The following is a 42111-nucleotide window of genomic DNA, read 5'->3' as shown; positions in this document are numbered from 1 at the left end:
AGCCGAAGCCGAAGCCGAAGCCTCAGAAGAGCCAACAAAGGCAGAGTTGGATTTTGCCGCCGCACTGGCCGCAGAACAAGCCCAGGCTGAACAGGACCGGAAGCAGACCCAGTCAGAAATAGCCGGTTTTGATATTCCAGAACAGCCCGAGTTACCTGAACCTGAACGTCTCGAATCATTGCTTAAAGATGTCGAGAAGTTGCAGGCGACACAATCAGATAATAATGCATCGCTGATTCCTCCAACACAGGAGACACCACTTCCGGATCCTGCGCAATTAGAGAACCTATTGACCGATGTAGATAAATTAACGGCCGTTAAAAAACCGGTGAAAAGTAGAAAGAAACGCAGTGAGTTGCAGGCGATTCTCTCAACAATACCGTCCTTTTCTGGCAGTAATAAAACAAAATACAAATAATCTGAGCATTTTATTGGACTCAGATAATGTGTAAATAGCGATATTTTTAAACGGTCTGATTAACGTTTTGCTAAAATTTCCGTCGTTTAAGCACGGAAAAAATTATGTCAGACCAAATTCATCAGGTAGCCATTATCGGTGGCGGTGTCTGTGGCACCGCGCTACTGTATATGCTGGCTGAATATACTGATCTCAATGATATTGTCCTGTTGGAAAAGTATGCCGGAGTGGCTAAGGTCAACTCCAATGGCCGTAACAACAGTCAGACGATCCATTGCGGTGATATTGAAACCAATTACACATTGGAGAAAGCCACTAAAGTAAAGGCCGCCGCTGAGATGCTGGTGAATTTTGCTGAGGACTTACCTAATGTTGATCAGGTGATTTTCAAATATCCGAAAATGGTTTTAGGTGTAGGCGAGCAGGAATGTCGTCAGCTTCGCCAACGTTACCAGACTTTCCGTGAAGTATTCCCCAAGATGAAGTTATTGGAGAAGTCCGATATCGCTACCTATGAACCCTCAGTGGTTATGGTTAATGGCGAAATGCGGGCGGAACCCTGTGTTGCGCTTGCCGTTTTGGATGATTACAGTGCAGTGGATTATCTGCGTTTATCTGAAGCCTTCGTTGATAAAGCCAAAGCAAAAACCGATAAACAAATCCAGTTAGTGTTTAACAGCGAAGTCGATGATATTGTCGAAAAAGATGGTGTGTTTTCGCTGGTCACCGGCGACAAAATCATCCAGGCTCGCAGTGTGGTTGTTTCTGCTGGCGGACACAGCTTATTACTGGCACAGAAAATGGGGTACGGGTTAGAGTTCTCGTGTCTGCCAGTAGCAGGAAGTTTTTATTTCACTCCGCAGGTTCTCCGTGGCAAGGTCTATACCGTGCAAAATGATGCGTTGCCGTTCGCAGCGGTACATGGTGATCCAGATGTGCTGGTCGAAGGTAAAACCCGTTTTGGACCAACAGCACTGTTACTGCCATTGTTAGAGCGTTATAACAACAAAACTTTTTTTGATTTTCTGCGTGTTCTGCGTCTCGACAGCCGGGTAATGAGAGTATTCTGGGACTTATTCAGAATTAAGGATATCCGTAATTACATTTTTAAAAACTTTCTGTTTGAAGTGCCGTTATTACGTCGCTGGCTGTTTTTGAAAGATGCCCGCAAAATTGTTCCTGGCCTGCAATTGAAAGATATTGAATTCGCTAAAGGATTTGGTGGTGTCAGACCTCAGTTGATTGATAAAAAAAATGCCAAATTGTTGATGGGGGAAGCGAAGATTAATCCTGGCACAGGCATTGTTTTTAACATGACACCATCGCCTGGTGGCACCAGCTGTCTGGAAAATGCTGAAACCGATATGCGGCTGATTGCCAGCCGTTTAGGTGCAACAATTAATGAATCTCAGCTGAAGCAAACACTTCATAAATCAGCAACAACAAATTAATGGCTTCATCACCTTACATTACTGCTGATGGCATGTTCAGGATGAACCAGGAGCTTAGTGAACGCTGGCAGCGACGCAGACACGTGGTTCAGGCGCTGGCGGCTGCAGCGGCAGAAGGCGATCGCTCTGAGAATGCAGAATACATATATCGCAAGAAAGAACTCAGAGAAATAGACCGGTGTATTCGTTATCTTCAAAAACGTATTCCCGATTTGATGGTGATTGATCGTATTCCTGATAATCAGGATGCGGTGTTTTTTGCGGCCTATGTAACGCTGTTGAAAGATGATAAGGAAGAAGTCCAATACCGCATTGTCGGCCCGGATGAGATTGACCACGCCAAAGGCAATATCAGTGTCGATTCACCTTTGGCGCGGGCGTTGTTAAAAAAGCAGATTGATGATGAAGTTAGCATCCAGGTTCAGGATGGTGGTCATCGTTATCTGATTCTGGACATTAACTATTAATTTGCCGGCTGAATCCGGTAAATTTCGCCATCATCCGTAGAGACATATAACCAGCCTTCAGGGCTTTCAATAACATCGCGGATACGTTTATTCATTGTACGCAGATAGCGTATTTCATCTACAGCTTCGTTATCTTGAATTTTGACCCGGTTCAGATGCTGTAACGCCAGTGCACCGGAAAATAAATCACCTTGCCACTCCGGGAAAGCATCACCGTGATATTGCACCAGACCACTGGGTGCAATTGACGGAATATAGACTTTTACCGGATTTTCCATACCGTCTACTTCTTTCTTGCCAACGGAAACTGGAGCGTAATATTCCTTGCCGTGAGAGGCTTCCGGCCAACCATAGTTTTTACCGGCTTCAATCAGATTGATTTCATCGCCACCGCGTGGGCCATGTTCAATGCCCCATAGTTGCTGGGTCTCGACGTTATAAAACAAACCTTGTGGATTACGATGCCCATAACTCCAGATTTCCGGCAAGGCATTACTCTCTCCAACAAAAGGATTGTCCTGCGGGACACTTCCATCAAGTTTCAGTCTTAGAATAGTGCCATTGTGATTGCTTAGCTCCTGAGCTCTATCACGTTCCCCACGATCCCCAATCGAGAAAAATAGATGACCCTGTTGGTCAAACACAATTCTGCTACCGTAATGCTGGCCTTTGCTGGTACGAGATTGAGTGACTAGCAAATCGATCCAATCACTTAGGGTGTTTCCATCCAACTTGGCGCGGGCGAGAGTGGTAGCTCCCTGACCATCTACATTTTTACTGTAAGTAAAATAGATCCAGCCACTTTCGGCATAATCAGGGGATAAGGCAACATCAAGTAAACCACCTTGGCCTTCAGCTTTAACTGCAGGTACGCCAGATATCTCAGTGCTCTCACCAGAATTCAGATTTATCTGGCTTAATTTGCCCTCACGTTGACTGACCAGCATTGTGCCATCCGGCAAAATTGCCATTCCCCATGGGATTCCTAATCCATCTGCAACCTTGTCAATTTGCAACTTTTTATCATTGACGCTACCTGCATGGGCAGTCATTGCAGGTGTTAAAATCAATAAAAAAAACAGTTTACTGATCAACTTCATCTAACGACTCCTTAATTTAAGAACTACAGGACAGCATTGAGCAGCCAGGTTTATCTCTGGCCCAGTCCGGGCGTTTGGCAGCGTAATGATGATACTGTGGCTGTTCATCATAAGGACGGTGCATGACTTCCAGAAGTTCATGAATCATGCTGTAATCACCCTCATGGGCTTTATCAATCGCCTGTTGTGATAAGTAATTGCGTAATACATATTTCGGATTAACCAGGTTCATTCTGGTTTTTCTATCCTGATCGCTGGTGCCATCCTGTTGCACGCGTTGCTGATACTGACGCAACCAGTCACAGATATCTTTTTTATCTTCTTTCGATAAAGCATCTGGTGCGTAATAAGCTTCCATCAACGGTTCCAATAGTGCTTCATCGCTGAGGTCCTTCTGTTCACAGCTGACATCGGCTAATCGGCGATAGAAAATCGTCATATCGGTTTCAGCCAATAACAGAATTTTCTGTAACTGCTGATTCAATTCATGATCATCATCACCCTGATACTCGTTCAGCCCCAGCTTATCGGCACGCATCTGTTGCCATTTGTTGGTGTAGAGCTCGACATAATCGGTAAGAATCTGTTGTAACGGCTCAACTTCATCAATCAATGGATATATCGCGTTGCCGAGTTGCAGCAAATTCCACTGGGCAATCTGTGGTTGGTGTCCAAAACGGTAGCGTTTACCAGTGGCATCGGTGGTGTTAGGTGTCCAGTCAGGATCGTAATTATCAATCCAGCCATAAGGGCCGTAATCAATAGTCAGCCCTAAAATCGAAGTGTTATCAGTATTTAATACACCATGCACAAAACCAACACGCATCCAGTGCACTACTAAATCTGCGGTGCGTTCACAGACTTCTTTAAACCAGGCCAGATAGGTTTCTTTGGAGGGTTCGCCCAGGTGTGGAAAATGATGGCGAATAGTGTAATCGACCAGTAAACGAAGATTGTCGATTTCGCCTCGCGAGTTAAACAGTTCGTAATTACCAATGCGCAGGAAAGAAGGCGCGACTCGACAGACAATCGCACCTGGCTCAGTTTGCGGGCGGCCATCGTAAAACATATCGCGGACTACGCCTTCACCGGTTGTAACCAGACTTAATGCACGGGTTGTGGGTACGCCAAGATGGAACATGGCTTCACTGCAGAGAAATTCACGCACCGAGGATCGTAATACGGCCAGGCCATCAGCCGAACGGGAGTAGGGGGTTTCGCCAGCACCTTTAAGCTGCAACATTTGCAGTTGGCCGTGAATATCCTGAACTTCACCAAGATTAATGGCACGGCCATCGCCCAGTTGTCCGGCCCAGTTGCCAAACTGATGTCCGCCATAGCACATTGCATGAGGCTGCATACCTTTTAAAATTTCATTGCCGGCAAACACGTTAGTAAATTGTCGGCTTTCACAATCTACTGGCCTGATGCCCAGGTCGGTGGCTAAATCCATGGAATAAGCGACCAGTTCAGGATCGGCAACGGGTGTTGGGTTTACAAAGGTATAACAGGCACCAAGCACCTGACGGCGAACATTTTCGGTATCCGGATCGGCGGGGAGTTCCCGTACAAAGCGGTTATCGAACTGCAGCCGTGTCATTGGCGTGGTGGTGGCGTCGTTGGGATTAAATTCTTCAGTAGTCATAGTCTCTATTACAACAGATAGCAGCCGGTGAAAACACCGGCTTTTCGTATTGTTATTGACTGACTAATAGAGTCGGAAAGTTCCTAAAAAAGGACTTAGGGTTTTAGCCCAATGCTTTACGTTGCTGCTGTAACTGACTTAAAGACTGTTCCAGCTCTGCCAGTTTTTCACGTTCTTTGGCAACAACATCTGCGGGCGCCTTGGCAACATAGTTTTCATTACTCAGTTTGCCAGCGGATTGCTTGATAATTTTATCCAGCTTACTGATTTCTTTATCCAGACGGGCAATTTCAGCATCCTTATCAATCAGACCTTCCAGTGGAATCAGGATTTCCATTTTGCCAACCAGTGCAGTAGCAGCGGCAGGCGCTTCGCCAGTCAGAAATTCTACAGAATCCAGGTTGGCTAATCGGCTGATAAAGTCGTGGTTGTCATGCAAACGTTGTTTATCAATATCAGCGGCATCCTTGAGCAACACTGGTAATTGTTTTTTCGGGGCAATATTCATTTGTGAACGAATAGAACGAATGCCGTTAATAAACTGCATTACCCATTCCATATCGGCAACGGCAGTGCTATCAATTTTACTGCTGTCAGCTACCGGATAGGCTTCACGCATAATAGTAGAGCCTGTTTTACCGGCTAACGGTGCGATGTTATGCCAGATTTCTTCGGTAATAAATGGCATAAAAGGGTGTGCTAAACGCAGCGTGGCTTCCAAAACCCGAACCAGAGTACGGCGGGTACCACGTTTGGCGGCGTCACTTGCAGCATCATTGTTTAATACCGGTTTGGACAGTTCCAGATACCAGTCACAATAGTTATTCCAGACAAATTCATAAATGGCCTGCGCTGCCAAATCAAAACGGTAGCTTTCGATAGCCCGGGTAACATCCAGTTCGGTTTGTTGCAGTAAAGAAATGATCCAGCGATCAGCCAGGCTTAATTCAACGTCAGCGTTATCAATACCGGTATCCTGACCTTCGGTATTCATTAATACGTAACGCGCAGCATTCCATAGTTTGTTACAGAAGTTGCGATAACCCGCGATACGATTCATATCAAAATTGATATCACGGCCGGTAGTGGCTAATGAGGCAAAAGTGAAACGCAGCGCATCAGTTCCGTGCGGAGCGATACCTTCCGGAAATTCCTTACGGGTGGCTTTTTCAATTTTAGCAGCCAGCTGGGGCTGCATCATGCCACTGGTACGTTTGGCGACTAGTGATTCCAGATCGATACCGTCAATAATATCGATAGGATCCAGCACATTACCTTTGGATTTCGACATTTTCTGACCATGTGAATCACGTACCAGACCATGGATATAGACTTCTTTGAATGGCACGTCATCCATAAATTTGATGCCCATCATCATCATCCGGGCAACCCAGAAAAAGATAATGTCAAAACCGGTGACCAAGACACTGGTCGGGTACCAGGTTTTCAATGCCGCATCATCAGCCGGCCAACCCAGGGTGGAAAAGGGCCATAAGGCAGAAGAGAACCAGGTATCTAAAACGTCTTCATCCTGTCTCAGCGCAACAGAGTCCGCTAATTGGTGTTTTTGGCGCACATCGGCTTCATCGTGACCGACATAAATATTGCCTTGTTCGTCGTACCAGGCAGGGATGCGGTGTCCCCACCAGATTTGCCGTGAAATACACCAGTCCTGAATGCCATCCATCCAGTTATAAAAGGTTTTATCCCAGTTGGCCGGGACAAATTTGATTTTACCGGACTGTACTGCTTCAACTGCGGGGGCTGCGAGGACATCGGCTTTGACATACCATTGGTCGGTCAATAACGGTTCGATAACGGCATTGGAACGGTCACCACGTGGCACCATCAGTTTGTGGTCTTGAATGGTTTCCAGTAAGCCTAAAGCCTCGAAATCGGCAACAATTTGTTTGCGGGCTGCATAGCGATCCAGGCCACGATATTTTTCCGGCGCATTGTCATTAATGGCGGCATCAATGGTCAGAATATTGATTTGTTCGAGGTTATGACGGTTACCGACTTCGGCATCATTGAAATCATGGGCTGGGGTGATTTTGACGCAGCCACTACCAAATTCCGGATCAACATAATCATCACCGATAATTGGAATTTCACGGCCAACTAATGGCAGGGTGATGGTTTTGCCGATCAGGTGTTTATAGCATTCATCTTCGGGATGTACTGCCACGGCCGTATCACCGAGCATGGTTTCAGGACGGGTAGTGGCGACTACAAGATGACCGCTGCCATCGGTTAAAGGATAACGGAAATGCCATAAATGGCCGGCTTCTTCTTCTGATAATACTTCCAGATCAGATACGGCGGTATGTAATACCGGATCCCAGTTCACCAGTCGTTTGCCGCGATAGATCAGGCCTTCTTCGTGTAGTTTGATAAACACATATTTCACGGCTTCCGACAAGTTGTCATCCATGGTGAAACGATCACGAGACCAGTCCAGAGAAGAACCAAGACGGCGTAACTGACGGGTAATATTGCCACCGGATTCGCCTTTCCAATCCCAGACCCGATCAATAAATGCATCACGGCCTAAATCATGGCGGGTTTTGCCTTCGGCATTTAACTGTCGTTCGACCACCATCTGTGTGGCGATACCGGCATGATCAGTACCCGGTTGCCACAACGTGTTATCCCCTTTCATGCGGTGATAACGGGTCAGCAAATCCATTATGGTGTTATTAAACCCATGACCCATATGCAAACTGCCGGTGACATTTGGCGGCGGCAACATAATGGAGTAGGGCGTGCCTTCACCAGAAGGTTTGAATTCGCCGTTTTGTTCCCACTGTTGATACCAGCGTTGTTCTATTGCATCGGGATTATAGGTTTTGTCCATGCGTCTCTGCGTTTATCTGTTCGGAAAAAGAAAAGCGGGCATTATACCCGCTTAATGTGTGCCCGGTCATGAGTGAGCCGGATTGTCTTAATTGTTTATTTGATGCGTATCCAGATGATAGCCACGATCCTTGTAAAACTGATAGCGAACGCGTCCTTGTTTTTTGATCTCTTCATCGCCATTAATAATTTCTGCCAGCCGTTCAAACTGGCTAAAAAAAAGTGGCTGAGCCGGGTTTAAATTGATTAATACATCCATTAATTTGGGTGGGGCAGTGTTTTCATGGCTGATTAATACCGGTGCTTCGATTTTGTTATCCGTTGCAAAAATCTGGTGCGGTACAAAACTGTCTGGGCGAAAAGCCCATAAAGCCTTATCCATCGCTTCACTCTGATTCTGATCTTCAGTATTAATAAACACCTGATGACCCTGAAGATAAGCCTTTTCCGCCAGCCGACAGGCAAATTGCTGTCGGTCAAGCGGATCGGTTGTAGCTAAAATATAAAAACTGACTTTAGTCATGAACGAACTATCAGCCTTCCAGGCGGTTGAGAATATATTGCATCAATAATGGCACTGGACGGCCAGTTGCGCCTTTTTCCTTACCGCCATTCCAGGCGGTACCGGCAATATCCAGATGTGCCCATTTGAATTTCTCAGTGAAACGGGACAGGAAACAGGCCGCTGTTACACTGCCAGCTTCTTTACCGCCGACATTGGCGATATCGGCAAAATTACTGTCCAGTTGTTTCTGATAGTCATCCCATAACGGTAATTGCCATGTCCGATCGAAACTATCATTGCCAGCTTTAAGCAGGTCATCGGCCAGATCCTGGTTGTTTGCCATTAAACCCGTTGCATTGCTGCCTAACGCTACAATAATCGCACCGGTTAAGGTGGCAATGTCGATAACGGTGTCGGGATCAAAACGTTCGCTGTAGGTCAGGGCATCACACAGCAGTAAACGACCTTCAGCATCAGTATTCAGAATCTCAATGGTTTGACCGGACATGCTTGTTACCACATCACCGGGCTTGTTGGCATCGCCATCGGGCAGGTTTTCTGAGCTTGGAATCACACCGATAACATTAATGGGTAGCTGTAGTTCGGCAACGGCTTGTATGGTGCCCAGTACGCTGGCGGAACCACACATGTCGTATTTCATTTCATCCATACCCTGAGAAGGTTTGAGCGAAATACCACCGGCATCAAAGGTCAGGCCTTTGCCAACCAAAACAATAGGTTTACTGTCGCCACCACCACCGTAATTCAGGGTAATGAGTTTTGCTGGTTCACGGCTGCCGCGTGAAACCGACAGGAATGAACCCATACCCAATTCAGCGATATCACTTTCTTCAAGTACATCAACGACCAGGTTATCTAAATCCTGTCCTAATTTTATGGCTTGTTCTGCGAGGTAGGTTGGGGTGCAGATATTACCCGGCAGGTTACCGAGTTCACGTGCCAGATTCATGCCCCTGCCAATGGCTGCTCCAGTATCACAAGCTTTTTCAAGGGTATCAATATCTGCTTCGCTAGCCATAAAGCCCAGTCGGGTAAGCGGTTTTTCAACCGGCTTAAACTGACTTTTTGTCTGACTGTAGCGATATAAAGCGGTTTCAGTATTGATAATCGTCTGACGAATTTTCCAGGCAGTACTGCGTTCTTTGACAGGTGTTTCTGCTAAACAGCTGACCGCTTGTGTGGCAGCACTTTCGTTTAACCATTTGGCCATCGCAATACAGGCTGCATTAAAATCATTTTCACTGGTTTTTTCGAATTTTCCGCAACCAACCAACAATATTCTAGGGCTGGAAATGCCTTCAATATCCTGTAGCAGCATTGTTTGACCTGGTTTGCCACTGATATCGCCACGTTCGATTACGCGTTGAATCATTCCTTTACTTGCCGTGTTTAATGTAGCCGCTGCGGGACTTAGTTGGTTGCCTTCAAAAACGGCGACGGCAATACAGTCGATTGACTGTGTTGGCAAAACATCTTTGGTCACAAAATACTGCATGGATTTCTCCTGTTGATGTAGATGGTTTAGACTGCGCTTTTTATTGCAGTGAACTGACTGCCTATTCTAACGAAGACCACTGAATAATGCCCGCCCTAAGACGAATATTTGTTGAGCGTTTCAGCCTGATAGACCGATATATGCTGCGAGAGTTTTTAATTTCTCTGACAGCCGTCATCGGTGTGCTATGGCTGATTTACGTGGCGACGCGTTTTGCCCGCTATCTGGCTCAGGCGGCTGTGGGTAATTTACCGGCAGAAGTCATTTTCAATTTGCTCTGGCTGAATTCCTTTGGCGCATTATCCATTTTACTGCCGATTGGTACATTTTTAGCGGTATTGCTCAGTTTGTCACGTATGAGCTCTGATAACGAACTGACGGTGATCGCGGCCTGTGGAATTGATGGTAATCGTATATTACGCAATGTGGTTGTTTTCAGCGGTACAATGGCGATTATTACAGGCGTTCTGGCATTACTGATTGTTCCAGATGTCTTATCAGGTCGCTATGAAATCGAACAGAAAGCCAAGATTGCTGCCAATACTACAGGTTTGGTCGCGGGGAGTTTTAAGGAAAGCCAGAACGGCGACTGGACCTTTTATTCACAACAGCTCAGTGAAGATAAAACCCACATGGTAAACATCTTTATTGAGATTCATCGTGATGAAAAACCCTTAATTTTCAGAGCTGAGCGTGGACGTTTTGATATTGAATCTGAAACCGGTGATAAATACCTGGTATTGGAAGACGGCTATCGTTACGAGGGTAATGCCGGTGATTTGGATTTCCGCATTGCTGAATACGCAACGCATAGCATGTTGATTGAACGTGGCGAGTCGGTCCAGGTTCGCGAAAAACATAAATCTCTACCCACTGCGGTGTTATGGGAGCGTGGAGAACCTCAGGATCTGGCTGAAATTCAGTGGCGGGTTTCCAGTGCCGTCATGACGATCATTTTGAGTGTAATAGCCATCACCCTGGCGCACACTGGTCCAAGGCAGGGACGTTATGCCGGATTTTTCCCGGCGGTGTTGGTCTATGTGATTTACAGCAATTTATTAGGCGTGACCCGAGCGTGGGTAGAAAAGGGCGATCTGGCTCCGTGGATTGGGGCGATCTGGGTACATCTTTTGATGATTGGCATTATGCTGATGTTACAAAATCGCCTGAAACTCAAACGATTCTGGCAACAACGTAAGCGACCCAAAACAGCATGATTCTGCAACGCTATATCAGTAAAACCATATTAGGCAGTACCGCTTTGGTACTGGTGGTATTAATGTCGCTGTATACCTTTATGGATTTTATTACCGAGCTGGATGACCTGGGTAAAGGTGATTATCAATTACTGGATATACTGACTTATTTAGCACTGTCGATGCCGAAGCGAATCTATGAATTACTGCCTGTTGCTGCTTTGCTGGGGAGCGTGATTGGTCTGGGGACATTGGCGTCGCAAAGTGAATTGGTGGCAATGCGTTCGGCAGGCGTATCGGTAAAAGACATTAACAAAGCTGTTTTGATTGTCGCCGGTATTTTAATGATTATCGCTGTCGTTCTTGGTGAATTGATCAGGCCTATTACTGAACAAAAAGCCTTGCAGGTGCAAACCTCCGCACAAACCGGAACTGAAGGAAGTCAATCAGAATTTGGTTTCTGGACCCGCGATGGTAACCATTTCAACCATATCGAACGGATACATCGCGATGGTCGTTTTGAAGGGGTTAAGGTCTACGAATTCGATGATAAGCATCAATTGAGGATTGTTACTAAAGCCAGAGAGGCCCGTTACGATAATAATGAATGGCTGATGTTTGATGTGGTGCAAAGCACAATTGATGAAAATGGCGTGGAGGTCAGAGCGATAGAACGCGCTAAATGGCGTTCCAAGCTCAATCCTGGCATGTTGAATGTGGTCGTTGTCCCGCCAGAGTTTTTACCGGTATGGAGTCTGATTGAGTACGTTTCCTACCTTAAATCCAATCATCAGGCTGTTGGTCAATATCAATTGGCATTCTGGAGCAAAATCATGATGCCGCTGAGTTCAGCAGTAATGGTGTTTTTGGCTGTGCCGTTTATTTTTGGTCCATTACGTTCCGCACCGATAGGGGGACGTATTTTGGTAGGTGTTCTGGTTGGGATTGGTTTTCATTTATTTAACCAGAGCTTTCAGCATATGGGGCTGGTGTTTGGTGTTTTGCCCTGGCTTGCGGCATCACTGCCAACCATCATTTTTGCCGGCATAGGCATCTTTATGCTGCGAAAGGTGCGTTAGTTAAGGGAGACCCCACGAATCTCTTTATCAAGACCATGAGATTCAAGCAGTATCGCAATCTGCGCACTGTGATCTTTTACCATAGCATTAGCCGCTTTGTAGGCTTGTGGATCATTATCACGGAAAGACAGCATAAGGTTGACAGAAACTTCCTTAAGCTCGGCAAAAATCGTGGTTAGTGCCTTTTCAGGCCGCTCAGCCAAAAACTTCTGGTTACTGGCCGCAACCAGCTGATTCTCAGCATCTAACAGACTAAAGCTCGGTGAAAAGCCTCGCAGATGCCAGACATTAAATCCTCTGGGATCGTTTCTTTGTTGGTAGAGATCAAAATACTTTTTTAGCAGTTCCACCTGATTGTAATAACGCTGACTCATCTGGCTGACATATTGAGGAAGATTATCTTCCGTAAGTGCTTCAAATTCCGAGGCAAAAGATGCCGCTTTTTTCTCATCCGCTTGTACTGAATGAATAGACACAAGCAAAGACAGCATTAATAATCCTAACAGCTGGCGGAGAGTGTTTCTGAACATAAAGGTTAGGAGATAGGACTTCACTGAAGGAACGTTTACAGTCATGATGCTCACCATTGAAAAACATGGGTTGATTATCAATGAGCGTAATGACTTAGTAAAGAGAATGCGTAATACAGAAACAAAAAAGGCGGTGAGATTTCTCACCGCCTTTTTATTAACGCCCGATAACACTTGTTATCGGTTGCCTTATATGGCGTCCCCAAGGGGATTCGAACCCCTGTTACCGCCGTGAAAGGGCAGTGTCCTAGGCCTCTAGACGATGGGGACCTAAAACTGTTTTCTTTCGTTTCTTGGTGGAGCTAGGCGGGATCGAACCGCCGACCTCTTGCATGCCATGCAAGCGCTCTCCCAGCTGAGCTATAGCCCCCGAAAGGAAGCGCATACTATAGGGATTGAGTTTTTCTCTGTCAACAGAATATTTGAAAATATTTACATGGACTCCAGATGGTTCCACGGAGATTGTGGTGGCTAGGAAGCCAGCAGGAATGCCATGGTAAAGCTAAGTTATTGATGAATGGTCAATATATTGATTTTGGCCAACTTAATTAAATAGGGGATTTGATGAAAGCACATTTCTGTGCGATAAATTGGCAGTTATTTATTGAATATAGAAGGCCGATTTTTCGGTCATCAAGGCTCACCGGGGATATTGATGCGCAAACTGATAATTCTATCTGCAGGTTTTGTTTCCTGTTTTGCTCCTCTTGTTTTCGCAGAGCCATACCATGTGCCCAGTCACTGTCCCCGACCAGACGCCGATTTTTTTCTCCCTGAAGATGCACTCACTGAACAAAGTGAAGTTGATGTTAAAGCTGATACCGCTCAGTTGGTTGATTTAGGCACTTCTGTATTTACTGGCAAAGTAGATATTCGTCGCGGAGGGCAGCAATTAAATGCCAACCGTGCAACTTACAACCAAACTACCGGTAAAGTGACTGCTCAGGGAGATGTGCGTTTACGTGATAGTCAGATGTCAATATTTGGTGATCAGGCGGAATGGAATATCAATGAAGATCGCGGCACGCTGATTGACGCGGAATATCAAACCAAACAGATGAATGCGCGCGGTGAAGCGAGTCATGTGAATCGTCAGGGCGTACAGTCCACCCAATTAAAAAACGCTACATATACAACCTGTATGGAAGACGATGAATTCTGGAAGTTAAAGGCCGGAGAAGTCGATCTGGATCATGAGGAGGGCGTTGGCCGGGCTTATGATGTTGTGCTGCGTCTTAAAGATGTCCCGGTTTTTTATACGCCATACATCAGTTTTCCGTTAAGTGATGAGCGTAAATCAGGTTTTCTGATCCCGTCCATTGGAAGTTCCAATGAAACCGGCTTTGATGTCAGCACACCTTATTACTGGAATATTGCACCCGATATGGATGCGACCCTGACACCACGTTATATGTCAGATCGTGGCTTGATGTTGAATGGTGAGTTTCGTTATCTCACACCGCAATCTGAAGGCTTGATTGATGCAGGCTTTTTGGGCAGTGACAGTCTTCGTCAGAATGGTGATGAAATAAATCCCAACTACAATGAAGACCGGAAACATTTTTCATTTCAGCAAAATGGGCATTATGGCAGCAGCAACCGCTGGCGAACCCTGGTTGATTATAATTATGTATCGGATAGGGATTATCTGGAAGATTTCAGTAGTAATTTAAGTTTGAGCAGTACTACGCATTTAAACCGATTATTAAATGTGAACTATTACGGTGATATCTGGAATTTCGGAGCAAGGGTGCAGGGCTATCAGAATCTGTTGGAAGATGTTGAAGACCCTTATCAACGATTGCCGCAATTAACATTGAATGGATTACTGCCTGATCAGGCCTATGGACTTAGCTATGAGTTCAAGTCTGAATTTACAGCGTTTGATCATGACGAGTTGGTCAAGGGGCAACGATTCAATATGGAACCTGGTGTCAGCCTGCCGATGGGTACCGCAGGTTTTTTTATTACTCCTCGGGTTGCTTTAAACCACACATACTACTCACTGGATAATTTGCAAACCCAAACCCGTTTTGAGGAGAGTAACATTAGCCGGACTTTACCCATAATCAGTATTGATAATGGATTGGTTTTTGAAAGACCGTTGAAATTTGCCGGCAATAATATGATCCAGACTTTAGAGCCCAGAGCATTTTATCTATATAAACCTTATCGGGACCAGGACGATATTCCACTTTTTGATACAAATTTACGTACCTTTGGTATGGGAAGCATGTTCAGCCATGAACGGTTTACCGGGCCAGATAGAATTGGTGACGCAAATCAGATAACGGTGGGCTTGACAAGCCGTTTTATCAATGAAGAAACTGGTCGTGAAAAATTACGGATGACATTGGGACAAATCCAATACTTCTCAGATCGTAAAGTCAATTTAAGACAAGATGCCAGAGAGACCAGCTCCGATTCTGATTATATTGCTGAAGCGGTGGCTAGCATTACGAAAGAATGGGCGCTCGCTGGCCAGATTCAATGGGATCCAGACAGCACCACCTCCAATATGTCTTCTCTGCAATTACGCTATCGCGGAGAAAATGGAGGAGTCTTCAATATTGCTCATCGTTATCGACGTGATGATGGCATTAACCAGTTTCCGATTGAACAGGCCGATGTGTCTGGAAGTCTACCGATTAATGATCAATGGAGTGTTATTGGCCGCTATTATCGCTCTTTGATGGATAATACGACGTTAGAAGCTTTGGCAGGTGTTGAATACCACAGTTGTTGCTGGGCAACACGCGTAGTTTTCCGTGATTATATTAACGATATCAATGCTGACAGTCGCAATAAAGCCATCTATTTTGAAATTGAATTGAAAGGGCTGGGGCGCTTTGGTAAGAAATCCGGTGGCCTGCTCGAGGAAAGTATTCGAGGCTATGAATAAATATAAGCCAGCAGATTCAACTTTCCAATAGATGTTTTTGTCATTAACTCATCTATCTACATTTAAGGTTCTTTAGGTCTTAGACGCTTTGAAACGCTATAATAACGGCCAACAATTTACGGAGTTTGAATAGTTCATGATTAAATATTTGCTTGTCGGCTTATTGCTTGCGAACAGTGTATGGGCAGCGCCGCTTGATCGTATTGTTGCTGTTGTTAATAACGAAATTGTCCTGGATAGTGAGCTGGTCGAGATGGAGCAGACTGTTCGTCAGCAGCTTCGCCAGCGTAATGCCGCAATACCATCCTCTGATATTCTGCGCCGACAGGTCCTTGAACGACTAATCATGCAAAAACTGCAACTGCAGCGGGCAGAAATGTCAGGTATTCGGGTGGCAGATGACGCGCTGAACGCTGCCGTCCGCCAAATTGCTGAAAACAATAATCTCACCATACGTCAGTTCCGAGATGCACTTGAAAGTGACGGTTATGATTTCACTGAATTCAGAGAAACCATTCGTGAAGAAATGGTTATCAGTCGGTTACGTAAGAGCGAGGTCGAAGATTCTATTGTCGTTTCTGAGCGTGAAGTAGATAACTTTCTGGCAACCCAAAACCTGCAGGGCGATTCTGAGCAAGCCTTCAGACTGTTACATATTTTAGTTGGTATTCCAGATGCACCAACTCCTGAGCAAGTACAGGAAGCCGAAAAAAAGCTTGCTGTTATTCAGGATTTATTGGCGGAGGGCGGTGATTTTTCAGAAATTGCTGCAGGATACTCTGATGGTCAAAATGCGCTGGAAGGTGGCGAACTAGGCTGGCGTAAACAGGCTGAATTGCCAACCTTGTTTGCCAGTGTTGTACCCAATCTGGCCGTTGGCGAAGTGAGCGACGTTATACGCAGCGGCAGTGGCTTTCACCTGGTCAAACTGGCTGAAAAACGCAGCGAAGAAACCCATCTGGTTAAACAGACCAAAGCTCGACACATCTTAATCAAAACCAATGAGCTGGTGACTGATGAAGCCGCGGAAAAACGACTTCAGCAATTACGCGAGCGAATCCTCAATGGCGAAGACTTCGCCGAGCTGGCAAAGGCACACTCTGAGGATACCGGATCTGCCATTGACGGCGGAAGCCTCGGTTGGACAAGTCCCGGTGTTATGGTTCCAGAGTTTGAAGAAGTTATGAATGGTTTGGCTGAAGGTGAAATGAGCGATGTTTTCCAAAGCCGTTTTGGTTGGCATTTAATTCAGGTCGAGGAACGACGTGAACAAAATATGGCAGATGAATTTAAGCGCAATAAAGCGCGTGAACAGTTAAAACAACGCAAAATTGAAGAAGAACTTGAAAGCTGGCTAAGAGCAATGCGCGATGAAGCCTACATTGAGTATCGTGACCTTTGAGTGAGATTTGTCGTATAGCGCTAACTTCAGGTGAACCCGCTGGAATTGGTCCCGATCTGTGTATTCAGCTGGCACAACAGGCCCAACGTCACCAAATAATCGTTATTGCTGATCCAGAGCTGCTTCAGCAACGTGCAGATGAATTAGGGCTACCCATAAAACTGATTGAATTTGATCCAGATTCGGCTCCCAAACCAGTTGAAGCTGGTTGTATCGTCTATCTGGAAAGTAAGCTTGCAGAAACAGTGGTGGCGGGGAAGTTGAATCCTGCTAATTCAGCCTATGTTATTAATACATTGCAACTCGCGCTGAATGGTTGTCTGGATGGGACTTTCGATGCTGTTGTTACCGCACCAGTGCATAAAGGTGTCATTAATGATGCTCAGGTTCCTTTTAGCGGCCATACCGAGTTTTTCGCTGATGGTGCTGGTGTCAATAAAGTGGTGATGATGTTGGCCACACCGGAGCTACGTGTGGCCTTGGCTACGACACACTTACCGCTTCGCGACGTAAGTGATGCCATTACTCAACAAAGCCTGCTAAAAATTATGCATATTCTGGCTGAAAGTCTGCAGCAAGGTTTTGGATTAAAACACCCTAGAATAGCTGTATGCGGCTTAAATCCTCATGCTGGCGAAGGTGGTCATCTGGGTACTGAAGAACAGACTGTAATCGAGCCTGTGATTAAACTCATACGTGAGCAGGGCTATGAATTTAACGGTCCATGGCCCGCAGACACTATTTTTGTAAAGTCACGCCTTGCGGATTATGACGCTGTATTAGCGATGTATCACGATCAGGGCCTGCCAGTGCTTAAGCATCAAGGTTTTGGTGATGCTGTGAATATTACCCTGGGGCTTCCATTTATCCGAACATCGGTTGATCACGGCACCGCACTGGACCTTGCCGGTTCAGGTAAAGCCAGTGCAACCAGCCTGCAGGCTGCAATCAATATGGCTGAAACAATGTCATTAACCAGAAGAACTCCATGACTGATCAGCGACATTATCCAAAAGCACGTAAACGATTTGGGCAAAACTTCTTGCAGGATGAAGCCGTTATAGCGGACATCATCGCGGCAGTAGCCCCTCAAAAAGATCAGCATCTGGTCGAAATAGGACCGGGACGTGGGGCATTAACGTCCTCATTACTGGAAGATGCTGGATTACTGGATGTGATTGAGCTGGATCGTGATTTGGTGCCAATACTGCAAAACCAGTTTAAAGACGCGCCTAATCTACATATTCATCAGGCTGATGCACTGGAATTTGATTTCAGTGTATTACCCCGGGATGATGAAAAATTAAGGGTGATTGGTAATCTGCCCTATAACATCACTACACCGTTATTATTTCATTTACTCGAACAGGCTTCGTTGATAGAAGATATGTGTTTTATGCTTCAGCGAGAGGTCGTAGAGCGCATTTGTGCCGCACCAGGTAACAAAAGCTATGGTCGGTTAAGCATAATGATTCAATACCAATGCATGGTTGAGCAATTATTTATTGTGCCTCCTACAGCCTTTGATCCTCCGCCTAAAGTGGAGTCAGCCATCATTTATATCCAACCAAGAAAGCAATTTTTAGGCGGCGATGTATGTATAAAAACGTTAGGCAGTTTGGTCACACAGGCTTTTAGTCAGCGTCGAAAAACCATCGCTAACACTTTGAAAAATAGTGTTTCCGTGGCGGAGTTGGAGGCTCAGGGGATCGATCCAAAGCTGCGTCCTGAAACCTTATCCGTTGAACAATATGTTGCTTTGGCACAATCCATTAGTGCTTAAAATAAGTATAGGCTATATAAGTAAAAGCTTAAGTACTGATTTAGCAGGAGTTTAGAGCCGGTTCACAAAAAATGGTCATAGTAAATGACACTAATGTTTTACTGTCTTGACACACTGTTTTTGCTGTAGTTAGATACACACAACCAAATGAGACGCGCCGAGGTATTGTGTGTCCTTTGGGACTTTGAATACATAATATAAACGACACGAGGAATTAAGCTGTGAATAAATCTGAATTAATCGATGCAGTTGCTGCGGCCGCAGACATTTCAAAAGCAAAAGCGGCTCTGGCTGTTGACGGCGTGACTTCTGCAGTCACAAAAGCGTTAAGCAAAGGCGATCAAGTTACTCTGGTAGGTTTCGGTACTTTTTCTGTTCGTGAGCGTGCTGCTCGTACCGGCCGTAACCCACGTACCGGCGAAGAAATCAAAATTGCAGCTGCAAAAATTCCTGCATTTAAAGCTGGTAAAGCCCTGAAGGATGCTGTAAACTAGTTTCTTTTTTCTGGGGTGCTTAGCTCAGCTGGGAGAGCATCGCCCTTACAAGGCGAGGGTCGGGGGTTCGAACCCCTCAGCACCCACCAGGAATATCAGGAGCGGTAGTTCAGCTGGTTAGAATGCTGGCCTGTCACGCCGGAGGTCGCGGGTTCGAGTCCCGTCCGCTCCGCCAATACAAAAGAAGGGCGCATTCTATGCGCCTTTTTTTTTGCTTAAATTAACCCACACTCGTGAAGAAGGTTCACTCCTATGTTGCATTTCATACGTGATCGCGCCCAAGGTTGGATTGCTTGGTTTATTGTTGGCTTAATCAGCATTCCGTTTGCACTTTGGGGGGTGAATTCTTATGTCTCCGGACCAACCGATACCATCGTTGCAGAAGTTAATGGTGAAGAAATCACCCAAACAGCCTTACTAGAAGCTGTTCAGCGTTATCGTGATCAAATGCGGCAAATGATGGGCGAAGAGTTCAATCCCGAGATGTTTGATAACGCTGAAATTCGTTATGTCGTCCTCGATGATTTGATTGACCAACAACTTATCCGCTCTGCTGCTGATGAACTTGGTCTTCGGATAAGTGACCGTCAAATTGCCCAGTTCATTCAGCAAACCCCTGCATTTCAACGTGATGGCACCTTTGATAGCGAGCAATATCAAATGGTTCTCGCCAGAGCGGGCTTCACTCCCACCTCATATGAAGCCAGCTTACGTGATGATCTTTTGGGCCAACAGCTTATCCAGAGTGTAGAGGGCAGTACCCTGGTCTCCGAGGTTGAGGTAGAAAGATTGTTAAAACTGGAAAATCAACAGCGCGAAATTGCCTTTGGCGTAGTCAAGCTGGAAGATTTTCTTGATGACACCGAAGTTGATGAAGCAGATGTACGTGGTTTCTTTGATGCCAACCAATCAAGCTTTACTTCACCGGAACAAATCTCTCTTGATTATCTGGAACTGTCACTTGATGACATTTCAACACAGGTTGAAGTGAGTGAAGAACAGTTGCAGCAATATTATGTTGATAACAAAGCACAGTTTGTGGGGCCAGAACAGCGCCGCGCCAGTCACATCTTAATCGAAGATAATGAAGAATCAGAGCAGATCCTCGCTGAAATTCAAACCAAACTTGAAGAAGGTCAAACCTTTGAAGAGTTGGCAGAAACCTATTCGATCGATGTTGGTTCGGCAGCTTCAGGTGGTGATTTAGGGGCTATTCAGCGTGATGTGATGGAGCCAGCTTTTGAAGAAGCAGTGTTTGCTTTAGAGAATGTTGGTGATATCTCTGAACCTGTTAAAACGGAGTTTGGTTATCACATCATTCAATTAACGGATATAGATCAATCCAGCAATGTAGAGTTTGCAGATGTAAAAGAGAAAGTTGAGCAGCAATATAAACGTCAGCAAGCTGAACGACAGTTTTACGATAAAGCTGAAGAATTGGCGAATCTGACCTATGAGAATCCCGAAACACTTGATATTGCCGCTGAAACATTGGGCTTAGATATTAAAACCTCTGAGAAATTTACCCGTAGCGGTGGCAGTGGTATAGCGGAAAACCAGGAGGTTGTGAAAGCGGCATTTTCTGATGATGTATTGAATCAGGAACTGAACAGCCAGGTCTTAGAGTTATCTGATACTCGGTTGGTTGTAGTTCGCAAGAACAGTCATGTTGATGCGACGCTGTTGCCATTTGACTCAGTTGCACCAGCAATTACCGAACAGCTTCGTTATCAGCGTGCAAGCGATTTAGCCTATATTCAGGGCGAATCCAGACTGCAGGAGTTGAAATCTGGTGCATCCGCTACACAAGTCTTTCCTGATACCTGGCAGCCAGCCACTTATTATGGGCGTGATAGTCAGGATATTAGCGCACAAATTCTGGATCAGGCATTTAGATTACCTAACGCTGAATCAACCCAATATGCCGGTTTCACTGCCGATAACGGCAATTATGTTGTCATAGCGGTAAGTGATGTGAAACAGGGCTCAGTTGAAGATGTAGAGCCTGAAATGCGCGATGGACTGGTCTCTAACCTGACCAGACTGAACGGCCGTGTAGAAATGGCAGCATTCCTCAATACATTACGTAGTGAAGCCGACATCGAAATTTATGAGTCACGGGTAACATCTAGCGAAGAAGAGTAGTTCGCTAATCATAATTGCAGATTGAAAAAGGCGCTTTATAGCGCCTTTTTTATAACTAATGTATCAATGACTTTAGCGCCGACGCTGTCACCCCAAATATTGACTACGGTACGGAATCGATCCAGAAACCAGTCCACTGCCAGTAACAGTGCAATACCATCCAGGGGCAAACCTACCGCACTAAGTACGATTACCATGGTGACCAGTCCTGCTTCAGGGATTCCTGCAGCACCAATGGCCGCAAGCGTTGCAGTAATAAACACAATAATCTGTTGAGTCATCGTCAAATCAATGCCGTAGGCCTGGGCTATAAATAACACCGCGGCAGCTTCATAAAGGGCCGTACCATCCATATTGACCGTGCTGCCCAGTGGCAAAACAAATTTGATGGCTTTATCACTAACATTATTTTCGCGGGCATTTTCCATGGTTAATGGCAATGTGGCTGTTGAACTTGCGGTGCCAAAACCGGTAAACAAAGCTCGACTCATACCAAATAAATACGCTAAGCCTTTGCCAGCAACCAGTTGTAGTAGTAAAAATAGAAAACAAAAATGGATGAATAACCCGGTTAAAACGGTGACCACATGCCAGCCGACAGCCTCTATCTCTTTGAATAATTCTTCACCACCACCCGCCAGACCAATGCGTGCAGCTATTAAAGCGAAAATGCCGATTGGGGCGAAATACATAATCCATATCACCAACTTCATCATGGCTTCATTAATACCATCAAAAACGGAAAATACAGGTTTGGAACGTTCACCAATCGTCGTCAGCGCCATCGCAAACAATATGGCAAAAACAATAATGGGCAATAACTGCATTTCAGTCGCAGAGGCAAATAGATTTGGCGAGATCAGTGACATAATAATGTCTGATGCTCCTGTTCCCTGTTTTTCCAGAATTCGCTCGGGAACAGTAGCATCTCCGAGCTCGATTCCTGCACCGGGCTGGATGATATTAACCACTACCAAGCCAATAAACACTGCAACAGCCGTAGTAAAACCATAGTACAGAAGGGTGGAACCACCTAAACGGCCCAGTTTTCGAACATCACCAAGGGCGCCAATACCGCTGATAACCGAGGCAACAATCAACGGGATAATGATCATTTTTAGTGCATTGAGAAATAAATCACCCAGCCAACCGATTTGTAATGACAGGTCACCGAAAAACCAACCAAACAAGACACCACTGATGGCACTCAGAATAATCAAAATTAATAATATGACGGCATGTGAGTGTGGCATGGGCTGCTATCCTCAAATTTATAAGTGCTAAAACAAAAACAGGGCTGAAAGCCCTGTTTTTGTTAACTGGATGAACATCGGTTAAAAATTACTTATCGCCAATACCGACAATATTGTAACCACCGTCAACATAGGTAATTTCGCCGGTTACCCCGGATGCCAGATCGGAGCACAGGAAAGCACCTACATTGCCCACTTCATCAATCGTGACATTACGACGCAATGGTGCATTACGTTCGCCATAGGCCAGCATCTTGCCAAAATCGCCAATACCGGCAGCAGCAAGTGTTTTTATAGGACCAGCAGAAACAGCATTTACCCGAATGCCTTCCGGACCTAATGAATAGGCCATATATCTTACTGTGGCTTCCAGAGCGGCTTTTGCGACACCCATAACATTGTAATTATCGATAGCCCGTTCGGCACCCAGATAGCTCAATGTCAATAATGAACCGTTACGGCCAGCCATTAATTCTTTACCGGCTTTCGCCAATGCAGCAAAGCTGTAGGCACTGATATCATGTGCAGCGGCAAAACCTTCACGTGTCACACTGTCAACAAAGCTGCCTTGCAGTTGTTCACGCGGAGCAAATGCGACCGAATGAACAATACTGTCCAGGCCATCCCATTGTTTGGCCAGATCATCGAAAACAGCTTTGATTTGCTCATCACTGCTAACATCGCACGGAAAAATTAATGCTGGATTGGAGCCACATTCTTCAGCGATTTTTTCGACGCGGGATTTGAGTTTGTCATTTTGGTAAGTAAAAGCTAATTCAGCACCTTCACGTGCCATGGCATGCGCAATACCGGCGGCGATAGAACGCGAGCTGGCAACGCCAACAATCAATACCCGTTTGCCTTGTAGAAAACCCATGAAGTACTCCAGAAATTTTAAAACCGATAAACTTACCTGATTTTGGCAGGTACTGGAAGAGGCGAGCAGCTTACATTCCCGTTATACTCCCTATTTGCATGGTTTCAACGTTGGATGATTATGCCCCGATTTTCTGTTGTGCTCTTCTGGATAGTTATTGCATCGCTGACAGGTTGTGATATATCGGCTATCAACTCTCCATACCCTGCAGCTGAGAGTGAAAAAACGGTCAGTTACAGCTCCTTTATGCTGCGGCCAAAACATCTGGATCCCGCCCGTTCTTATTCAGCAAATGAAAGTCTCATTACGGCGCAGATTTATGAGCCGCCCTTTCAATATCATTACCTCAAACGTCCATATCAAATGGAACCATTGACCGCAGCGAAAATGCCGGAAGTGGTGTTTTTAGATAAGAATCAACAAGTATTAACGGGGGCACAACAGACAGCAGAAAATATCGCTTTTTCACGTTACACGATTACCCTGAGACCCGGAATCGCCTATCAACCACATCCCGCATTTGCTCAGGATGCGTCTGGACAATGGCTCTATCACGATCTGGATCAACAGAGTTCTAGTCACCTGAACACTATTGTGGATTTCCCCGAGCAAGCCACCCGGGAATTAAAAGCCGCTGATTATGTATATCAAATTAAACGGCTGGCACATCCGGAAGTGCATTCACCCATTTTAGGTTTAATGAGTGAGCACATTGTCGGTTTGGGTGATTTTGCCGCCACTCTCAATAAACTTCAGCAACAAGGTAAGCCGATTGATTTACGTGAATTAGATATCGCTGGCGTGGAAGCAATTGATGATTATCAATTCCAAATTACCGTATATGCTCAATATCCCCAGTTGAAGTACTGGCTGGCCATGCCATTTTTTGCTCCCATCCCCTGGGAAGCTGACGTGTTTTACCAGCAGACTGTATTAAAAGATAAAAATATCACCTTAGACTGGTACCCGATTGGAACAGGGGCCTATCAAATGATTGAAAACGATCCTAACCGTCGCATGGTGATGGTTAAAAATCCTAATTATCATGGTGAAATTTATCCCAGTGAAGGTAATCCAGGTGATGCTGCAGCTGGTCTGCTGGATGATGCGGGTTTGCCAATGCCCTTTATCGATAAAATCATTTACACCCTTGAAAAAGAAAGTACGTCTTACTGGGGGAAATTCATTCAGGGGTACTACGATATCAGTGGCTTAACTTCCGACAGCTTTGAACAGGCGATCCAGGTTTCTTCAGGTGGGTCGTTTGGGCTAAGCGAAGATATGATGGAAAAAGGCATTGATTTGCAGGCTGCTGTTGGCACAACTACCCATTATATTGGTTTTAATATGCTGGATTCAGTGGTGGGTGGAGACAGTGAACGAGCACGCAAACTACGTCAGGCGATTGCTATTGCGATAGATCAGGAGGAATTCGTTTCTATTTTCTTTAACGGACGTGGAATTCCTGCCCAAGGACCTATCCCTCCGGGAATTTTTGGTTATCGTGACGGCCGGGAGGGATTGGACCCTTACGTTTATGAATGGCGGGATGACGCGGTACGCACCAAGCCAATTTCTTTTGCCAGAGAACTACTGGCAGATGCCGGATATCCCAATGGTCGAGATGCTGAAACAGGGCAACCGTTAGTTCTGTACTTTGATGTATCTGCTGTTGGACCGGATGCCAAAGCCCAGTTGGACTGGATGCGCAAACAGTTTCAAAAACTTAATATCCAATTAGTGATTCGGTCGACTGATTACAATCGTTTTCAGGATAAGATGCGTCGCGGACAAACACAGATATTCAAAGTCGGCTGGAGTGCTGATTATCCGGATCCGGAAAATTTTCTGTTTCTTTTATACGGGCCCAATGCCAAAGCTATTCATAACGGTGAAAACAGCGCCAATTACCAAAACCCTGAATTCGATAAGTTATTTGAACAGATGCGGGTGATGCCTGACGGTGATGAGCGTCAGGAAATTATCGATAAAATGGTGGATATTGTTCGCCATGATGTGCCGTGGGTATGGGGATTTCATCCCAAACAGTTAACGTTGTTCCACGCGTGGAATAAAAATATCAAACCTAATCTGATGGCAAACAATACATTAAAGTATCATCGGATTGATCCGCTATTACGAGACCAGTTGCGGTCGAAATGGAATCAACCGACCATCTGGCCGCTGATTTTGCTGTTATTTATTTTTATCATGGCAATGTTGCCAGCTATTTTGATTTATCGTCGGAAAAAACACCAGCAGGCTGTCAATACTTGATACTGTTGATTTTGCGTATCATCCGGTACAATTAAACGCGAAAATTGTTATACGACTTCAGGTATCAATTGAGCAGGGAGAAAAGCACGTGGATTTGGCTACTTTACTGGGTTTTTTAATAGCCTGGAGTCTGATTATCGCCACTATTGCTCTTGGGGCAGCGGCGAGCACCTTTGTTAACACGCCTTCTTTCATGATAGTTGTAGGTGGCACCTTTGCCGTCGTCATGATGCGCTTTACCCTCAAACAGTTCATTGGTTCAATGAAAACGGCGACCAAAGCCTTTTTGCATAAATCTGAAGATCCTTCTGAAATTATTGCCAGTGTGGTTGTCTTAGCCGGTATCGCCCGTAAAGAGGGTTTGTTGGCATTGGAACGGCAGGAAGTTAAAAATCCTGCCTTGGCATTGGGTATCCGAATGCTGGTTGATGGTCATGAGCCGGCTGTGGTCAGAAAAGCCCTGAACACAGAAATGAATGAAACGGTCAACCGACATAGCATCGGTCAACAGATTTTCCAGCAAATTGGTGATGCCGCTCCGGCGATGGGAATGATCGGTACTCTGGTTGGTCTGGTTCAGATGCTCTCGAATATGTCCGATCCAAAATCAATTGGTCCAGCGATGGCGATTGCATTACTGACAACCTTATATGGTGCAATGATTGCCAATATGTTTGCATTGCCTGTAGCCGATAAGCTTGCTTTACGCAGTAATGAAGAGCTGATGAATAAAAGTATTATCATCGAGAGCGTAATGGGAATTCAGGAAGGACAGAACCCGAAAGTATTGGAAGAGTTACTGAAAAATTATCTTCCGGCTTCAAAACGGGATGCTGAAGAGCCAGCCCCGGCCGAAGCTTAATCAGCTGACGACGGCAGAATTCTATGAGTGATTCTGAAACGCAAAGTTTCAAAAAGCAGCAAAAGAAAGGGTTGCCTGCCTATATGGCGACATTTGCCGATTTAATGTCGTTATTAATGTGTTTCTTTGTTTTGTTATTGTCGTTCGCTGAAATCGATGCCATCAAATATAAAATGGTGGTTATGTCTTTGGAGAAAGCCTTTGGTGTGCAGCGAGAGGTAGTAGATGAAGCCATTCCTAAAGGCACCAGCATCATTGCACAGGAATTCAGCCCGGGCGAACCTAAACCCACACCGCTGAATATTGTCAGACAGGAAACAACTGATGATACGAAAGATGTGTTAAAAATCACCATGGATGCCGAAGCTGTCGCAGAAGCGCAGGCAAAGCAGGTCGCCGAGGAAGTCGAAGAATTTAAAGAAGCGCTGGAATCAGAAATCGAACGTGGTTTGATCGTTGTAGAGAATCAGCTCAATCGTATTGTTATCCGAATTCGTGAGCGTGGTTCCTTTCCCTCTGGCGACGCTACTTTGAACCAGGACTTTGTTCCTATCCTGAAAAAAATTAATGAAGTATTAACGCAGACTGACGGACTAATTGCTGTGGCAGGACATACTGATAACATTCCGATTAATACTTCCCGTTATCGTTCTAACTGGGAGTTATCAACTTCAAGAGCGACTTCAGTAGTTCACGAACTGCTTAAGTACAATACGATTCCACCTGAACGTTTTGTGCTTGAAGGCTATGCTGATACCCGCCCATTAGCCCCAAATGATTCTATTGAAAATCGGGCAATAAATCGTCGTGTGGAAATTGTTGTTCTAAAAGGTTCGCTGGACAGCGAGCTCACCAAGTCCATTGATGATTTGATTCAGCAGCACGATGCAATAGAAAGTGAAATTCAACAAGTCCGTTGAACATCAAAAGATTGCTGCCATCAAAATATATCTGTCTAAACAATGGTATTATTTTGCAAGTTTTTGATATCAGTTATGACACGATTCATAGCATCGAAACATAAGCACACAAACAAAAAAAGAGCCTTTTACTGGAAAAAAGACGACCGTATAGAAATAATGCAGTCGGTTGTATAAAGGCGCTGACAATAAGAAAGTTAGAGGTAAACATGCAAAAAATTTCCGTGGAAACAGGAATCGTGATCCCATTGGATCGACCAAACGTCGATACGGATGCCATCATACCTAAACAGTTTCTGAAATCGATCAAGCGCAGTGGTTTTGGTCCCAACCTGTTTGATGAATGGCGTTATTTGGATCACGGCGAGCCGGGACAGGATTGTAAAGATCGTCCGCTGAATCCGGATTTTGAATTGAATCAACCACGTTATCAGGGTGGCACGATATTACTGGCGCGTGAAAACTTTGGTTGTGGATCGAGCCGTGAGCATGCTGTTTGGGCACTCGAAGACTATGGTATTCGAGTGATTATTGCCCCCAGTTTTGCTGATATCTTTTTTAGCAACAGCAGTAAAAATGGCATTCTCACAATACAACTCGATGAACAGCTGGTCGAAAAACTATTTCATCAGGTCGAGGCTACTCCAGGTTATAAATTGACCGTTGATTTGCCAGAACAGAGCATTTTGTTGCCTGATGGTGAAGTCCTGCATTTCGAAATAGACAGCTTTAAAAAGCATTGTTTGATTGAAGGTCTGGATGATATTGGTCTGACCCTGCAGCATACTGATGAAATCAAAGCTTACGAGGCCCGTCGTCGTGAACAAACGCCGTGGCTGTTTTCCTAATATTTTTTCCATTTATAAGTAATAACATTCATGACAAAGAAAATTGCAGTATTGGCCGGTGATGGAATCGGTCCGGAAATTGTTGCCGAAGCCGTAAAGGTTTTAAATGCTTTTAAACAGGATGGTTTGGCGATTGAACTTGAATACGGTTTGATCGGTGGGGCCGCTTACGATGAAACTGGCAGTCCGCTTCCTGATGAAACCTTGCAAATGGCTAAAGAGGCAGATGCCATTTTGTTAGGTGCAGTGGGAGGCTATAAATGGGAAGCACTGGATATCAGTGTGCGTCCGGAAAAAGGTTTATTGGGTATTCGTTCACAATTAAACCTTTTTGCTAATTTACGTCCGGCTTTGTTATATCCACAATTAGCAGATGCATCCACCCTGAAACCAGAAGTTGTGTCCGGTCTGGATCTAATGATTGTCCGTGAGTTAACGGGTGGGATTTACTTTGGTCAGCCCCGAGGGATCCGTACTCTGGATAATGGCGAGAAAGAAGGCTACAACACACTGGTGTATCGCGAAAGTGAAATTAATCGTATTGGACGCGTGGCATTTGATATTGCACGTAAACGGCAAAGTCGTGTTTGTTCGGTGGACAAAGCCAATGTATTGGAATGCACCGAGTTGTGGCGTGAGACGATGACAACATTGTCCAAAGACTATGCCGATGTCGAGCTAAGTCATATGTATGTTGATAATGCTGCAATGCAGCTAGTGCGAGCACCAAAGCAGTTTGACGTTATGGTGACCACCAATATGTTTGGCGATATTTTGTCAGATTGTGCATCAATGCTGACCGGTTCGATTGGTATGTTGCCCTCTGCGTCGCTTGATGAAAACGGCAAGGGAATGTATGAACCTATTCACGGTTCAGCCCCTGATATTGCTGGTCAGAACATTGCTAATCCACTGGCAACGATTTTGTCAGCTGCTATGATGTTACGTTACACCCTTGATCAACCGGCTTTTGCAGATCGTATTGAAGCTGCCGTAAGTAAAGTTCTGGATCAAGGTTTAAGGACAGCAGATATTTTCTCCGCGGGAATGACTCGCGTGACCACTGCTGAAATGGGCGATGCCGTTGTGGCAGCGCTGTAACAAAAGAATTTAGGTGAAATGTGACTAAACAAATTGATGTTGCTGTTGTAGGTGCTACTGGTGCGGTTGGTGAAACGATGCTGGATATCCTGCATAAGCGGAATTTTCCGGTAGGTAAAGTGTATGCATTGGCCAGTGAGCGTTCAGCTGGCTCAACTGTTCAGTTTGGTAATAAATCGATAATGGTTGAAGATTTGGCCGAGTTTGATTTTTCCAAAGTACAGATAGGCTTGTTTTCTCCTGGGGCCAGTGTTTCTGAAATCTATGCGCCAAAAGCGGCTGCTGCAGGCTGTATTGTTATCGATAACACCTCACAGTTTCGTTATGACGATGATGTTCCACTGATCGTGCCTGAGGTGAATCCAGATGCGGTGGCCGGTTATAAAAAACGTGGCATTATCGCTAATCCGAATTGCTCTACCATTCAAATGCTGGTGGCGTTAAAACCTATTTACGATGCTGTGGGGATTACTCGTATTAACGTTTGCACCTACCAGGCGGTATCGGGAAGTGGAAAACCTGCAATGGATGAGCTGGCCAAACAAACTGCTGCTCTTTTGAATGGTCGCCCGGTGGAAGCTGAAGTTTATCCTAAACAAATTGCCTTTAATGTGATTCCTCAAATCGATGTTTTTATGGATAACGGATATACCAAAGAAGAAATGAAAATGGTTTGGGAAACTCGCAAAATCCTCGGTGACGAGTCAATACAGGTCAATCCAACCGCGGTCCGGGTGCCTGTCTTTTATGGTCATTCTGAAGCCATTCATATCGAAACCCGTGACAAGATCACTGCTGAAAAAGCCAGAGAGCTGCTATCAGCGTTTGATGGCATCGTCGTGATTGATGAACACAAAGATGGTGGTTATCCAACAGCTGTCACAGATTCCTCTGGTCAGGATCCTGTATATATAGGGCGAATCCGTGAAGATATTTCACATCCAAACGGTTTGAATTTATGGGTTGTTTCAGACAATGTTCGTAAAGGTGCGGCACTAAACAGTGTGCAAATTGCTGAACTTCTGGTAGATAGATACCTCTAGGCATTGCTGAGATTGTCAAGGAAGGGGAGTTAAATGAAACAGAAAACGTTGACCAGTTTGTCGGTAGCTGCGGCACTTGGTTTATTAACTCCCTTACCGGGTCATGCGTTTGGCCTTGGTCAGATAACTTTATACTCTGCCTTGAATGAACCTTTCAGGGCAGAGATTGAGGTCAATGCACTTCAGGATGATGAGCAGGGTAATCTTGAGGTCAGATTGGGTTCATCCCAGGATTTTGAAAGAGCAGGACTGGAACGCAGTTTTTTATTAACCCAGCTGAATTTTGAAGTTATTGAAGAAAGTGATTCCACCCGAATTTTGGTCACTTCTGATATACCCATCAAAGAACCATTTCTGGGATTTTTACTGGCCGCAACCACTGGTCAGGGAAAATTACTTCGCGAATATATGGTGCTGCTGGATCCACCTAAAGAGCTGTACCCCGGTCGTGGCAATGTGGATTCACCACTCGCACCGAATACTCAATCAACGGTTCCTGCTGCTCCTCGCACAACATCTTCAAATCAGTCAGCCTATACATCTGATCGCTTGACGCAATATAACGTTCAGTCACGCGATACCTTATGGAGCATCGCCGAGAGGACACGGCCCTCAGACGATATTACGATGCAGCAGATGATGATTGGTTTGCTTAATGCGAATCCTAGGGCATTTCAGCAAAACAATGTGAACAGTCTTTACGCAGACAGCACACTTAAAATTCCTGCTACAGAAGAAATTACCCGCCTTTCTGCCAGTGAAGCCAAAGCTGCTGTAGACAGGCAAAATCTCGACTGGCAACAACGCAGTCTTGCTCAGACTGCTTCTCCTGCAGCCACCGTTGATGAAGTTTCCACATCGGAAAATATTGCAGCAGCAGAAAATAATGAAATTGAACCAGAAACCGAAGCGCCAAACGACGCTGAAGATCAATCAAGCTTAACAGAGAGCGATGAAACACTGTCAGATGCTGAGAGTGCACGCTTAAAGTTAATTGCTGCAACGGAAAACAGTTTGCTGGAGGCAGATCCGGAAATTAATGGTGATCCTGATTTACAGCGCATCAGTGAACAATTAACGCTTGCCCAGGAAACCATAGAGTCACAAACCCAGGAAAACATTGATTTCAAAAATCGTATGGACGCGATGGAACGTCAACTGGATACTATGCGTCGTCTTATTTCGCTTAAAGATGCGGATATGGCAAGACTGCAAAGCTTGCTCGAACAAGACGAAACCCAGATGGATTTAGCGACATTGGTAGATGAAGCAAACACCATTCTGGAAAATAGTGAAGCTGAAAGCGAAGCATTAAATGACAGCGACAATAATACCAATCTGAATGATACAGCTGAAGATCCAACCAATCTGGATGCTGTAGATAATGAATGGCAACCGATTGATATTGCTAATGATGAAACAGATGCAACGTCAACTGAAGAAGAACCGTCATCAACACAAAGCAACGAAAATGTCGCTGAGGAGCCGACAGAATTCGAATCTGTCACCAATGCTGAATCTCCCGAACTGATTGTTGCTGAGTTGGATGAAAATACAGCAGAACCAGCAGAACTGGAAACAGCTGCTGCAGAGGTTGATGCTGCGATAGTTGAAGCTGCTCAGGAACTGAATCTAGACCAGCAACAGCTGGACTCTCTTTACCAGCGGGTTCAAGCTTTTGTCATAGCACATAAGGTTGAATCATTACTGGCAATCTTATTGTTGCTTTTGATTATCTGGATGATTCTCCGCCGTGGTCAGCGTGAAGTCAGTTGGGATGATGCTGTCAGTAAAATTAACAAAAACAAACCGGCCACCACGACAGCTGAAACCGGTAGTGTAAATATTGTCACCCCGGTTGCAGAAGAGAAAGAGGCAACAACTGAAAGCCAAACCAAATCAGTTGATGAACTGGTCGAACAAGCTGATATGTTTGTTGGTTATGCCGATTATGTACAAGCAGCAACCGCACTTGAACAAGCTTATCAGCAGGCACCCGATGATAAGGAAATTGCTGCAAAATTATTATTCATTTATTACAAGCAACAAAAATCTGCAGACTTCATTGCATTATTGAACACCTCAAGTATTGGTGAAACCGATCCGCAGTGGCCTGAGGTAAGAAGCTGGGGCGCTCAGCTATTACCTCATAATCCTTTATTTGCTGAACCCTCTGATGAGGCTGAGGCTGCTATTGAAGAATCCATCGAGGAAGTGCAAACCACTTTTGATACTGAGGATGAGCCAAAAATCGATGTTGATGCCGAAGAAGAAGTGATGGAGACATCCTCTGAGCCTGAGGAGTCGGATCATATAGATTTCAATCTGGATGATTACAAAACCGAGTCAACCACTATTTCCAAGGCTGAAGAAGTCTACCAACGTGATGAAGAGGATTTGTTGCAGTTTGATAGCAGTACATCTGCAGACAAAGACTCAGCAACTGAGCTGGAACAATCAGAACAATCTGAAATTGATACTTATCCTGAAGATGATGATCTGCGAATAGATTTTGAACAGGATAATGTGTTGCAACCGGATTCCTCTGCCCCCGATGTTCTGGATTTGAATATTGATGAGACAGACGATGCTTCAGACCAGCAACCTGATGAGGTTTTATCTGTAGATTCTTTAGATGCTGATGAACTGGATCTCACTAATTTTGAAACTGCAGAACCGACAGAAACTGAAGAAGTTGATGTTATAGAAGATTATCTGAATCTGGATAGCAGTGTTGATGATGATGAACTTGATTTCGATCTCAGTGATTTCGACTCAATCGATGAATCTGAAACCAAACTGGATTTGGCAGCAGCCTATTCCGATATGGGTGATCCTGAAGGCGCAAGAGGTATCCTCGAAGAAGTCCTTGAGCAGGGTACGGATGAACAGAAAAAACGAGCACAGGAACTGCTCGACAATTTGTCTTAACGAGCGCTAAGGTGAGGTTAGCGTTAAGTGTCGAGTATGACGGCAGTAATTTTCATGGGTGGCAGTTTCAGCCAAAACAACGGACTGTTCAGGGCGAATTGCAGAAAGCCGTGTCGCTTATCGCCAATACACCGACAGAAGTGTTCGCTGCCGGCCGCACTGATACTGGGGTGCATGCATTAAATCAGGTGGTGCATTTTGATACCGAGGCTATTCGGCAAGAACGAAACTGGCTATTGGGATTGAATTCCAACTTACCCCACGATATCAGTATTAAATGGGTAAAACCGGTTTCAGAAAACTTTAACGCCAGGTTCAGTGCAATAAAACGTCGCTATCGTTATTTAATACTCAATCGTGACAGCCGTTCCAGTGTGCATCATCAACGGATGTGGTGGGTATATAAAAACCTTGATGAACACCAGATGCAATTGGCTGCTAATAGCCTGCTTGGCCAGCATGATTTTTCAGCATTTCGGGCACAGGAATGTCAGGCCAAAAGTCCGATAAAGACCCTTGATAAATTGATTGTCACTCGTCGTGATGATTGCATTGCTGTGGATGTTGAAGCCCGTTCTTTTTTGCATCACATGGTGCGTAATCTGATGGGCGTATTGGTTCCTGTTGGGGAGGGCAAGAGACCTGTCGAATGGGCTCAACATGTTCTACAAAGTCAGGACCGTAACATGGCGGGTGTTACCGCCCCACCTCAAGGTCTGTACCTGACAGATGTCGTTTATCCGGATGAATTTTTCCTGCCAACAGTGTCAGGTTTTCCAGTGCTCTGGTAAAGTACCGTAGTAACTTCTGGAAAGCTGATAATCCCAAATGAGAACCCGCGTTAAAATATGTGGCATTACGCGTCGTCAAGATGCTGAATTTGCTGTAAAAAGCGGGGCGGATGCTATCGGGTTGGTTTTTTATGAACCAAGTCCTCGCGCTGTGACAATGGCACAGGCTGCCGCAATTACTGCGCAGTTGCCACCATTTGTATCTGCTGTTGGTTTATTTGTGAATGCAACGGCAGAGAAAGTGCGGCAAACACTTGAGCAGGTTCCATTAAGTTTGTTGCAATTTCATGGCAATGAATCCGCTGAATATTGTGCTCAATTCAATATGCCGTACATCAAAGCGGTACGAATGCAGACTGCAAGTGATTTAATACAGGCTGATGAGCATTTTGCTGAAGCTTCAGCCTTATTGCTGGATAGCTATCAACATGGGGTGCCGGGGGGAACCGGACAGACCTTTGACTGGTCCATGATTACTGCAGTTAGCAAGCCGCTGATATTAGCGGGTGGTCTGACAACTGAAAACGTTGCAGAAGCTATTCAGCAGGTCTCGCCTTATGCAGTGGATGTAAGCGGCGGTGTAGAAGAGTCGAAAGGACTTAAAAGTAATAATAAAATAAGCGCATTCATGCGAGAGGTGGCAAATGCCTGATATACAGATTGATGACTATTTTAAAAACTACCCGGATGAATTAGGTCATTTTGGACCTTATGGTGGACGCTTTGTTGGCGAAACCTTGATGGGTGCTATTTATGAGCTGGAAGAGGCCTATAAAAAGTATAAAAATGATCCAAACTTCCAAGCTGAAATGGATAAAGATCTGGCCGACTTTGTAGGCCGTCCATCACCTATATATCATGCCGAAAACTGGACAAAGAAACTGGGGGGAGCCCAGATCTATCTCAAGCGCGAAGATCTCAATCATACCGGCGCCCATAAAGTTAACAATACGATTGGTCAGGCTTTACTGGCTAAGCGTATGGGTAAAACCCGTATTATTGCTGAAACAGGTGCGGGGCAGCACGGTGTAGCGACCGCTACAGTAGCTGCCCGCTTAGGTATGGAATGTGTGGTTTACATGGGCGCGGAAGATGTTGAGCGTCAGGCCATGAACGTTTACCGAATGAAGCTTTTAGGGGCAGAAGTAGTGCCGGTTCAGTCTGGCTCAAAAACGCTCAAAGATGCATTGAATGAAGCCTTGCGTGACTGGGTTACCAATGTGGATGACACCTTTTATATTATCGGTACGGTTGCCGGCCCTCATCCTTATCCAGCAATGGTGCGGGACTTCCAATCAGTTATTGGTCGTGAAGCCCGTCAGCAAATGATCAATACCACTGGCAAACTACCCGATACACTGGTTGCCTGTATCGGTGGAGGGTCGAATGCAATTGGCCTGTTCTACCCATTTATTGAAGATGAATCCGTTGCAATGATTGGCGTAGAGGGTGCTGGTCATGGTCTGCAGACAGGGCAGCACTCAGCTCCACTTTCTGCCGGAACTCCCGGCGTATTGCACGGCAATCGCACTTACCTTATTCAGGACGCTGCGGGACAAATTACCGAAACCCATTCCATTTCAGCCGGACTGGATTATCCTGGCGTTGGTCCTGAACATGCATGGTTGAAAGATATCGGCCGCGCACAATACGTTACTGTTACGGATACTGAGGCCCTTGATGCTTTCCATGAACTGACACGCACTGAAGGCATTATTCCGGCTCTGGAAACCAGTCATGCACTGGCTTATGTTTCAAAATTAGCCCCAACGATGTCAGCGGATCAAAGTATTCTTATTAATGTTTCAGGACGTGGTGATAAAGACATGCACACGGTTGCAGCCATGGCTGGTCTGAATTTCTGAGGAATATAAAATGAGTCGTATTAAAGAATGTTTTAAAAATCTTCAGGCAGATGGGCAAACTGCTTTAATCCCTTATGTGACTGCAGGTGATCCTGAACCATGGGTAACCGTTCCACTGTTACATGCTTTGGTGGATGCCGGTGCCGATATTATCGAACTGGGTGTGCCTTTCTCTGATCCCATGTCGGATGGTCCTGTAATCCAAAAAGCCTGTGAACGGGCGTTGAAAAATGATGTCACGCTGGATTCAATTCTGGATATGGTAAAACAGTTCAGAGAGAAAAATAACCATACGCCACTTGTGTTGATGGGATATGCCAATCCTCTTGAAGCAATGGGTTATGAAAAATTCGCCAAAAAAGCCCAGGCTGTCGGGGTGGATGGGGTATTGACTGTTGATATGCCACCAGAAGAGTCTGATGAATTCCTGCGGCTGATGGACGGGCATGATATTGATACGATTTTCCTGGTTGCGCCAACGACATCGGCAGAGCGTATGCAGAAAATCGCCCAACATGCCAAAGGCTTTATTTACTATGTTTCAATCAAAGGTGTGACAGGTGCTGCCGCATTGGAAATTAATGAAGTAACCGCCAAACTGGAAGAAATTCGTAAATACACTTCGTTACCGGTTGGTGTGGGTTTTGGTATCAGAGATGGCCGCTCAGCCGCAGCTGTCGCGGAAGTAGCTGATGCTGTTGTCGTGGGCAGTACTTTGGTACGTTGCATAGAAGAACATTCCAATCGTCCACAGGAATTACCCGCAGCAGTAGCAAGTCTGTTAGCTGAAATGCGTCATGCAATTAATGCGCGTGATTTAGCCAGCGTCTCGGCCTAATAAGCGATAAGGTGACAAAATGAGTTGGTTTGAAAGATTACTTCCATCGAAAATCCGCACCAGTGGCCGCAGCCGCTCGGTACCTGAAGGTGTCTGGTGCAAGTGTCCAGCATGTGACAATGTGCTTTATCGGGCTGAGCTTGAGCGTAACCAGATGGTTTGTCCCAAATGTGATCACCATCAACGGATAAATGCCCGTGATCGACTGAAAAGTTTTCTGGATGAAGATAATCGCCAGGAAATTGGTACCGAAGTTAAACCTGTCGACACTCTTAAATTCAAAGACAGTAAACGTTATCGTGATCGTATTACCCAGGCACAAAAAAATACCGGTGAGAACGATGCACTGTTAGCCATGCAAGGCACGCTTAAAGGCTTACCTGTTGTGGTGGTTGCGTTTGATTTTGGTTTTATGGGTGGCTCAATGGGCTCCGTGGTCGGTGAAAAGTTTGTCCGAGCTGCAAAAGTTGCCTTGGCCAAGAAACTTCCGTTGATATGTTTTTCCGCCAGTGGTGGAGCGCGCATGCAGGAAGGCTTGTTTTCACTGATGCAGATGGCTAAAACAAGTGCTGTTTTATCACAGCTTGAAGAGGCTGGCATCCCGTTTATTTCGGTGATGACCGATCCCACCATGGGCGGTGTTTCAGCCAGTCTGGCAATGCTTGGTGATGTCAATGTGGCTGAACCTAAAGCTTTAATTGGTTTCGCTGGTCCACGCGTTATCGAACAGACCGTTCGTGAAAAATTACCTGAAGGTTTCCAACGCAGTGAGTTTTTGCTGGAACATGGTGCCATCGACATGATTATTGATCGCCGTGAAATGCGCGATCGTCTGAATAATCTGTTAACCATGATGCAAAATCGTATTGCTGTTTAAACCATAGTTTATGCGATTTAATAGCTTGCCACAGTGGCTGGCATGGCAGGAAAAGCTACATTTTACTGAGATAGATCCCGGCCTGGATCGGGTGCGTGCTGTCTGGCAGCAGATGTATGACGACAACAAACTGCCTTTTCGGGTGGTGACGGTTGCCGGCACCAACGGTAAAGGCTCTTCTGTTGCATTATTGGCCTCTATACTCTCAGCTGCCGGCTATCGAACAGCCTGTTACACTTCGCCACATCTGTTGCGTTATAACGAACGCATCGTAGTTGATGGTCAAACGGCGACTGATCAACAGATATGTGAAGCTTTCGAGCGGGTTGATACCGCACGTGGTGACATTTCTCTGAGCTATTTCGAATTTGCCACGCTCGCTGCAGCAGATATTTTCTGTAGACAGAATATTGATATCGCGATTTTGGAAGTTGGTATGGGCGGACGGCTTGATGCGGTGAATCTGTTTGACGCCGATATTGCGCTGATTACGCCGATAGGTCTGGATCATACAGTTTGGCTTGGCGATACCCGGGAAAAGATTGGTATTGAAAAAGCCGGGATAATGCGGGCAATGAACCCTGTCGTCTGCAGTGAACATTCTCCGCCAGTCACCGTTATTGAGAGCGCTCAGAAATTAAGCTCGCCAGCGTATATTGCTGGCAAAGATTTCAATGCTCAATCCGATAAAAATGTATGGCATTGGCAAAATGCCGATTATCAGTTCACGGGATTACCGTTGCCGGCCTTACTAGGGTGTTATCAGATTCAGAACAGCGCGGCTGTGCTACAGGTCATCAGCCTGCTGAAAGATTCCGGAATGGGAAAAATCAATGAAACAGCCATCCGTGATGGATTGGCTCACGTCAGACTCGCTGGCCGGTTTCAGATGATTGATGGATCCGTTACCCATATTTTTGATGTAACACACAATCAGCAGGGTGCTGAAAATCTGGCAAAACTATTAACGGAAATTCCTTGTCATGGCAAAACCCATGCGGTGATCGCCATGTTGCGTGATAAAGACAGCCAAGCGGTTTTTGATGCCTTGATTCCAGTGATAGATAATTGGTTTCTTGGTGGCTTAAATGGAAGCAGAGGGCAGTCTGCAGAAGATTTGGCAACTGGCCTGCAAGGTAAAATTTCCAATGATCGCATTCATACCAGTGAAGTAGTGGAACAGGCCTATGATCTGGCTTTAGCTAATGCTAGTGAAGGGGACCGTATCTTAATTTTTGGCTCATTCCACACAGTAGAAGCCATCATGCGGCATATCCCGGATTTCATTAATGAGCCGTTATCTGCCTCAGCTTGAGGTGTCGTGATACAGGGCCTTAATTTCCTTATCATACCTTTGCTCAACCAGCGCACGTTTAACTTTTAAAGTAGGCGTCAGCAAACCATTTTCAATCGTCCAGGGTTGCAAAGTCAGATGTACTCGCCGAATCCTGGCATAGGCCGGAAATTCAAATAACCACTGTCTGAGTAAGCGGACAAAATGCTGCTGTAAAACTTTTGAGCCAAGACTTTCATTCTGCAAGGGATCCAAACCGAGTTGCTGCGCAATCTGCGGCCAGCTTTCGCCATTAATCACCAGTAAAGCGGCCAAATAAGGTTGCCCTTCACCGACGACTAACGCCTGATCAATCAGGCCATTGCTGACTATGGCGGCTTCAATATCGGCAGGCGGGACTTTTTCGCCATTATTGAGCACCAGAATATCTTTGATTCGACCGACAATATAAATATGACCGCTTTCGCTGATGTGGGCTTTATCACCGGTATGCAGCCAGCCATCAGCATCAATCGTCTGTGCCGTTGCTTTATGATTATTCCAATAGCCCAGCATATTGCCCGGACCTTTTACCTCAAGCTCTTCATCCTTGCCAATACGGACTTCTACACCCTGAATAGCGCGTCCTACGCTGGCAGGATCATTACTGGAAGGTTCATTAACACTAATCACCGGACTGGTCTCAGTCAGGCCATAACCCTGCAGCAAAACTAAATCCAGTCCAATAAACAATTTAGCGGCGTGGGTGGGTAAAGCAGCACCACCACTGACAGCTAAACGCAGTTTGCCGCCAAGACGCTGATGAAATTTGCTCACAACCAGTTTATGCAGCAATGGCCATAACAGCAGAAAGGGCGACCAATATTTCCGACCCTGTTGGTACTGAAAGCGTTTCCAACCGACCTTCACCGCCAGTTTGAAAATTCGACGTTTAAGCCAGCTGCCTTCAGCAAGTTGTTTATGAACCCGATCATAAATCCGCTCGAAAATTCTGGGCACAGCAATCATGATGGTGGGTTGGACTTGCCGCATATCGTCAGCAAGCAGGGGAATACTGCGAGAGAAAACTACTTTTGAACCAGCCATCATCGGCAGATAATAGCCGCCAGTTCGTTCCAATGTGTGTGATAGTGGTAAAAAGGACAAGAAAATATCATCAGGCAGGATTTCAAAAAACTGCAACGAACCATAGGCCACCGACAACATATTATGATGGCTGAGCATGACCCCTTTAGATCGGCCAGTGGTGCCAGAAGTATAGATAATCGATGCCAATTGTTCTGGTGCACAGTGGGGTAGTTTCAACTCAGCAGAAAAAGCTGTATCAAGCCAGTTCTGCAGCGATATCGTGGAGGATTCGTTATCTGTTGTCGATTCATCATGGAACAGCAGCACTCGTTTGACAGAATGTTCTTCGGGTAATACGGCTTGAATGGCTGACCATTGTCTGGAGCTGTTTACTAACAATAAACGTACATCAGCATCCTGTAATATATACGCAACGTTATCCGGCCGGTCATCGGGGTAAAGTGGCACCACTACCAGCCCCAGACTTAAGGCTGCCAGATCGAAAAATATCCACTCTTTGCTATTACGTAAATTGATTGCAACCCGATCACCCTTACGCAGATTTTCCTGTTGCAGCGCTTGTTGCCAGTGAGTTATTTCGTCAGCAACCTGTTGCCAAGTTAAACTTTCCCAGCTTTTCTTATCATTATCAAAAAAGCCATAGGCATCTTTATCAGGACTTCTTTTTATCCGTTCACAAGCTAAGCCGTACAGCGTCCGAGCCTGATCCGGAGAAATGTAATCATGAGCAGCGGACATAATTAATCAAAGAGCCAGCGTAATTGAACGCCGACGATATCAACTGAATTTTTATAACTTCCTAGTAACTGATTTCCATTTGAATCAGTATCATCGATGCTGGTATCTTTCATAAATATGTGCGAATAGGCAGCATCCAAAATTATATTTTCGCTGTAGTGATAACTTGCCCCCAAAGCTAACCAGGTACGATCACTGTCCGGAATACGGGGTGTTCGACGTTGTGCATTGGGAATCGGTGTTTCATCATAGGCGACGCCAGCGCGCCAGGACCAACGGTCATTAGCTTTATATTCCACGCCAAGCCCATAGCGCATGGAATTTTCCCAGTCTTCTTCTTTAACAGAATTTAATGACCTCACATCAGAATTAATACGTAATTCTTCAAAGCGACTCCAACGTGTCCAACTGGCATCGGCCATAAAGGACCACTGTGAATTTAATTGGTGAATCAGAGCGATGGATGCCGATTCAGGCAAGGTTACCCGGCCACCAATGTTTCCATCCCGAATACCTGAGGCGGCAGCAGCAGCGCTAAAATTCTCTGGGATACGAAACTCCCCATCACCAGTCAAATCATGGGTTATTTTTGAACGATAACTAATGCCCATACGCGTTGCTTCAGTAAACTGATAAGTCATACCGAGGTTGTATCCCCAGCTCCAATCATCTGCAGTTAAACGTACTCGACCATCATTTTGTTGAGGTGCACCTGTAAAAGCACCAAAATTCGCTGCCTGACTTAGTTCCAAATCTATATATTGAAGGTTGATACCAAACCCTAACGAGAGTTTTTCAGTAGTTTTAAAAGCGATGCTGGGATTAATATTAACCGTAAGCAGATCCGAACGAATCGCATGATAACGCCCCTGCCAGCTATCGCCATAATCGGTCACCAGACCGAAGGGCGCGCCCACACCAATTCCTACGACAGTCTTGTCATTTAACGGGTGAGCATAATAAAAATTAGGAACTGCAGCCAGTTCACCGGCATTGCTGCCATCACCACCGGTTAATG

Annotated in this window: 34 protein-coding genes and 4 tRNA genes (1 of these 38 running past the window's edge); 26 read left to right on the top strand and 12 right to left on the bottom strand. The window is 45.4% G+C overall.

The features are described 5' to 3' along the window. The 3 genes from B3S93_RS08350 to greB form a co-directional block, all read left to right on the top strand. Positions 1 to 418 (top strand): hypothetical protein (locus tag B3S93_RS08350; protein ID WP_292740816.1); only part of this gene is annotated, 418 nt, incomplete at its 5' end. A 104-nt stretch (positions 419 to 522) separates the two neighbouring features. Beyond that, entirely contained in the window at positions 523 to 1869 is a 1347-nt protein-coding gene (locus B3S93_RS08345) for an FAD-dependent oxidoreductase (protein ID WP_292748643.1), read from the top strand. After that, positions 1869 to 2336: a transcription elongation factor GreB gene (gene greB, locus B3S93_RS08340; RefSeq protein WP_292748642.1), complete on the top strand. Its 468-nt coding sequence runs from the start codon at positions 1869 to 1871 to the stop codon at positions 2334 to 2336. Before B3S93_RS08345 ends, greB begins: the two co-directional genes overlap by 1 nt. Here greB and B3S93_RS08335 read toward each other — a convergent pair. From B3S93_RS08335 to B3S93_RS08315, 5 genes are all read right to left on the bottom strand, one after another. Then, the gene (locus B3S93_RS08335) at positions 2333 to 3436 is read right to left on the bottom strand and encodes a PQQ-dependent sugar dehydrogenase (protein WP_292748640.1); all 1104 of its coding nucleotides are present in this window, start codon (positions 3434 to 3436) and stop codon (positions 2333 to 2335) included. The genes greB and B3S93_RS08335 overlap by 4 nt on opposite strands. A 16-nt stretch (positions 3437 to 3452) precedes the next feature. Beyond that, positions 3453 to 5081, bottom strand: a complete 1629-nt coding sequence (locus B3S93_RS08330) for a protein adenylyltransferase SelO (protein ID WP_292748638.1) — start codon at positions 5079 to 5081, stop codon at positions 3453 to 3455. Positions 5082 to 5184: 103 nt separating this feature from the next. Further along, positions 5185 to 7938, bottom strand: a complete 2754-nt coding sequence (locus B3S93_RS08325; RefSeq protein ID WP_292399427.1) for a valine--tRNA ligase — start codon at positions 7936 to 7938, stop codon at positions 5185 to 5187. An 87-nt stretch (positions 7939 to 8025) separates the two neighbouring features. Next, positions 8026 to 8460, bottom strand: a complete 435-nt coding sequence (locus B3S93_RS08320) for a DNA polymerase III subunit chi (protein ID WP_292357590.1) — start codon at positions 8458 to 8460, stop codon at positions 8026 to 8028. A 10-nt stretch (positions 8461 to 8470) separates the two neighbouring features. Then, positions 8471 to 9958, bottom strand: coding sequence for a leucyl aminopeptidase (locus tag B3S93_RS08315; RefSeq protein ID WP_292357589.1), 1488 nt, complete (start codon positions 9956 to 9958; stop codon positions 8471 to 8473). A gap of 86 nt (positions 9959 to 10044) precedes the next feature. Here B3S93_RS08315 and lptF point away from each other — a divergent pair, with 86 nt between their 5' ends. Together lptF and lptG are read left to right on the top strand one after the other, a co-directional pair. Then, the gene (gene lptF / locus B3S93_RS08310) at positions 10045 to 11175 is read left to right on the top strand and encodes an LPS export ABC transporter permease LptF (RefSeq protein WP_292399424.1); all 1131 of its coding nucleotides are present in this window, start codon (positions 10045 to 10047) and stop codon (positions 11173 to 11175) included. Continuing rightward, positions 11172 to 12233 carry an LPS export ABC transporter permease LptG gene (gene lptG / locus B3S93_RS08305; protein WP_292357587.1) on the top strand — a complete coding sequence of 354 codons (1062 nt, stop codon included), beginning with the start codon at positions 11172 to 11174 and terminating at the stop codon, positions 12231 to 12233. Before lptF ends, lptG begins: the two co-directional genes overlap by 4 nt. Here lptG and B3S93_RS08300 read toward each other — a convergent pair. From B3S93_RS08300 to B3S93_RS08290, 3 genes are all read right to left on the bottom strand, one after another. Next, positions 12230 to 12724, bottom strand: a complete 495-nt coding sequence (locus B3S93_RS08300) for a hypothetical protein (protein ID WP_292357586.1) — start codon at positions 12722 to 12724, stop codon at positions 12230 to 12232. The two genes, lptG and B3S93_RS08300, sit on opposite strands and share 4 nt — an antisense overlap. 233 nt (positions 12725 to 12957) lie before the next feature. Beyond that, a tRNA-Glu gene (locus tag B3S93_RS08295) sits at positions 12958 to 13033 on the bottom strand. A gap of 24 nt (positions 13034 to 13057) precedes the next feature. After that, positions 13058 to 13133 (bottom strand) — tRNA-Ala (locus B3S93_RS08290). 285 nt (positions 13134 to 13418) lie between these two features. Here B3S93_RS08290 and B3S93_RS08285 point away from each other — a divergent pair. The 8 genes from B3S93_RS08285 (at position 13419) to B3S93_RS08250 (ending at position 21489) form a co-directional block, all read left to right on the top strand. Further along, positions 13419 to 15665, top strand: a complete 2247-nt coding sequence (locus B3S93_RS08285) for an LPS-assembly protein LptD (RefSeq protein WP_292399422.1) — start codon at positions 13419 to 13421, stop codon at positions 15663 to 15665. Between the two features lie 136 nt (positions 15666 to 15801). Continuing rightward, positions 15802 to 17067, top strand: a complete 1266-nt coding sequence (locus B3S93_RS08280; RefSeq protein WP_292357584.1) for a peptidylprolyl isomerase — start codon at positions 15802 to 15804, stop codon at positions 17065 to 17067. Then, positions 17064 to 18059 carry a 4-hydroxythreonine-4-phosphate dehydrogenase PdxA gene (gene pdxA / locus B3S93_RS08275; protein WP_292399419.1) on the top strand — a complete coding sequence of 332 codons (996 nt, stop codon included), beginning with the start codon at positions 17064 to 17066 and terminating at the stop codon, positions 18057 to 18059. Before B3S93_RS08280 ends, pdxA begins: the two co-directional genes overlap by 4 nt. Next, positions 18056 to 18850, top strand: a complete 795-nt coding sequence (gene rsmA / locus B3S93_RS08270; protein WP_292399416.1) for a 16S rRNA (adenine(1518)-N(6)/adenine(1519)-N(6))-dimethyltransferase RsmA — start codon at positions 18056 to 18058, stop codon at positions 18848 to 18850. Before pdxA ends, rsmA begins: the two co-directional genes overlap by 4 nt. Positions 18851 to 19071: 221 nt before the next feature. Continuing rightward, entirely contained in the window at positions 19072 to 19344 is a 273-nt protein-coding gene (locus B3S93_RS08265; RefSeq protein WP_014707392.1) for an HU family DNA-binding protein, read from the top strand. Between the two features lie 13 nt (positions 19345 to 19357). Beyond that, positions 19358 to 19433 (top strand) — tRNA-Val (locus tag B3S93_RS08260). A gap of 9 nt (positions 19434 to 19442) precedes the next feature. After that, positions 19443 to 19519, top strand: a tRNA-Asp gene (locus B3S93_RS08255). Positions 19520 to 19596: 77 nt separating this feature from the next. Then, positions 19597 to 21489, top strand: coding sequence for a SurA N-terminal domain-containing protein (locus tag B3S93_RS08250; RefSeq protein ID WP_292399413.1), 1893 nt, complete (start codon positions 19597 to 19599; stop codon positions 21487 to 21489). A gap of 35 nt (positions 21490 to 21524) precedes the next feature. Here B3S93_RS08250 and B3S93_RS08245 read toward each other — a convergent pair whose 3' ends face one another. Together B3S93_RS08245 and B3S93_RS08240 are read right to left on the bottom strand one after the other, a co-directional pair. After that, complete coding sequence (locus tag B3S93_RS08245) at positions 21525 to 22742, bottom strand: dicarboxylate/amino acid:cation symporter (protein ID WP_292399410.1); 1218 nt, start codon at positions 22740 to 22742, stop codon at positions 21525 to 21527. 88 nt (positions 22743 to 22830) lie between these two features. Next, positions 22831 to 23619 carry an enoyl-ACP reductase FabI gene (locus B3S93_RS08240; protein WP_292357577.1) on the bottom strand — a complete coding sequence of 263 codons (789 nt, stop codon included), beginning with the start codon at positions 23617 to 23619 and terminating at the stop codon, positions 22831 to 22833. 120 nt (positions 23620 to 23739) lie between these two features. On the opposite strand from B3S93_RS08240, the gene B3S93_RS08235 reads away from it, so the two are divergent. The 13 genes from B3S93_RS08235 (at position 23740) to folC (ending at position 39287) form a co-directional block, all read left to right on the top strand. Further along, the gene (locus B3S93_RS08235; protein ID WP_318988102.1) at positions 23740 to 25896 is read left to right on the top strand and encodes an ABC transporter substrate-binding protein; all 2157 of its coding nucleotides are present in this window, start codon (positions 23740 to 23742) and stop codon (positions 25894 to 25896) included. An 88-nt stretch (positions 25897 to 25984) separates the two neighbouring features. After that, complete coding sequence (pomA, locus tag B3S93_RS08230; RefSeq protein ID WP_292357573.1) at positions 25985 to 26758, top strand: flagellar motor protein PomA; 774 nt, start codon at positions 25985 to 25987, stop codon at positions 26756 to 26758. A 23-nt stretch (positions 26759 to 26781) separates the two neighbouring features. Continuing rightward, positions 26782 to 27678 (top strand): MotB family protein, encoded by an 897-nt coding sequence (locus B3S93_RS08225; RefSeq protein ID WP_292399405.1) that lies wholly within the window; start codon positions 26782 to 26784, stop codon positions 27676 to 27678. 209 nt (positions 27679 to 27887) lie between these two features. After that, a complete protein-coding gene (gene leuD / locus B3S93_RS08220) occupies positions 27888 to 28526 on the top strand; it encodes a 3-isopropylmalate dehydratase small subunit (RefSeq protein ID WP_292357570.1) in 639 nt (212 codons plus the stop codon). A 30-nt stretch (positions 28527 to 28556) separates the two neighbouring features. Then, a complete protein-coding gene (gene leuB, locus B3S93_RS08215; RefSeq protein WP_292357568.1) occupies positions 28557 to 29627 on the top strand; it encodes a 3-isopropylmalate dehydrogenase in 1071 nt (356 codons plus the stop codon). Between the two features lie 20 nt (positions 29628 to 29647). Next, positions 29648 to 30670, top strand: a complete 1023-nt coding sequence (locus tag B3S93_RS08210; protein WP_292357566.1) for an aspartate-semialdehyde dehydrogenase — start codon at positions 29648 to 29650, stop codon at positions 30668 to 30670. A 33-nt stretch (positions 30671 to 30703) separates the two neighbouring features. Beyond that, positions 30704 to 33601: a FimV/HubP family polar landmark protein gene (locus B3S93_RS08205; protein WP_292399403.1), complete on the top strand. Its 2898-nt coding sequence runs from the start codon at positions 30704 to 30706 to the stop codon at positions 33599 to 33601. An 11-nt stretch (positions 33602 to 33612) separates the two neighbouring features. Then, positions 33613 to 34392: a tRNA pseudouridine(38-40) synthase TruA gene (truA, locus tag B3S93_RS08200; protein WP_292399401.1), complete on the top strand. Its 780-nt coding sequence runs from the start codon at positions 33613 to 33615 to the stop codon at positions 34390 to 34392. Positions 34393 to 34429: 37 nt separating this feature from the next. Beyond that, complete coding sequence (locus B3S93_RS08195) at positions 34430 to 35044, top strand: phosphoribosylanthranilate isomerase (RefSeq protein WP_292357561.1); 615 nt, start codon at positions 34430 to 34432, stop codon at positions 35042 to 35044. Continuing rightward, positions 35037 to 36257: a tryptophan synthase subunit beta gene (gene trpB, locus B3S93_RS08190; protein WP_292399398.1), complete on the top strand. Its 1221-nt coding sequence runs from the start codon at positions 35037 to 35039 to the stop codon at positions 36255 to 36257. Before B3S93_RS08195 ends, trpB begins: the two co-directional genes overlap by 8 nt. A gap of 10 nt (positions 36258 to 36267) precedes the next feature. Next, entirely contained in the window at positions 36268 to 37095 is an 828-nt protein-coding gene (gene trpA / locus B3S93_RS08185; protein ID WP_292357558.1) for a tryptophan synthase subunit alpha, read from the top strand. Between the two features lie 19 nt (positions 37096 to 37114). Then, positions 37115 to 37972 (top strand): acetyl-CoA carboxylase, carboxyltransferase subunit beta, encoded by an 858-nt coding sequence (accD, locus tag B3S93_RS08180; protein ID WP_292357556.1) that lies wholly within the window; start codon positions 37115 to 37117, stop codon positions 37970 to 37972. A 10-nt stretch (positions 37973 to 37982) separates the two neighbouring features. Further along, positions 37983 to 39287: a bifunctional tetrahydrofolate synthase/dihydrofolate synthase gene (gene folC / locus B3S93_RS08175; protein ID WP_292399395.1), complete on the top strand. Its 1305-nt coding sequence runs from the start codon at positions 37983 to 37985 to the stop codon at positions 39285 to 39287. Here the strand turns inward: folC and B3S93_RS08170 are convergent. Continuing rightward, positions 39279 to 41093, bottom strand: coding sequence for an AMP-dependent synthetase/ligase (locus tag B3S93_RS08170; RefSeq protein WP_292399392.1), 1815 nt, complete (start codon positions 41091 to 41093; stop codon positions 39279 to 39281). The two genes, folC and B3S93_RS08170, sit on opposite strands and share 9 nt — an antisense overlap. A gap of 2 nt (positions 41094 to 41095) precedes the next feature. Then, positions 41096 to 42111, bottom strand: partial view of an OmpP1/FadL family transporter gene (locus B3S93_RS08165; protein WP_292399389.1) — the 3' portion only. It continues 277 nt past the right edge of the window; only the last 1016 of its 1293 coding nucleotides appear in the window; its start codon lies beyond the right edge, outside the window; its stop codon occupies positions 41096 to 41098.

Origin of the sequence: Methylophaga sp. UBA3613 (assembly GCF_002375415.1) — a bacterium.
In the GTDB taxonomy this organism is placed as follows: Bacteria; Pseudomonadota; Gammaproteobacteria; order Nitrosococcales; family Methylophagaceae; genus Methylophaga.
This window is presented reverse-complemented; position numbering and strand designations above follow the sequence as displayed.

What these genes read in the sequence shown, in the direction of transcription:
- B3S93_RS08245 (WP_292399410.1), bottom strand. Translation starts at nt 22,742, where the DNA reads ATGCCACACTCACATGCCGTCATATTATTAATTTTGATTATTCTGAGT.
- B3S93_RS08330 (WP_292748638.1), bottom strand. Translation starts at nt 5,081, where the DNA reads ATGACTACTGAAGAATTTAATCCCAACGACGCCACCACCACGCCAATG.
- lptG (WP_292357587.1), top strand. Translation starts at nt 11,172, where the DNA reads ATGATTCTGCAACGCTATATCAGTAAAACCATATTAGGCAGTACCGCT.
- B3S93_RS08280 (WP_292357584.1), top strand. Translation starts at nt 15,802, where the DNA reads ATGATTAAATATTTGCTTGTCGGCTTATTGCTTGCGAACAGTGTATGG.
- B3S93_RS08205 (WP_292399403.1), top strand. Translation starts at nt 30,704, where the DNA reads ATGAAACAGAAAACGTTGACCAGTTTGTCGGTAGCTGCGGCACTTGGT.
- B3S93_RS08170 (WP_292399392.1), bottom strand. Translation starts at nt 41,093, where the DNA reads ATGTCCGCTGCTCATGATTACATTTCTCCGGATCAGGCTCGGACGCTG.
- rsmA (WP_292399416.1), top strand. Translation starts at nt 18,056, where the DNA reads ATGACTGATCAGCGACATTATCCAAAAGCACGTAAACGATTTGGGCAA.
- trpA (WP_292357558.1), top strand. Translation starts at nt 36,268, where the DNA reads ATGAGTCGTATTAAAGAATGTTTTAAAAATCTTCAGGCAGATGGGCAA.
- B3S93_RS08235 (WP_318988102.1), top strand. Translation starts at nt 23,740, where the DNA reads ATGCCCCGATTTTCTGTTGTGCTCTTCTGGATAGTTATTGCATCGCTG.
- B3S93_RS08250 (WP_292399413.1), top strand. Translation starts at nt 19,597, where the DNA reads ATGTTGCATTTCATACGTGATCGCGCCCAAGGTTGGATTGCTTGGTTT.
- B3S93_RS08315 (WP_292357589.1), bottom strand. Translation starts at nt 9,958, where the DNA reads ATGCAGTATTTTGTGACCAAAGATGTTTTGCCAACACAGTCAATCGAC.
- B3S93_RS08325 (WP_292399427.1), bottom strand. Translation starts at nt 7,938, where the DNA reads ATGGACAAAACCTATAATCCCGATGCAATAGAACAACGCTGGTATCAA.
- B3S93_RS08335 (WP_292748640.1), bottom strand. Translation starts at nt 3,436, where the DNA reads ATGAAGTTGATCAGTAAACTGTTTTTTTTATTGATTTTAACACCTGCA.
- B3S93_RS08195 (WP_292357561.1), top strand. Translation starts at nt 34,430, where the DNA reads ATGAGAACCCGCGTTAAAATATGTGGCATTACGCGTCGTCAAGATGCT.
- trpB (WP_292399398.1), top strand. Translation starts at nt 35,037, where the DNA reads ATGCCTGATATACAGATTGATGACTATTTTAAAAACTACCCGGATGAA.
- B3S93_RS08285 (WP_292399422.1), top strand. Translation starts at nt 13,419, where the DNA reads ATGCGCAAACTGATAATTCTATCTGCAGGTTTTGTTTCCTGTTTTGCT.
- leuD (WP_292357570.1), top strand. Translation starts at nt 27,888, where the DNA reads ATGCAAAAAATTTCCGTGGAAACAGGAATCGTGATCCCATTGGATCGA.
- lptF (WP_292399424.1), top strand. Translation starts at nt 10,045, where the DNA reads ATGCCCGCCCTAAGACGAATATTTGTTGAGCGTTTCAGCCTGATAGAC.
- B3S93_RS08225 (WP_292399405.1), top strand. Translation starts at nt 26,782, where the DNA reads ATGAGTGATTCTGAAACGCAAAGTTTCAAAAAGCAGCAAAAGAAAGGG.
- folC (WP_292399395.1), top strand. Translation starts at nt 37,983, where the DNA reads ATGCGATTTAATAGCTTGCCACAGTGGCTGGCATGGCAGGAAAAGCTA.
- B3S93_RS08300 (WP_292357586.1), bottom strand. Translation starts at nt 12,724, where the DNA reads ATGCTGTCTTTGCTTGTGTCTATTCATTCAGTACAAGCGGATGAGAAA.
- B3S93_RS08345 (WP_292748643.1), top strand. Translation starts at nt 523, where the DNA reads ATGTCAGACCAAATTCATCAGGTAGCCATTATCGGTGGCGGTGTCTGT.
- leuB (WP_292357568.1), top strand. Translation starts at nt 28,557, where the DNA reads ATGACAAAGAAAATTGCAGTATTGGCCGGTGATGGAATCGGTCCGGAA.
- accD (WP_292357556.1), top strand. Translation starts at nt 37,115, where the DNA reads ATGAGTTGGTTTGAAAGATTACTTCCATCGAAAATCCGCACCAGTGGC.
- greB (WP_292748642.1), top strand. Translation starts at nt 1,869, where the DNA reads ATGGCTTCATCACCTTACATTACTGCTGATGGCATGTTCAGGATGAAC.
- B3S93_RS08320 (WP_292357590.1), bottom strand. Translation starts at nt 8,460, where the DNA reads ATGACTAAAGTCAGTTTTTATATTTTAGCTACAACCGATCCGCTTGAC.
- B3S93_RS08240 (WP_292357577.1), bottom strand. Translation starts at nt 23,619, where the DNA reads ATGGGTTTTCTACAAGGCAAACGGGTATTGATTGTTGGCGTTGCCAGC.